Below are 56395 nucleotides of genomic sequence, written 5' to 3'. Positions count from 1 at the left end.
CGCGAACCTCGGCGACCGGGTCGAGCGCGGCCAGGTGCTGGCGATCGTCGAAAGCAACCTCAGCCTGGGGCCGTATCCGGTGCGCTCGCCCCTGGGCGGGGTGGTGACCGCGCGCAATGCCTCCGTCGGCGACATCGCCGACGCGGATGCCGTCCTGATCGAGGTCAGCGACCTCTCGCGCCTGTGGGTCGACCTGCACGTATTCGGACGCGATGCGCGGCACCTGCGCGCCGGCGCACCGGTGCGGGTAAGCCGGCTCGACGACGAGGCCACGCAGGACACCGTGCTGGACCGCATCCTCCCCGGCACGGCCACCGCGAGCCAGAGCACGATCGCCCGCGCGGTGCTCGACAATGCCGATGGCCAATGGCGCCCGGGTACCGCGGTGCGCGCACGCGTCACCGTCAGCCAGGCACCGGCCGAACGCGTGGTGCCGGCGACCGCCCTTCAGTCACTGGACGGGCGCGAAGTCGTCTTCGTCGTCGAGGGCGACCGCTACGAGGCCCGCGCGGTGGAGGTCGGGCAACGCGACGGCGAACGCGTCGAGATCCTGTCGGGGGTGGCGACGGGCGAAACGGTCGTCGTCGAGCAGAGCTACCTGGTGAAGGCCGACATCGAAAAGTCGGGGGCCTCGCATGAGCACTGACGCGCCGGTCCTGGAGGCCATCATCCGCTTTGCCATCCGCCGCCGCGGCCTGGTGCTGGCCGCGACCCTGGCCCTGGTGGCGTTGGGCGCATGGAGCCTGGCGCGCCTGCCGATCGACGCCACCCCCGACATCACCAACGTGCAGGTGCAGGTCAACACCGAAGCCCCCGGCTATTCGCCGCTGGAGGTCGAACAGCGCGTGACGTTTCCGGTCGAGACCATGCTGGCCGGCCTGCCCGGGCTCGACTACACGCGCTCGCTGTCGCGCTATGGCCTCTCGCAGGTCACGGTGGTCTTCGAGGACGGCACCGACCTCTACTTCGCCCGCCAACAGGTCAACGAACGGCTGCAGCAGCTGGGCAGCCAGCTGCCGCCGGGGCTGGACCCGGCCATGGGCCCGATGGCGACCGGCCTGGGCGAGATCTTCATGTACACCGTCGACGCCGAACCGGGGGCGCGCAAGTCCGATGGCACGGCCTGGACCGCCACCGACCTGCGCACCCTGCAGGACTGGGTGATCCGGCCGCAGTTGCGCAACCTGCCAGGCGTCACCGAGGTCGACACCATCGGCGGGCACGAACGCCAGGTGCATGTCACCCCCGACCCGGCGCGCCTGGTCGCCTTCGACCTGGGCCTGGACGACGTGCGGCGCGCGATCGGCCTGAACAACCGCAACGTCGGCGCCGGCTACATCGAGCGTAATGGCCAGCAGTTCCTGGTCCGCGTCCCCGGCCAGGTCGGTGCGGGCGACCGTCCGGCGCTGGAGGAGATCGGCGCGATCGTGCTGGACCGGCGCGACGGCGTCCCCATCCGCATCCGCGACGTCGCCGAGGTCGGCGAAGGCATGCCGCTGCGCAGCGGCGCAGCCAGCCAGGACGGCCATGAAGTCGTACTGGGCACCGTGGTCATGCGCGTGGGCGCCAACAGCCGCGAGGTCGCCCGCGATGCCGCCGCCGGCCTGGAGAAGGCCGCCGCCAGCCTGCCCGACGGCGTCACCGCGACCGCGGTGTACGACCGCACCGCGCTGGTCGAGCGTACCGTCGCCACGGTCACGCGCAACCTCGCTGAGGGCGCCCTGCTCGTGGTGCTGGTGCTGTTCCTCCTGCTGGGCAACGTCCGCGCGGCGCTGATCACCGCCGCGGTGATCCCGCTGGCGATGCTGTTCACCGTCACCGGCATGGTCCGCGGCGGCGTCTCGGGGAACCTGATGAGCCTGGGCGCGCTGGACTTCGGCCTGATCGTCGATGGCGCGGTGATCATCATCGAGAACTGCCTGCGCCGCTTCGACGAAGCACGACGCCTGTCCGGCCGGGCGCTTGGGGCGGACGAGCGGCGGGAACTGACCGCCAGCGCGACCGCGGAAGTCGTCCGACCCAGCCTGTTCGGCCTGACGATCATCACCCTGGTCTACCTGCCGATCTTCGCGCTGACCGGCATCGAGGGAAAGATGTTCCACCCGATGGCGATCACCGTCGTGCTGGCGCTCGGGGGCGCGATGCTGCTGTCGATGACCTTCGTGCCGGCCAGTATCGCCCTGTTCCTCGGCCGCGAGGCGCCGCGGCGATCGCTCGGCGGCGTGGACCGTACCGGCGCAAGCGACGACGAGCCGCACGACAACCGCGCGATGCGGCTCGCCCGGCGCGCCTACCGTCCTGCCCTGGGCTGGGCGATGCGCCACCGGACCGCGGTCCTGGCCGGCTCGCTGGGCCTGGTCGTGCTGTCGGGCCTGCTTGCGACCCGGCTCGGCAGCGAGTTCATCCCGCAGCTCGACGAGGGCGACATCGCCCTGCACGCCATGCGCATCCCCGGTACCGGACTGGAGCAATCCGTGCGCATGCAGCAGTCGCTCGAGGCCTGGCTCGGGACGGTTCCCGAAGTCGAACGGGTCTTCAGCAAGATCGGCACCGCCGAGGTCGCGGCCGACCCCATGCCGCCTTCCGTCGCCGACACCTTCCTGATGCTCAGGCCCCGCGACCAATGGCCCGACCCGCGCAAGCCGCGCGCCACGCTGGTGGCCGAGCTCGAAGCGGGGGTGGCGCGCCTGCCCGGCAACAACTACGAGTTCACCCAGCCCATCCAGATGCGCATGAACGAGCTGATCTCGGGGGTCCGCGCCGAGCTGGCGATCAAGGTGTTCGGCGACGATCTCGACACCCTGCTGGCGCTGGGCGATGCGATCGCCGACACCGCGCGCCGAGTGCCGGGCGCGGCGGACGTGCGGCTGGAACAGGCCAGCGGCCTGCCGATGCTCACTGTCACCCCGGACCGCGTCGCGCTCGCGCGCTACGGCCTCAACCCAGGCGTGGTCCAGGACGCCGTGGCCACCGCGGTGGGCGGCGAGGTCGCCAGCCAGTTGTTCGAAGGCGACCGGCGCTTCGATATCGTCGTGCGCCTGCCCGAAGCGCTGCGCCGCGACCCGCATGCCCTCGCAGACCTGCCGATCCCGCTGCCAGAGGCGTTCAGCGAGGACGAGGCCGGCGCCGGCGCGAACTGGCCGTCGGGCCTGCCCGGCACGGTGCCGCTGCGCGAAGTCGCGCGCATCGAGACCGTCAGCGGCCCCAGCCAGGTGAACCGCGAGAACGGCAAGCGCCGCGTGGTGGTCACCGCCAACGTGCGCGGTCGCGACCTCGGCGGCTTCGTCGAGGACGTGCGCCGACGCGTCGGCGAGAGCGTCGAACTGCCGGCCGGCTACTGGGTCGACTACGGCGGCACCTTCGAGCAACTGATCTCGGCCGCTCGACGCCTGGCCTGGGTGGTGCCGCTGACGCTGGCGTTGATCTTCGCCCTGCTGTTCATGGCGTTCAATTCGCTGCGCGACGCCGCCATCGTCTTTAGCGGCGTGCCGCTGGCCCTGACCGGCGGCGTCGTGGCGCTGGCCGTGCGCGGGATCCCGATGTCGATCTCGGCGGGCGTGGGCTTCATCGCGCTGTCCGGCATCGCGGTGCTCAATGGCCTGGTGATGATCGCCTTCATCCGGCGCCTGCGCGAGCAGGGCCTGCCCCTGGCCGATGCGATCCGGGACGGCGCGCTCGGCCGGCTGCGCCCGGTGCTGATGACGGCCCTGGTGGCCTCGCTGGGCTTCGTGCCGATGATGCTCAACGTCGGCACCGGCGCCGAGGTGCAGCGCCCGCTGGCGACGGTCGTCGTCGGCGGCATCGTGTCCTCGACGCTGCTGACGCTGCTGGTGCTGCCGGCCTTGTATGGCTGGCTCCACGCCAGGACCCGCGTCGCGGCGCAGGCCAGCGCCGGCTGACGGGCCGGGAGCACGACCGGGGCGCCCGCGCGCGCCCCGGTCCCGGCGCCGCGCTCAGGCCAGTCCGGCCAGCCAGAGACCGACCAGGCGCGCCTGCGCATCGGGAGCCAGGCCTTCGCGCTGCAGCGAGGCCCAGGTGGGGAAGCGCAGCGCATGTTCCATGCATCGCCCGCGATCACCTCAAGGCGCTCCCCCAAGGCTGCCACCGGGCCCTGCATCGCCGCCACCGCGTCGATAGCGCGATGCGCGACAATCCCCGACTCTCCCGCAGGAAACGGATGGCAGGCATGGACGAACTCGAACTCATCGCCGATGCGGACCGCCGCGCGGCGCGCTACACCGCGGGCATCGGCACGCACCGGGTGTTCCCGGACGCCAACGCGATCGCGGCCCTGGCGGGCTTCGATGAAGCCTTGCCGGCCACGGGCCTGCCCGCCTCGGACACGCTTGAACGCCTGGACGCGCTGGGCACGCCCGCGACCGTGGCCTCCAACGGGCCCGACTACTACGGCTTCGTGATCGGTGCGTCGCTGCCGGTGGCCGCCGCGGCCGACCGCCTGGCCCTGGCCTGGGACCAGTGTGCGTCCTCGTCGCTCAATTCGCCGGTCGCCGACGCCATCGAGCGCGTCGCCGGTCGCTGGGTGCTCGACATCCTGGACCTGCCGCGCGGCAGCGCTGTGAGCTTCGGCACCTCCGCGACGGCGTGCGGCATCAGCTGCATCGCCGCGGCGCGGCGCGAACTGCTGCGCAGGCAGGGCTGGGATTTCGACGCCCGCGGCCTCGCGGGCAGTCCACCGATCCGGGCGGTGGTGTCCGATACCGTCCATGTCACCGTGCTCAAGGCCCTGCGCGTGCTGGGTTTTGGCCTCGACCGGGTCGAACGCGCGCCGGTCGACGCCCACGGCCGCATCGATCCGGCGCGGCTGCCGCCCCTGGACGCATCCACCCTGCTCTGCCTGCAGGCGGGCGAGGTCAACACCGGCGAGTTCGACCCCTTCCCCGACCTGATCGCCCGCGCCCGCGCGGCGGGCGCCTGGGTCCATGTCGACGGCGCCTTTGGTCTGTGGGCCCGCGCCAACCCGCGCACGCGGCCGCTGACCGAGGGCGTGGACGGCGCCGACAGCTGGACCACCGACGCGCACAAATGGCTCAACACGCCCTATGACGGCGCGATGGCCATCTGCCGCGAACCCGGGGTCCTGGCGGCCGCGATGAACGCCGACGCGGCCTATTCGACGGCCTCGGCCGACAGCCAGAAGAACCTCGGCCTGGAGTTCTCGCGCCGCGCCCGCGGCATCCCGGTCTGGGCGGCCTTGCGGACGCTCGGGCGCGAGGGCGTCGCCGCCCTGGTCGAGCACCATTGCCAGCTGGCTTCCCGGCTCGCCGAAGGCCTGCGTGCACATGGCATCGAGGTCCTGAACCGCGTCGTGCTCAACCAGGTCCTCGCCCGCCTCGACGACGACGAGGCCACGCGGGCGCTCCAGGCCCGCGCGGTCGACAGCGGGCGCATCTGGTTCGGACCGGGCCTGTGGCAGGGGCGCGCGGCATTCCGCATGAGCGTGTCTTCTTGGCGCACCCGGGCCGAACACGTGGATCGCGCGATCGCCCTGATTGGCGAACTGGCGACGCAGGCGCCGGCACGAGGCTGACCCGTTCCGCCCACGCGCTGCGTTATCCCGGTTCTGGAGCCTCGCGCGGAACACGGACGGATGACGACCCTGGCACTGGCCATTGCCCTCCCCTTGCTGCTGGTGCTCGCGATGGTCCTCGTCGCCGCGCGCCGTGGCATGCAGTTGCGCCTGCTGGTCGAAGATGGCGTGGAGACCGAGGGCCGCGTGGTGGAGCGCATCAAGCACACCGGCAGCACCTACCAGGCGCAGAAGCGCCTGCGCTACGAATACCGCGACGGCCATGGCGAGCGGCATGAACACGTGTCGCTGGTGCCCGACGGCGTCTGGAACCAGCACCCACGCGGCACCTCGATCGCGATCGTCTACGCCCGTCGCAAGACCCACGTGAGCGCACCGCTCCATCTCGTCCGCCAGGCCCGCGAGGCAGTCGATCGCGAGGACTGAGGCGGTGCCGGCGCGAGACTTCGCACCGGCTTCACCGTGGCGCCATCCCCGGTTTGCACCGCCCCGACAGACTGCCTGCCATTCCCGCAGGAGTCCCGACCATGCCCCATGCCCCCCGGAGCGACCACGACCTGGTCGTCGTCGGCGCGAGTTTCGCCGGTGCCGCCTGCGCGCTGGCGGCCGCCCAGTCCGGCCTGCGCGTGCGCGTGCTGGAACGCAAGCGCGATCCGGGCGAGAAGCTGCACACCACCGGGATCATCGTGAAGGAGGCCGCCGAGCAGACCCTGCTCAACCAGTTGCCGTCGCACCTGGTGCGCCGCGTCGAACAGGTCCGCCTCTACGCGCCCAGCCTCAAGCAGGTCGCGCTGGCCGCGCCCGGTTACTACTTCCTGACCACCGACACGCCCGAAATCAAGCGATGGCTGGCGGCGCAACTGGTGGCGCACGGCGTCGAGCTCGACCTGGGCACGGCCTTCACCGGCGCCGAGCGCCGCGCGGATGGCTGGTCGGTGGACGGCATCGGCAGCACGCGTTATCTGGTCGGCGCCGACGGTGCGCGCTCACGCGTGGCGCGGGCGACCGGGCTGGGACAGGTGCAGCAGTTCCTCTACGGCGTCGAGTACGAGTTCCCCGGCGCCCGCCTGGCCTCGCCCGACGCCCTGCACTGTTTCATCAGCAAGCGCTACGCACCGGGTTACATCGGCTGGATCGCGCAGTCGCCGACCGGTATCCAGGCCGGCCTCGCCCTGCGCCACGATCCCGACCGTGCGCGGGTGCCGGACATCGACGGCTTCCTGATGCGGGTGGGCGACGTCGGCGGGCTGCCGCGCCATCTCAAGCCGGGCACCACCCGCGCCGGGCTGATCCCGTGCAGCGGTCCGGTCTGGCCACTGGCCGCGGACGGCGTGATGCTCACCGGCGACGCGGCCGGGATCGTATCGCCGGTGACCGCCGGCGGGATCCACTCGGCCTGGGAGCACGGCTGGACGATCGGCCGCGCAGTCGCGGCGCGTGTCCGCGATGGCGGCCCGCCACCCGAGTGCGCCGCGGTCGAGGCCGCGCCACGCTTCCGCGCCAAGCGCGCCCTGCGCTGGGCCTACGACCGGCTGCAGTTCGACTGGCCCTTCGACCTGCTCATGCACACCCCGCCGCTGCGCTGGGCGGCCGAACAGGTCTACTTCCACAAGCGCGGCCACCGGCCATGAGCCCGAGCGAAGACGAAGACACGTGCGTGGCTACGGTCGAGGACGCGCGTCCACGCGACCTGCCCGGATGCGGGTTCCTGCTTGTCCTTGTCCTGTTGTTCCACGCTTCGATGAGCTTCAACCTCGCGCTGGCGTCCGGCTTCGTGCTGGGCGTCTTCTACGCCTTCCTGCCCCCGGTGGCAGCCAAGGTCGTCGCCACCCTTGCCCTGTCGACCTGCCCTGTCTTCGCCGGCACCAGCCTCCTGGTCTGGCTCGCGCTGCTGCTGGCCATGTTGCGTGCGCGCAAGGTCCTTCGGCGCGCGACGAGGGACCGCTGGCCAACGGGCGCGATCGCCCTGTGCCTGCCGATCCTGCTGACCTGGTCGTTGCTTGCCAGTGGCGAGGCGGTCCGCACGATCGCCATGCATCGCGCCCTGCACGAGGCCCGACCGGATTGCCATGCCACCCGAACGCTGTGGTCGTCCCTGCACGAATGGAGCGACGGTTTCGGCCACCGGCAGGCCCATGCCTGGTTCGTCAAGCATGGGGTTCGCTTCCTCTGGAGCTACCGCAAGATGGCCTTCGTCCCCGATACGAGGCCTTGGCTGAACGGTGGCCGCTGCCGACAATCGGGCGGCACCCGCCTGCCTGCGGCATCGGGTGCGCGTCGCTCGGTGGACCCGGCCCCTCCTCCAGCGGCCTGACCGCCCGCGGACTCAGCGCAGCTCGAATGCGTCGCCGTCCAGCATGGCCGGGAAGCGTTCGCGGTGGGCCTGCAGTTCGGCCGCCTGCAGGGTGGTCGTCACCACCACTTCCTCGTCCGTGCATTCGCTGACCGGATGGCCGAGGAAGTCGATCACCGCGCTGTCGCCGGAATAGGCGATGCCGTTGCCGTCGGTGCCGACGCGGTTGAGGCCGGCCACGTAGCTCAGGTTCTCGATCGCACGCGCGCGCAGCAGGGTCTTCCACGGGTACGCGCGCGCCGCCGGCCAGTTGGCCACGAACAGCAGCAGGTCGTAGTCGAGCTGCCCCGGGCGCTCGACGTCGTAGCGGTTGCGGGAGAAAACCGGGAAGCGCAGGTCATAACAGACCTGCGGGCAGATGCGCCAGCCCTTCCACTCGACCGTCAGCCGCTCGCGGCCGGCGGCGTAGCGCTCGTGCTCGCGCGCATAGCGGAACAGGTGGCGCTTGTCGTAGTGCCGCAGGCCGCCGTCCGGGGTCACGAACAGCATCCGGTTGTAGACGCCGTCACCCACGCGCAACTGCACGCTGCCGGTGATCGCCGCGCCGATCTTCGCCGCCTGCTCGCGCAGCCAGGCCACGGTCGGGCCGTCCATGTCTTCGGCGCGGTCGATGGCGTCGTTGGAAAAGCCGCTGGTGAAGGTCTCCGGCAGCAGCACCAGGTCGGTCAGGTCGCGCAGGGAGCCGACCAGCTCGCCGTAATACTCGCGGTTGGCGGCCGGATCGTGCCAGCGGGTGTCGCCCTGCACCAGCGAAATGCGGAGGTTGTCCATGATCGGTCCTCAGAGCGTCCCCAGGCGCGAGATGGCTTCGTCCAGGGTGGCTTCGTTCTTGGCGAAGCACAGGCGCGCGAGGCGCTGCCCGGCCGGCGGCGATTCGTAGAACGGCGACAGCGGGATCGCCGCCACGCCCTTCTCGGTGGTCAGCCAACGGCAGAAGGCGGTATCGTCCAGGTCGCTCACCGCCGAGTAGTCCACCAGCTGGAAGTAGCCGCCCGGCACCGGCAGCGGCTTCAGTCGCGTGCCTTCGAGCTGGGCACGGAAGCGGTCGCGCTTGGCCTCGTAGAACGCGCCCAGCTGCTCGTAGTGCGCGGGGTCCTCGCGGATCATCTCCGCGAACGCGGCCTGCGCCGGGGTGAAGGTGCAGAAGGTGTTGTACTGGTGGACCTTGCGGAACTCGGCCGTCAACGCCGGCGGCGCCACGCAGTAGCCGACCTTCCAGCCGGTGCAGTGGTAGGTCTTGCCGAAACTGGAGACGACGAAGGCACGCTCGCGCAGTTCGGCATGGCGCAGGATCGATTCGTGCCGAGCACCGTCGAACACGATGTGCTCGTAGACCTCGTCCGACAGCAGCACGATGTCGGTGCCGCGCAGCAGCGCGGCCAGGCGGTCGATGTCCCCGGTGCCGAGCATGGCGCCGGACGGGTTGTGCGGCGTGTTGACCATCAGCATGCGCGTCTTCGGCGTGATCGCCGCGCTGACCACGCCCCAGTGCGGGGCGAACGTGCGCGGGTCCAGCGGCACGTGCACGGCGACGCCGCCGGCCAGGTCGATCGCCGGCTCGTAGCAGTCGTAGCAGGGGTCGAGCACGATCACCTCGTCGCCCGGGCGGACCACGGCGTGGATCGCGTCGAAGATCGCCTCGCTGGCGCCCGAGGTCACGGTCACCTCGCGGTCCGCATCCGGCCGGTGGCCGTAGCAGCGCTCGGTCTTCGCCGCGATGGCCTCGCGCAGCGCCGGCAGGCCGTGGGCCGGGGCGTACTGGTTGAGCCCGGCGCGCATGGCGCGGTCCAGGGCCTCCACCAGGCGACCCGGCACCTCGAAGTCGGGGAAGCCCTGGCCCAGGTTGACGGCACCGTGCTCGGCGGCCAGCTGGGACATGACGGTGAAGATGGTCGTACCGACCTTGGGCAACTTGGTTTCGGGCTTCATCGGATCCATTCGCGCGGGGGCGTGTGCTGCATCGGCCTGCAAGTGTACGAAAACCCATGCTCCGGTTGCCGGGAGACACGCCGGCGGGCGTCGCGGTCCCATTGCACAACCCCGCCCGGGCGAGGACACTCGAAACCATGCAGCGCCTCCACCTGGTCGACGCAAGCGAGCTGGCCTCCGCCTATGCGGCCGCGGAGTACGCGGTCGTGCTCGACGGCGACGTGCTCGCCCTGCACGTGGGCGAGCCGGCCGTCGACGTCGAGGCTTACTGCGCGGCCCGCCGCTATGCCTTCATCACCGCATGGAACCCGGCCTCCCAGCCCTTGCCGGAGGCCGCCAACAACGCGGCCGACGCCCGACTCGTCGCCCGCCTGCAGTCCCTGGACCTGGGCTTCCACCCGGCCTGGGCGCACGACCGCGACAAGCAATGGCGCGAGTCCGGCTGGCTGGTCGCCGACATCGACGTCGCGGTCCTGGACACGCTGGCGGTCGAGTTCGGCCAGGCCGGCACCCTGTTCTGGGAACATGGCGAGCCGGTGCGCCTGCGCATGAGCATGGCCCTGGCGGAGGGCGCACAGGCGCCGGCCTTCGTCGACTGGGGCTGCGGCCTGGCCACGGACCCGGATTGAACGGCGCGGTCCCCGGCAGGCGCCTGGACGCCGATTGCTAGAATGCCGCGTCCCGGCCCGCCTGGCCGCCCGTCCGAGCGCGATGACCGCCCCCCCGCCCCACTCCCCGCTGCTTGAAGCCCGGCAGCTGCGCTTCTCGCGCAACGACAACCCGGTGTTCGGACCGCTCGACTTCAGCGTCGACGCCGGCGAGGCGCTGCTCGTCCAGGGCGACAACGGCGCGGGCAAGACCACGCTGCTGCGGGTGCTGGCCGGACTGCTGCGTCCGGAAGGCGGACAGGTGCGCCTGCAGGGCCAGCCGGCCGATCCGCTCTCCCGCGCGCGCTCCACCGCCTACCTGGGCCACCTGCCCGGCGCCAAGGCCGACCTGGGCGTGCGGGAGAACCTGGACTACCTCTGCGGCCTGCATGGCAGGCGCGCCACGCCCTCGCTGGAAGACGCGCTGGACGTGGTCGGCCTGGGCGGCTTCGAGGACGCTTTGGTCCGGCAGCTGTCGGCCGGACAGAAGAAGCGCCTCTCGCTTGCCCGGCTGTGGCTGTCGCCCGCGCCGCTGTGGCTGATGGACGAGCCCTACGCGAACCTGGACCTGGAAGGCATCGAACTGGTCAACCGCATGGTCCGCGTCCACCTCGACGAAGGCGGCGCGTCCCTGGTCACCACGCACGGGGCCTATGCCGCGCCGCCGGTGCGTACCCGCCTGCTGGCGCTGGAGAAGGCCACGTGAGCGCCGCGACTCCCAGCCTGGCCAGCACCGCCCGGGCGCTGGTGCTGCGCGACCTGCGCCTGGTCTGGCGCCGCCGCGGCGATGCCCTGCAACCGGCCCTGTTCGCACTGCTGGTGGTGGTGCTTTTCGCGCTGGCCCTGGGCAACGAGCCCAACACGCTCGCTGCCGTCGCGCCGGCGATCCTGTGGCTGGCGGTGCTGCTGGCAGGCCTGCTGTCGCTGGACAGCCTGTTCCGTGGCGATGCCGAGGACGGCTCGCTGGAGCAATGGATGCTCGCGCCGGTGCCGCTGGCATGGCTGGTCGCGGTCAGGACGTTCATGCACTGGGCCACCACCGCGCTCCCGCTGCTGCTCGCCGCGCCCCTGCTGGGCGAGATGCTGCGCCTGCCGCACGCGCAGTTGCCCGTGCTGATGGCGTCGCTGGCGCTGGGCACGCCCCTGCTCAGCCTGGTGGGAGCGGTTGTGGCGGCGCTCACCGTCGGGATGAGGCGCTCCGGTATACTGGTGGCCTTGCTGGCGCTGCCCCTGTACGTCCCCGTCCTGGTGTTCGGCGCGGGCAGCGTCGCCGCCTCGGCCCAGGGAATGGAGTACGCCGGCGCATTGCTGATGATGGGAGCCGGACTGGTGCTGGCGGCATTGCTGGCGCCGCTCGCCGCGGCCGCGGCGATCCGGATCGCACTCAACTGAGCCCGTCGACGCCGATGCCGACCCCACACGCCGAACGGCCCGCGCCGGCACGGCAGGTTTGAAGAGCGCATGAATCCAATCGTCCTGTGGTTCCACAAACTCGGCTCGCCGCCCTATTTCGACCGGTTCGCGGCGCGTTGGGCCCCCTGGGGCCATGGCCTGGGCCTGCTGTTGATCGCCATCGGCCTGTACGGCGCGCTCTTCCGGGTACCGGCCGACTACCTGCAGGGCGACAGCTTCCGCATCCTCTACATCCACGTGCCCAGCGCCTGGATGAGCATGGCGGTGTTCGCGGCCATGGCGTTCTACGCGGCGATCGCGCTCGTCTGGCGGATCAAGCTGTGCGAGATCCTGGCGATGGCCTGCGCGCCGATCGGCGCCGCCTTCACCCTGATCACCCTCGCCACCGGTTCGATCTGGGGCAAGCCGACCTGGGGGACCTGGTGGGACTGGGACCCGCGCCTGACCACCGAACTGGTGCTGCTGTTCATGTACCTGGGCGTGATGGGCCTGTACCACGCCATCGACGACCGTCGCGCCGCGGCGCGCGCCGCCGGATTGCTGGCGATCGTCGGCGTCGTGCTGCTGCCGGTCATCCGCTATTCGGTGGTGTGGTGGAACTCGTTGCACCAGGGCCAGACGATCCGCCTGTTCGGCGAGTCCAGCATGGACGCCAGCATGATGTGGCCGCTGGCGTGGACGGTCCTGGGCACCAAGTTCTGGTTCCTGGGCTCGCTGCTCGTGCGTGCGCGCGCCGACAACCTGCGCCGCGAAGCCGGCAAGGCCTGGGTGGCGCAGGCCGCCCTGCCCGCCGTGGCGGCCGATCCCCGCACGGAGGCACGGCCATGAGCGCCGCCGGGTACGTGCTCGCCGCCTACGCGGTGTTCGTGGGAGTGCTGGCCTGGGACTTCCTCGCCCCCCGCCTGCAGGTGCGCCGCGTGCTGCGCCGCGAGCGCGCGCGCGCCGCCGCGCCGGCACGGCGCGAACGCCGCGCGACCGACGCGAACGCATTGAAACGATGAGAACCGCCGCATGAACCCGACCCGTCGCCGCCGCCTGCTCTGGGTGGTCGCCCTGATCGCCGCCGCCGGCATCGCCGCCACCCTGGTGGCCATGGCGCTCCAGCGCAACATGGCCTACCTCTACACGCCCCGCGAAGTCATCAGCGGCGAGGCCGGGGAGAAGGTCGCCGCCGGCGAGACCCGCTTCCGCCTCGGCGGCATGGTCGCCAAGGGCTCGTTCCACCGCGCCGAGGGCTCGCTGGAAGCCACCTTCCGGGTCACCGACGGCGACGCCGAGATGCCGGTGAGCTATTCGGGCATCCTGCCGGACCTGTTCCGCGAGAACCAGGCGGTGGTGGCGACCGGACGCATGCACGACGGCCGCTTCGTCGCCGAGGAGATCCTGGCCAAGCACGACGAGAACTACATGCCCCGGGAGGTCGCCGACAAGATGGGCCAGGCCCACCAGAAGCATGCCGTCGACACCGGCCCGGCCAACGCCGAAGGGACCGAATAAGTGCTGCCCGAGCTTGGCCAGGTCGCCCTGGTACTCGCCCTGCTGGTCGCGGTGCTGCAGGCGGCGCTGCCCCTGCTCGGCGCGCAGCGCCGGATCGCCCCGTGGATGGCGGTCGCGCGACCGGCGGCGTACGTGCAACTTGCGCTGGTGGGCATCGCCTACGCCATCCTGACCCACGCCTTCGTGGTCCAGGATTTCTCGGTCGCTTACGTCGCCCAGCACAGCAACAGCCTGCTGCCGATGGTGTACCGCTACACCGCGGTGTGGGGTTCGCACGAGGGCTCGTTGCTGTTGTGGGTGCTGGTGATCGCGATCTGGACCGCGGCGGTGGCGCGCTTCTCCCGGCGCCTGCCCGAGACGGTGATCGCCCGCGTGCTGGGCGTGCTGGGCGTGGTCGCGACCGGCTTCCTGGCGTTCCTCATCTTCACCAGCAATCCGTTCGAGCGCCTGCTGCCGGCTGCGCTGGAAGGGCGCGACCTGAACCCGCTGCTGCAGGACCCCGGGATGATCATCCACCCGCCCATGCTGTACATGGGCTACGTGGGTTTCGCGGTCTCGTTCGCGTTCTCGATCGCGGCGCTGATCGATGGCCGCGTCGACGCGCGCTGGCTGCGATGGACGCGGCCGTGGACCAACATCGCCTGGGCCTTCCTGACCCTGGGCATCGCGCTGGGCAGCTGGTGGGCCTACTACGAGCTGGGCTGGGGCGGCTGGTGGTTCTGGGATCCGGTGGAGAACGCCAGTTTCATGCCCTGGCTGGCGGGCGCGGCGCTGATCCACTCCCAGGCGGTCACCGAGAAGCGCGGCAGCTTCCGCAGCTGGACCCTGTTGCTGGCGATCGCGACGTTCTCGCTCTCCCTGCTCGGTGCGTTCCTGGTGCGTTCGGGCGTGCTGACCAGCGTCCATTCCTTCGCCGCCGACCCGGCCCGCGGCGTCTTCATCCTGGTGTTCCTGGGCGTGGTCATCGGCGGCTCGCTGCTGCTGTACGCCCTGCGCGCACCGTCGACCGGCGACGGCGAACGCCCGCTCGACGGCCGGCCCTTCGCGGCGAGCTCGCGCGAGACCCTGCTGCTGGTCAACAACCTGCTGCTGACCACCGCCTGCGCGATGGTGCTGATCGGCACCCTGTACCCCTTGCTCGCCGACGCCCTGAAACTGGGCAAGATCTCGGTCGGCCCGCCCTACTTCGCGCTGATGTTCATCGTGCTGATGGCCCCGCTCGTGCTGCTCGTGCCGCTGGGCCCGCTGACCCGCTGGCAACGCGAGCAGCCCAGCCGGCCGCTGGCGATGCTGGCGCCCTGGTTCGCGCTGGCCGCCGCGTGCGGCGTGGGCGCGTTCTTCCTGGCGCCGCAGGGCGCGTGGAAGGTCGGCTTCGGCATCGCCGGCGCCGCCTGGGTGGCCCTGGGCACGCTGCGTTTCGCGTGGTCGCGCCTGCGGGCCAGCGGCCGGATGACGCCGGAGATGTGGGGCATGGTGCTTGCCCACCTGGGCATCGCGGTGTTCGTCGTCGGCGCCCTGCTCACCGAAGGCCTGAGCCAGCAGCGCGAGGTCGCCGTCGCGCCGGGCCAGGCGGTCGAGCTGGGCGGCTATCGCTTCCGCCTGGACGGCGTGGAACACCATGAAGGCCCGAACTACCAGGCCGATCGCGGCAGCGTCAGCGTCTTCCATGGCCAGGCCACCGATCCGCTGGCGGTGCTGCACCCGGAGAAACGCGCCTATGCGAGCGGCGGCCAGGTGATGACCGAGTCGGCGATCGACCGCGGCGTCGCCCGCGACCTGTACGTGGCCCTGGGCGAGCCCCTGGGCGGCGGCAGCTGGGCGCTGCGCGTGCACGTGAAACCCTTCGTGCGCTGGGTCTGGGCGGGGGCGCTGCTGATGATGCTCGGTGGCCTGCTGACCGCCTTCGACCGGCGTTTCCGCCTGGCCCCGTCCGCCCGGCAGCAGGAGAATGCCGCATGACCGACACCCCGCGTCCCGCCCGCTCCGCGATGCGCTGGCTGCCCCTGGCGGTCGTCGCCCTGCTGGGCGTCCTGCTCGCCGCCGGCATCTGGCTCAGCAGCCAGCCCAACCGCGAAGCGCTGCCCTCGCCGCTGATCGGCAAGCCCGCGCCCCGCTTCGAGCTGCCGGTGCTTCACGAAGCCGGGCGCCTGATGTCGTCGGAGGCGCTCGAGGGCGCGCCGTACCTGCTCAACGTCTGGGGCAGCTGGTGTCCGGAGTGCCGGGTCGAGCACCCGGTGCTGACCCGCTTCGCCGAGACCAAGCGCGTGCGCGTGATCGGCTACAACTGGAAGGACGAACACGCCGACGCAATGCGCTGGCTCGAGCAGTACGGCAACCCCTACTGGGTGGTGCTGGTCGACTACGACAGCACCGCCGCGCTCGACTGGGGCATCTACGGCGCGCCGGAGACGTTCCTGGTCGATGCAAAGGGCATCGTCCGCTGGAAACACGTCGGGGCGGTGACCGACGCGATCGTCCGCGACGAACTGACGCCGCTGCTCGACCGCATCGAAGCCGAGGGCGACGCGCGATGACCGCGCTCCGCCACGTGGCGCTGGCCCTGCTTCTTTCACTGGCCGGTGTTTCGCTTGTCGCCCTGGCGCCGCGCGTGAATGCCCAGGCCCCGGCCGGCGCGCCGCTGGAGTTCCGCGATGCGGGAGAGGAGCAGCGCTTCCACGCCCTGGTCGTGGAGTTGCGCTGCGTGATGTGCCAGAACCAGTCGCTGGCCGATTCCAATGCGCAGATCGCCGTCGACCTGCGCCGCGAGGTGCTCGCGCTGATGCGCGAAGGCCGCAGCGACGAGGAGATCAAAGACTACCTGGTGGCCCGCTACGGCGAGTTCGTGCTGTACCGGCCGGAGGTGGAGTCGCGCACCTGGCTGCTGTGGTTCGGCCCCTTCGCGGTGCTGCTGCTGGGCGCCGTCGCCGTCGTGGTCGCCGTGCGCCGGCGTGGCGGCGATGCGCCGGTGCCCGTCGACGATACCCAGGAGTGGTGATGAGCACGCCCGCCCTCGTCTTCACCCTGCTCGCCCTGCTCATGGCCGTCGGCGCCCTCGCCTGGGCGTTGCGCCCTCTCTGGCGCAGCAGTCCCGCCGCCGGTACCGGCGCGGTCCTGGCCCTCGTCGTGCTGGCCGGGGTCCTTTACGGCACGGTGGGCATGCCGCCGGCCCTGGACCCCGCCAACCGCGTGTCGGCGATGCCCGAAACGCTGGACCAGGCCATCGCGCAACTGGAAGGCAAGCTCGCCGAAGATCCGGACCAGCCCGAGGGCTGGCGCCTGCTCGGCAATGCCTACCAGTCGCAGGGTGCGCTAGCCAAGGCCGCGCACGCCTTCGGGAATGCGCTGAAGTACGCGCCCGACGATCCCGACCTGCTCACCGAACTCGCCGAGTCGCGCGCCATGAACGACCCGCAGCGTCGCTTCGATGCCGAGGCCGTGGCGATGCTCGAGCACGCCGTCGAGGTGCAGCCGATGCACCAGCGCGCGCGCTGGTTCCTGGGCATCGCGCGTCGCCAGGCCGGCGATGCCGCGGCCGCGGCCGAGGTCTGGGAGCCCCTGCTCGCGATCGTCGATGCCAGTACCGCGCGACCGCTGCGGGAACAGATCGCCCTGGCCCGGAGCGAAGCCGGCCTGCCGCCCCTGCCCGAGCCTGCGGAGACGCCCGCGTCGGCGGGCGTGACGATCGCGGTCTCGCTTGACCCGCAGCTTGGCATGCGGCTGCCCGCGAACGCGACCCTGTTCGTGCTTGCGCGGCAACCCGGTGGGCCGCCCATGCCTGTCGCGGCGAAGAAGCTGCCTGTCACCGGCTTCCCCCTGACGGTAAACCTGACCGACGCCGACAGCCCGATGCCGACAATGAAGCTCTCGCAGCTGGACACCGTCGAGCTGGTGGCGCGGATCTCCGCCAGCGGCGATGCCCGTGCCGCGCCCGGCGATTTCACCTCAGCGCCCGTCCAGGTCGATACCGGCGACGGCGCCAAGGCCGCCCTGCTGATCGACCAGGTCGTCGAATAGGTCGCAGCACCACGGCTGGAACCACAGCGTTCCAGCCGTGGCGATAATCATCGCTTGCAATCAAATAGCGCGCTATGTAAATGGGCGCCATGTCGAACCGTCGCGCCAAGGTCCACGCCGAACCGTCCGCTGCCAGTCCGCTGGCCCTGGACAGGCAGCTGTGCTTCGCCCTGCATTCGACTTCGCTTGCGATGACCAAGGTCTACCGCAAGCTGCTGGCGCCGCTGGGACTCACCTACCCGCAGTACTTGGCGATGCTGGTGCTGTGGGAGCGCGACGGCTTGACGGTCTCTCAGCTCGGGGAGCGCCTGTTCCTCGATTCGGCCACGCTCACCCCGCTGCTCAAGCGGATGGAAGCGGCCGGCCTGCTCTCGCGCACCCGCTCGGCCGATGACGAGCGGCAGGTCGTGATCACCCTCAGCCCGGCCGGCCGGGCGCTGAAGGCCCCGGCCATGGCGGTGCCCCGCCAGCTGATGTGCGCCACGCCGATGGCGCCGGCGGAACTGGCATCGCTCAAGACCCATCTCGAACGCTTGCGCGGCGACCTGCAGGCAAGCACCCCCGACTGAACCCTTCGCCCTGCATGGATGAGGGGCCCGCTTTTAGATCGTGCACGATCATATCGCCAACAATCCCATCCCCGTGCGACGGCCACCCGGCCACGCCGACCTTCCCCAGCCAAGGAGTCATCCCATGTCCATCGAAAACGTCCTCTACCGCGCCACCGCCACTGCCACCGGAGGCCGCGACGGCCGCGCGGTGTCCGCCGACGGTGAGCTGGACCTGCAACTGTCGACCCCGCGCGAACTCGGCGGCGCCGGCGGTACCGGCACCAACCCCGAGCAGTTGTTCGCGGCCGGCTACTCGGCCTGCTTCATCGGCGCACTCAAGTTCGTCGCCGGCCAGGCGCGCACCAGCCTCCCCGCCGACACCTCGATCGAAGGCACCGTCGGCATCGGCCAGGTCCCCGGCGGCTTCGGCATCGAGGTCGAGCTGAAGGTGACGATCCCGGGCATGGCGCGCGCCGAGGCCGAGGCCCTGGTCGAGAAGGCGCACCAGGTGTGCCCATACTCCAACGCGACCCGCGGCAACATCGACGTCACGCTGGTCGTCGCTTGAGTCCGCGCCTCCCTTCCCGCTTGCGGGAAGGGAGGCGTCGCCATAACCATCGGTTCCCGGCGCCTCGCGCATCGTCATTTCCCTGGCGGCCACGCACGCCGCAGAATCCATCCGCGCCCTGCCGCGACATCCGCGTCGCGCGCAGGCACACTGCCCCTTCCGGACCGCGCACGACGCGGCCTCCCGAGCACAGGACGCGCGCGAACGCATGACCGAATTCATCCCGCCCGGCACCCGCTACTTCGACCTGCCCTCGCCCTTCCCGATGAAGCGAGGCGGTGAACTCCACGGCGCGCGGGTCGCCTACGAGACCTGGGGCACGCTGTCGGCCGACGGCGACAACGCGATCCTCATCCTCACCGGGCTGTCGCCCGACGCCCATGCCGCGTCCAACGACGGCAACCCCGAACCCGGCTGGTGGGAAGCCATGCTCGGGCCGGGCAAGCCGATCGACACCGACCGCTGGTTCGTGGTCTGCGTCAACGCGCTGGGCAGCTGCAAGGGCTCGACCGGCCCGGCCTCGCCGGATCCCGGGACCGGCCGACCGTACGCACTCGACTTCCCGGCCCTGTCGATCGAGGACGGCGCGCGTGCTGCCGCGCACGTGGTCGACGCGCTCGGTATCCGCCGCCTGGCCTGCCTGGTGGGCAACTCCATGGGCGGCATGACGGCGCTGGCCCTGCTGTGGCAACGCCCCGGCATCGCGCGCGCGCACGTCAACATTTCCGGCGCGGCGCGGGCGCTGCCGTTCTCAATCGCGATCCGCTCGCTGCAACGCGAGGCCATCCGCCTGGACCCGGAATGGAACGGCGGCCGCTACGACGACGCGCATTACCCCGAATCGGGGATGCGCATGGCGCGCAAGCTCGGCGTGATCACCTATCGCTCGGCGCTGGAATGGGACGGCCGCTTCGGCCGGGTCAGGCTCGACTCCGACCGCGCCGACGACGAGCCGTTCGGGCTCGAGTTCGAGGTCGAGAGCTACCTGGAAGCGCACGCGCGCCGCTTCGTCCGCCGCTTCGACCCCAACAGCTACATGTTCATGAGCCGCTCGATGGACTGGTTCGACCTGGGCGACTACTGCTCGCCCCACTGCGGCGACCACGACACCGACGCCCACGGTGCGCTTGCCGCCCTGGGCCGGTCCGGGCTGGAGAAGGCGCTGGCGATCGGCGTGCATACCGACATCCTGTTCCCGCTCCAGCAGCAGGAAGAGATCGCCGAGGGGCTGCGCGCCGGCGGTTGCGACGCGACCTTCCTGCCGCTGCCCTCGCCCCAGGGCCACGACGCCTTCCTGGTGGACTTCGAGCGCTTTGGCCCGGCCGTGCGCGGATTCCTCGACGGGCTTGGCTGAACGCCCGCTGCGCCCCATGCCGCCGGGGCGTAGAATGGCGCCATGCACGCCGACGCCCAGATCCCCGACATCGCTTTTCCCGGTCACGACAAGCTGGTCTCCGCGCTGGACGCCGCCGTCAGCGCCGGCGACGACCACGCGATCACCGCGGCCCTGCGCAACACCCTGTGCCGGATGATCCGCGACCGCGACATCGCCCTGCCCGACTGCATCTACGAGCCGATCGAGGACCACTACGCCCGTCGCGAGATCTATCGCAGCGCCGAGCACGGCTACAGCGTCGTGGCGATGACCTGGGGGCCCGGCCAGGGCACGCCGGTGCACGACCATTGCGGGCTGTGGTGCGTGGAGGGCGTCTGGGACGGCGAACTGGAAATCACCCAGTACGAACTGCTCGAGCACGAGGGCGAGCGCTTCCGCTTCCGTGCCGCCGGCGGCATGCAGGCCGGGCCGGGCAGCGCGGGCAGCCTGATCCCGCCGCACGAATACCACACCATCCGCAACACCAGCCCCGACGCGGTGGCGGTGTCGGTGCATATCTACAAGGCCCCGATGGAGTGCTGCTCGATGTTCGTGCCCGAGCGCGACGAGTGGTACGCCCGCCAGGCCAAGCCGCTCGAGGTCGACGAGGCCCACTGAGAGGCCCGCCGCGGCGGGGCAGGCCCGCTGCGTCCCGACGAACGATTCCACGCCCCGGGCGACGCCGCGTCGCCCCGACGCCGCGCCCTGCCGGGCGGCATCGCGCATGCATGCACGATCCGGGCCAGAAACCCCTTGTTTCATGCGTTCCCGCGCCTGTCCTGTTTCCCGCCCCGGCGGCGTTGGCTTGGCTGCAGGGGGACGTCAGGGACGATCATGCCTCCCGCAACGGACGGTGCATGGACCGAGCACCACTGGCCTAGACGTCGGTCAAGGATTTCCGCCAGGCCAACATGTCATGAAAATGGAGAATCCCCCATGGCAGTCAAAGCCCCCACCCGGGCGATCAAGCCCAGCCTCACCCGCAAGGCCGCGCTGTCGGAAGTCCGCCTGTCGCTGGCCCCCGACACCTCCTTCGACGACCTCGTCGGCATCCTCAAGGAGACCCTGGTCGTGCCGGAACTGCCCGGCATCCGCGGTTGCCGCCCGTGCCTGTCCGGACTGGACCGCTTCATCATCGAAGACATCGTGATGAAGGGGATGCGCTAGCGCATCGCCAGGAGGACGGCGCATGCATGCGCTCCCGAAACTCGGCGTGGGCCTGGCGTACCAGGCCCCGCTGAACCCCCTCTTCGACTCCGCATCCCCGCCCATCGACTACGTCGAGGTGGTGCCCGACATCTTCTGGACCGATCGCGGCCCGGCCGTCGAACCACGCTACCTCGAGGATGCCAAGGGCCTGGGCACGGTGTCGTCGCTGGCGCGCCGCTGGCCCCTCGTCGCCCACGGCATCGGGCTCTCGATCGGCAGCGCCGACGGCTTCGAGACCGACCACCTGGGCCAGGTCGAGCGCTGGTGGCAACGCCACCGCTTCCCCTGGCACAGCGACCACCTGGCCTTCCACCTCGCCGAGCACCAGGGCGTGCGCGCGAACGCGGGCATCACGTTGCCACTGGCGCGCGACCGCGAATCGATCGACCTGCTGGTGCCGCGCATACGCGAGGTGATGCGGCGCGTCCCGGCGCCCTTCCTGCTCGAGAACAACGTCTACTACTTCGATATTCCCGAAGCGGAGATGGACGAGGCTACCTTCCTGGACACGTTGTGCCGCGAAAGCGGTTGCGGCCTGCTGCTCGACCTGCACAACCTGCACACCAACGCCCGCAACCACGGCTTCGACCCCTTCGACGTGCTGCGCCACCTGGACATGCGCCATGTCGGCGAGATCCACGTCGCCGGCGGCATGGAGCTCGACGGCTTCTACCTCGATGCCCATTCGGACGTGATCCCCGAAGCGGTCTGGCACCTGCTGGAGTGGACGCTGCCGCGCTGCCGGAACATCGGCGGCGTCACCTTCGAGATCTTCGGCTCCTGGGTCGAGAGCGTCGGCCTGGACGCGATCCAGGCCGACCTGGAACGCCTTCAGGCGCTCTGGTCGCGCTGCCAGGGCGAGGCTACCGCACACCCGGCGCAACGCGAGGTCGGCACGTGAGCCTGCACGGATTCCAGTCGATCCTGTTCCGGCTCATCGCCGAACCGGAGTTCCGCGACGGCATCCGCGCGCAGAAGCCGTTCCCGCCACGCGTCGAGCTGAGCACGCGCGAGATGCGCCGCCTTCGCGCGATCGCCGACGACCGTGGGCTGGACATCAACCGGACGCTGCACAAGGGGTTCCGACTGGGCAAGCTTCGCGCGCTGCTGCCGATGACCTGCCAACTGCTCGGCGGCCGGCGCCTGTCGCGGGAGCTGTCGCGGTTCTGGCTGGAACGCCCGCCCTCCAGCTTCTCCTTCCTGCCCGAGGCGTTGGACTTCTGCGAATTCCTCAAGCGCCGACGGCTGCGGATGCGCTACCTGCACGATGTCCTCGCCTTCGAACGGGCGCTCCTGCGGCTGGAGGCCGCGGGCGCGGACGGTCACCCCGAGGCGGTGGCCTTCGAACACGACCCGGCCCCCGTCCTGGCCGCACTGGCCGCGGGCGGGCGGCCCCGCCACGTGCCCCGGCAACGCGTGGACGCGGTGGCCACGCGTGGGCAAGACGGCCACATCCAGTGGCGAATGGCGCCGCATTGAGCCCGGGGCCAGCAGCCGCGGTGCCAGGGCCGCGCGATCGCCATGCCCGTCAGGGCGGCGACATGTGCCCGCGACCCAGCGCGACGTAGCCCTGCTCGACCAGTCGCGGTTCGATCTGCCGGTGCAGGTCCTCGTCGGCGTCGATCAGCAACAGGACATGCCCGGCATCGATGTCCTTGGCGAACTCGCGACGGATCGGATCGGGCAGGGCCGAGCCCATCAACGAGGATGCCCACGCCCCGACGAGCACGCCGCAGACCGCCATCACCGCGACCGCGACGAGGCCGAAATGCCCGGGTTCGATCGCCATCGCCAGCAGGCCGATCGCCACGCCGGTGAGGCCGCCGTACAGGGCGCCCTTGAGCGCCGCCGGCATGAAATCGGTATCGGCTTCCTTGCGGCGATTGGGCACGCCGTGCATCTCGATGTCCGGTCGCGCCACCAGGGCGATGTCCGTGTCCTCCACCCCGCTCTCGCGGGCCAGTGCGATGCCGGCCCTGGCATGCGCCAGGTCGCGGCTGCGGAATACGTGTCGGTGCTTCATCTCGCCCTCCAGGACTGGATGCGTCGGGACGCGCCGACCGCGCCCGGTGCCGGACATCGCGCCAGGCTCGGCGGCTGGCCGTAACGACACACTGGCACGAAGCGACTCAAGGCGAGGCGAAGCCCGCGTGACGACCGCGTCGACTCGGCCGGGTGCTTGAAGCACGGGGGCCGCGCCGATAGCGTAGGCGCCTGCCGACTGGAGCCGCGCCGATGATGACCGACCTGCTGCTTGCCGCCCTGCACCACCTGCTCGTGTTCGGCCTGGTATCGATGCTGGTGGCCGAGGCCGTGCTGCTGCGCGGCACCGTGGACGCCGGCGTGGCCCGGCGGCTGACGGGCCTGGACACCGGCTATGGCGCCACCGCCGTGCTGCTGCTGGGCGCGGGGGTGCTGCGCCTGCTCTACGGCATCAAGGGCTGGGACTTCTACCTGCACAATCCCTGGTTCCACGCCAAGATCGGGCTGTACGTACTCACTGGCCTGTTGTCGGCGCTGCCGACACTCAATTTCCTGCGCTGGCGTCGTGCCCTGCGCCACGATCCGGGCTTCGTCCCGCCGGCCGCCGACGTGGCCCGTGCGCGACGCGTGGTCCGCATCGAGCTGGCCGCGGTCGCGGTGATCTTCGTCCTCGCCGCCGCGATGGCGCGCTACGGCGGATTCTGATCGCCGCCCGCGGAGGGCGCCTGGAGGACCGGCCTGACCCGTAGCGCCCGGAACACCGCCCGGGACGGCAGGCCGATGCCGCGGCTACCGGGCGTCGTGAACAGGGTCACGTGGGCCGGCGCCCGGGGCAGCGGCACACCGCTGGCCCGCGCGATCGAGTCGCGAAACGCCTCCAGCGCGGGACAAGCCGCGCAGGCCGCCAGGGCCCATGCCTCGCCGTCCTGGGTGGACTCGTGCAGCAACCAGGCCTCACCGGTCAGGCGGAGCGACCAGTCGAGGACCTCGAACCTCGTGGCCCAGGCCTGGACCGGCAGACCGCATTCGACCGCCGCCGCTTCTTGCGACGACAGCAGGGTCAGGTGGAATTCGCGCTTCCGCACCATCCGGCACTCGGGCAGGACGCAGTCCGACGGCAATCCGGCAAAGACCTCGTCCGCCAGCGCCAGGACCACCGAGCCGCGCGCGCTCCGGCCGGGCCATCGCGGTCGTGCCGGGGTCAACGCATCGAGGGGCAGGCCTTCCATGGCGCCAGCATACGTGCGCGGTGGCGGCGCACAGGATCGGATCCGGCGGACAGGCACGAAAAAGCCCGCGCAAGGCGGGCCTGTCGCCTGCACGCATCCGGCGAGGCCGGACGGGCAGCAGTGCTGGTGCCGAAGGTGGGACTCGAACCCACACGCTTTTAAGGGCGGCGGATTTTGAATCCGCTGCGTCTACCGATTCCGCCACTTCGGCGCGGCCGCGCAGTATAGCGGAGCAGCATCGACCGCGGGAATGGCCTGGATGGCGGAGATCCTCCGAGGCGGCGGGACGAGAAAGCCCGGTCGTCCAGCTATCCGGGGCTGGGCGGTCGGGCTTCTTGACCGGATATACGGCGCGGACTTGCGTCTATGGTGGACTTGTCCGTCGCCTGCGTACCCGGCACGTGGATGCTAGCGCCGGCCCGGCATGCCAGCGTTACACGCGGGTGAATGAACAGCGGCCGTTCGTCGGCGCATCGCCGGCCGTCCCCGGGCCGCCCCTTCCTGGGACACCGGTATCCTGCTCGCATGGCCCCGCTCCCAGCTGCCGCTCGCGCCGCCCTGCCCACCCGGCGACCCCGACGGGCGGCCTGCGTGCTGGGCCTGTTGGCGCTTGGCGGTCTGTTGTCGGCCTGCCAGTCGCTGGGCTACTACGCCCACGTTGGCAGCGGCCAGTTGCGCCTGATGGGCGAACGCCGGCCGATCGCCGAACTGCTCGCCGATCCTGCCATCCCGGCCTCGCGGCGGCGGGCCCTGTCCGAGCTGCTGGAGGCGCGCGAGTTCGCGTCCGCCCGCCTCGGCCTGCCGCGCAATGGCAGCTATACCGAGTACGTCGCGCTCGACCGGCCCTACGTCACCTGGAACGTGTTCGCCGCGCCGGAGTTCTCGGTGGAACCGGTCACGCACTGCTTCCCCGTCGCCGGCTGCGTGGCATACCGCGGTTATTTCACGCTGGACAAGGCGCGGCAGGAGGCCCGCCGCCTGCAGGCGCTTGGCCACCAGACATGGATCGGCGGCACGTCGGCCTATTCGACCCTGGGCTGGTTCGACGACCCGGTGCTCAGCAGCATGATGGGCGTGGAGCAGGACGACCCGGTCGGCGTGGTCTTCCACGAACTCGAGCACCAGCAGCTGTACGTGCGCGACGACACCGCCTTCAACGAGTCGATCGCGAGCTTCGTCGAACGCGAGGGCGTGCGCGAATGGCGGGCATCGCGCGGCCTGCCGGCACCGGACGGGGACCGCGAGGCGCGCGAGCGGGCGTTCGTCGCCATGGCGCTCGCGCTGCGCGAGCGGCTGGCCGGGATCTATGCGCGCGACCTGCCGGTCGAGGCGATGCGCGCGCAGCGCGAGCGCGCCATCGCCGGCTTCCGCGATGCGTATGCCGCGCGCCGGCGCACCGACTGGGCGGGCGACGCGCGCTTCGACCGCTGGGTCGAGGCGCCGATCACCAATGCCAAACTGGTGCCGATGGGCCTGTACGACACGTGGGTGCCGGCCTTCGCTGCGGTGTTCGACGCCTGCGGCCGGCAGTGGGACTGCTTCCATGCCCGTACCGCCGCGCTCGCCGGCGAGCCGGCCGCGGTGCGCCAGACCAGGCTCGACGCCCTGGCGCCCCGGCGCGAGGGCGCGCCGGCCAGCCTCGAGCCCGACGATGGCCCGGTGGCCGATGAATCATCGCGCTGATCGCAGGGTCCCGTCGCCCTTCGCGAGCGCCGCGCGATTGCCTACCATGCGCGCATGTGCCTGATCGCCCTGGCCTGGAAGGCCCACCCCCGCTACACCCTTGCCGTCATCGCCAATCGCGACGAGCTCCACGCACGCCCCGCCGCGCCGGCGGGCTTCGACCCGGAACGTCGCGACATCTACGGCGGACGCGACCTGGTCGCGGGCGGCAGCTGGTTGCTGGCCTCGTCGCGACGGCGGTTCTCGGCGGTGACCAACGTCCGCGCAGGAAGGCCGGAGGGGGCGTCGCCGCGCTCGCGTGGCGCCCTGGTGCACGACTTCGTCGCCGGCGAGTACGACACGGCGTCGTGGCTGTCCGGCCTCTCCGTCACGGCCGACGACTATGGTCGCTTCAACCAGCTGGCCTGGGACGGCGACCGCCTCGGCTTTGCCAGCAACCATCCGGGTTTCGTGGCGCGGGACGTCGCACCTGGCCTGCATGCCATGTCGAATGGCGCCTTCGATGCCCCCTGGCCCAAGAGCGGCCACGCGAGCCGCGCCTTGTCGGACTGGCTGGACGACCCGGCATCCACGGCGCGCGATGCCGACGACGTGCGGTCGCTGGCGCCCTTGCTGGATGCCCTCGCCGAGTCGACCCCGGCGCCCGACGACGCGCTGCCCGACACCGGCGTGGGACTGGCGTTGGAGCGCGCGCTTTCGCCCGCCTTCGTCAAGGACGCCACCTACGGCACGCGATGCAGCACGATCGTGCTGGTCGAGGCCGATGCGATCGGCTTCTACGAGCGCCGGTTCGATCCCGCCGGCCGCATCGTCGGGGACGCGATGCAGGTCCTCGCCAGCCCGCCCGGGTCCGCTCGACGCTAGACGCGGATGCGTCCCTGCATGTAGACCACGGCCTGGCCGCGCAGGCGCACGCGATCGCCAGCGAGCTCGCATTCCAGCGTCCCCTGCCTGCGGCCGCCCTGGCGCGCACGCAGCCGGGGCTTGCCCAGGCGCGCCGACCAGTACGGCGCCAGGGCCGTGTGCGCCGAGCCGGTGACGGGGTCTTCGTCCACGCCCACGTTCGGCCCGAACCAGCGCGAGACGAAGTCGACGTCGCCGCCCGGCGCGGTCACCGCCACGCCGCGGTTGGGCAGGCCCGCCAGCGCGCGGATGTCGGGCGCCAGCGAAGCGACGACCGCGGCATCCTCGACCACCACGATGTAGTCGTCGGCCTCCAGAACCTGCAGCGGGCCGCCCGCCAGTCCCAGTGCCGCCAGCAGGCCCGGTGGAGGCTCGCAGGGCACCGGCGGTCGCGCGGGGAAATCCATCACCAGCGCTTCGCCATCGCGGGCGACGGTCAGCACGCCGCTGCGCGTGGAGAAGCGCAGCAGCGACGAGGCGTCGCCCAGGCAGTGCACGACCACCCAGGCCGTCGCCAGCGTGGCGTGACCGCACAGGTCGACCTCGACGGTGGGCGTGAACCAGCGCAGCGCGAAGCCATCGTCTTCGCGCACGAAGAAGGCGGTCTCCGAGAGATTGTTCTCCGCCGCGATCGCCTGCAGCGTGGCGTCGGGCAACCAGGCATCGAGGGGGCAGACCGCGGCGGGATTGCCACCGAAGACGCGGCCGGTGAAGGCATCGACCTGGTAGAGGTCCAGGGCGATGCCGGAATCGTTTTCGTGTCGCGTCGCGGCCATGTCCGGCGTTCCTGCGGCGGGGCCTGCATGCTAGCAAGGCCCGGTCGCGCACCGCATGCGCGCTCCGGGTTGCGTCGGGATCAGTCCCGCCAGGGCCACCAGCCGTCGCCGGTCAGCGCATAGCGGTCGGCCGCGCGCTCGAAGCGATTGCGGACGCTGACGCCGCCGCAGGCCAGGTACAGGGGGAGGAACAGCGGACCGAGCACCATGTACTGCAGCACGTGCGCACGCTCGTGGTCGCTCATGCGGATCGGCGGTGCTTCGCACTCGCCGGCGCGGTGGGCATAGGTCATGCACGCTTCGTCCAGGTCGGCGCCGGTGTGCAGGATGACGTTGCCCAGGGTGATTGCCCCGCCCGGCCCCCACGGCCAGCGCTGGAAGACCAGCGCCATCTCGCGGGGACGCCATGACGCGCGCGCACCGAACGGGAGGCCGACCAGGCCGGCAACGAGGCCGAGCGCGCTGTTGGGCGAGGCCCAGACCAGGCCCGCGAGGAACGTCGCCCGGTGCATTCCGGGGAGCTGCCTCAGTCGGTTTCCTCGGGCATCAGGAGCCAGAGGATCAGGTAGACGATGATGCCGGGAAAGGCCGCCGACAGGATGGACACGAGCACGAACACGACGCGCAACATCGTGGAATTCCATCCGAAACGCCGGGCGATGCCGCCCATGACGCCGCCGATCATCTTGTCGTGCCGCGAGCGCGTGAAGGGACGCGGGTTCTGACTCATGTGGGGGGACTCCGGGACTGCCATGCTGTCAGTGTAGACAGTCACCGTGATGGCGATGTGCGGGCACGCAGGGATTCAAGCGTCTCGTTCAGCCAGCGTGCCGAGGGCATCGGATCAGCACCTGGGCAACGCACCTGGTAGGGACGTCCGGTGAGGCTACTGCGGGAGCCCGCACGCTCGATGAACTGTTCGCTCGACGAGATCAGGTCGCGCTCGAGCAGCCATGCCTGCTTGCGACGAAGGTGCGTGGCCGCGCGCCCGCCGTCGTACCAGCGCCCATTGCGCTGGAACTCGCAACCCGAGTCGCGTAGGGCATCGATCAGCCCTTCCATCTCGCGCACTGTTTCCGGCGGCGGCTCGGCCGACACGGGGATCGCGACGAACGCAAGCGCCATCACCAGGGCGACCCGCGCTGGGCGCGCGATCACGGTGCGCGCTGGGCCAGCCAGTCGTGGATGGCCTCCGGTACCTCGCGCTGCGCGCGACCCGACACGTAGATGCCGATGTGTCCACCGCGGAAGGAATGCTCGGTGTAGTCGTCGGTCGCCACCAGGCCACCGAGCGCCTGCGAGGCGGCCGGCGGCACCAGGTGGTCCTGCAGGGCATAGATGTTCAGCACCGGCATTGTGATGCGCGAAAGGTCGACCTCTCGCTGGCCGATGCGGATGCCGCCCTTCAGGAAGCCGTTGGCCTGGTAGAACATCTTGATGAACTGCCGGAACGCCTCGCCCGCGAGATCGGGCGAGTCGAAGATCCACTTCTCCATGCGCAGGAAGTCCTCGACCGCCTGGCGGTTGTCGAGGATGTCGACCAGGCCGACGTACTTCTGCACGAACAGCCGCCACGGCTTGAGGGTCAGGTAGCACCAGTTCATCAGGTCGGCGGGCACGTTGCCCAGCGTGTCGACGAACTGGTCGACGTCGATGCCCTGGGTCCAGTGCGAGAGCATGTTGCCCTCGGTGTGGAAATCCACCGGCGTCACCATGGTGATGAGGTTGCGCACCTTCGCCGGGTTGAGCGCCGCGTAGCACAGGGAGAACGCGCCGCCCTGGCAGATGCCCAGCAGGTTGATCGCGTCGTGCCCGCTTTGCCGGCGCAGGTGGTCGACCGCGCCGCCCAGGAAGCGCTGGATGTAGTCCTCGAGCTCCAGGTAACGATCGGAGCGGTCCGGGTATCCCCAGTCGAGGATGTACACGTCCTCGCCGCGCTCGAGCAGGCCACGCACGATCGACTTGTCGGCCTGCAGGTCGGTCATGTACGGGCGATTGACCAGGGCGTAGGCGATCAGCACCGGCACTGTCGCGGTGGGCGCGCGCTCGCCGCGGAAGCGGTACAGCACCACCCGGCCATCGCGCCAGACCTCGTCCTTCGCGGTCGCCCCGTAGTCGACGTCCTCGACCTGGCGCAGGGTGTCGAGCCCGGCACGCAGCTTGGACTGGACGCCCATGGCCTCCTCGGCCAGCGACTCGGCCGTGAAATGCAGGGGGGCATTGATGTCGACGCGATCCATTCAGCGGCCTCCCTTGCCCGTGGCCTTGCCCGGCCGCGCCGGGGTGGCGCGCGGCGATGCCGTCCTGCTCCCGGGCGTGGCGCGTGCCGTGGAAGCGCGCGGGCGCGAAGCGGTGGTGGCCTTGGACTTCGCCGCCGTCTTCTTCCCGGTCGTGGTCGACGCGCGCGGCGTGCGCTGGGTGGCGGAGGCGGTCCGCCGGGCGCCCGTCTTGGCCGGCTTGGTGGCGCGGGCGGAACCGGCCGCCGCCTGCGTGCTGCTCTTGCGCGGAGGACCGCGCCCGGACGGCGCCTCCTCCATTCCGGTCGCGTCCGCGCGTTCGCGCAGGTGCCGGAGCTCGCGCTCGAGCTGGACGATCTTGCGGTGGGCGGAGTCGATCTCGGTGCGCGAAGGCATCCCGAACAGCCCGGCAACCAGCTCGACCTCGTGCTGCAGGGCGGCCCGCAGGCGCATCTGCGCGTTGACCATCTCACCGAAGTCGGCGCGGTACTCCGGAGACAGGGCGACCTCGGCATAGGCGTCTTCCGCGGCGTCGATCCAGACGTCGAACAGGGCACGCGCGGACGTCAGTTGCCGGCCGGGCTCGGCATGCGCGGCGAGTTTCTCCTCGAACCGCACGAATGCCTTCTGGCCGGCCTCCACCATCAGTTGCTGGCAGGCCTGGCTGCGCTCCTGGTAATCGACCTGCAGGCGCGCGATGCGCTGCCAGCGCTCCTGGTGCTCGCGGGCGAAGCCGAACGCGGGCATGCCCAGCCAGCTGCGCCCCTCGCCCTGTAGCGCGGAAATGAACGGCGCGGCCTGCTCGAACCACTGGTCGAAGCCCTGCTGGCCCTGTCCACCCATCGAGGCGAACACGTCGCCGAAGGGGTTCGCGCGGGCGCCGCCGAGCATCTGCTTCCAGGCATCCACCACGTCCGCGGCCGCCGGGTTGCGGCCAACGAAGCCCGCGGCCAGTTGCTGGATGCGGCCGAACCAGTCGCCGGCCTGGCGCTCGAAGCGCCCGACCGCCGCATTCGCCTCGGGCATCCCGCCGGAGGCCAGCTTCGACCACCAGCCAATCGCATCGTCCCAGCCGGGCATGGTCGGCTGCGCTTGCGCGGGGGGTGCCCCGGCGGCGCGCATCATCTCGCCCCACTGGTTCCAGTACTGGCGCGCCAGCGCGTCGAAGTCGCCGAAAGAACGGTCTGCCATGGTGCCCTCCAAAACGAGCCCCGATCATAGCAATGCCGTGTTTCAGAAAGCGCGAAGGGAGCCGCCCGGTGGCGGGCGCCCGCGCATTCAGGGCTTGGGAATGCGCAGGGTCTTGCTGATCATCAGCGAGCCCGACAGGGCGAACATCAGCACCAGTGGATGCAGTTTCCAGGGGCCGAGCTGGAGGGCGCCGAACCAGATCGCCTCGCCGATCGCGCCCTGCCAGGCCGCCACCGCCAGCACCACCACGAGGACCAGGCTGGTCGGAATGGGCGTCCCCTCGAAATGGGTGACCTTGCCTTCGTCGCCCGACAACTGTTCGGCGGTGACGTTGTAGCGGGCCAGCCGGCTCACGCCGCAACCGACGAAATAGCTGAGCACCAGCCAGTCCCAGCCGCCATGGAGGCCACAGGCATAGGCGAGCGCCGCCGGCGCCACGCCGAAGGAGATGACGTCGGCGAGCGAATCGAGCTCGCGCCCCAGGGTACCGGCCGAGTTGCGCCAGCGCGCGATGCGCCCGTCCAGGGCGTCGAAGATGAAGGCCAGCGGGATCAGTCCCATGCCGACCATCAGGCTGCGCGACAGGCCGAATTGCAGGTAGTGCATCGACGCGAAGATCGCGCCCATCCCGCAGATGGCGTTGGCAAGGGTGAACCAGTCCGCCAGGTGGAACTCACGGAGCATCGAGAAGTGGCGGCGCATGGGATCGGCCCGGCAACGGTCGCGGAGGACCGGAAGCGACCAGCCTGCCAAAGCCGCCCCCCGCCCTGCAAGCGCACCGCCCCGGCCGGAGGGACGGGCCCGACGGATTTCCCGGCTTTGTGAAGCCCGCCACGGCAATGACGCGCGCCGGCGGTATAGTCCAGTGTGCAGGGGGCTGCACCCAGGGGAAACAGGACATGTCGATCGCAGATGAGGTCATGCGCAGCATGCGCATGGCCGGTTCGTCGCAACCGCGGGCAAGGACGTCGGCCGTGGCGCCGACCTCGACGATGGCCGGAAGCGGGGTCGACCCGGCATTCCTCGCCCGTCGCTATGGCAACGGCGTGGGGATCCCCACCCAGGGCCACCTGGGCGACAACGCCGGAGGGCCGGCGTCCACGGCCGAACCGCATGGCGTCCAGGCGCCACGCGCGGCACGCAGCTCGCCTCCGGCACTGCTGACCCTTGCCCGACCCCCGTTCGCGGTGCGCATGCTGTCCAACCTCAGCTATGGCATCACGCCGCAGGCACTGTCGGAGTTCAATGCGCTGGGCGGCACCGATGCCGACCGTCTGGCGAACTGGGTCGACTGGCAGCTCGACTGGACCGCCATCGACGACAGTGCCGTGGAAAGCCGGCTCTCCGGCGCGGGTTACACGACGCTGGGCAAGTCGCTGGCGCAGTTGTGGTCGGGGCACGTGCTCGGCGACCCCGAGTACGACACACGCATGCGCCCCGCCTGGGAGATCCAGCGGGCCGCGTTTGTGCGGGCCACCCATTCGCGGCGCCAGCTGCGCGAGGTGGTCGTCAATTTCTGGCACGACCACTTCAACGTCACCGCCGGCGACTACTCGGCCGGGCCGGTCTACGTGCACTACGACCGCGACGTCATCCGCAAGCACGCCCTGGGCAACTTCCGCAGCATGCTGGAGGCGGTCGCCACCAGCCCGGCCATGCTGTACTACCTGGACAATGTCTCCAACACCCGCGCCGGCCCCAACGAGAACTGGGCGCGCGAGCTGCTGGAGCTGCACACCTTCGGCGCGGCCAACTACCTGGGCTTCATGGATCCGTTCGCGGTGCCGCCCGACCCGATCGACCCGGGCTATCCATCGGGCTACACCGACATCGACGTCTACGAGACCGCGTCCGCCTTCACCGGCTGGACAATGAAGAACGGGCACTGGGAGTTTCCCGACGACAACGACGGCAGCTTCGTCTATCGCCAGTCCTGGCACGACGCGGGCCCGAAATTCGTCCTTGGCAAGCTGCTCAATCCCGAGCAGCCGGCGATGAAGGACGGCCGCGACATCCTCGACCGGCTGGCCAGCCACCCCGCGGTCGCGCGCTTCGTGTGCTCGAAGCTGATCCGGCGTTTCGTCGGCGACGAGCCGTCCGAGTCGCTGGTCAGGAGCGCTGCTTCGGTCTTCCGGCAGAACTGGCAACGTGCCGACCAGATCGAACGCGTGCTCCGCCACATCCTCAACTCGAGCCCGATGTACAACGCCTGGGGCCAGAAGGCGCGCAGACCGTTCGAGGCCATCGTCGCCGCGATGCGCGCGACCGGCAGCGACTGGACGCTGCGCCTGGACAACGACGCGTCCAACAGCTTCATGTGGCGCCTGGGCTTCACCGGACACGAGCCCTATGCCTGGCCGGCGCCCAACGGATACCCCGACACGGAACAGGCCTGGACCGGCGCCAACAGCCTGGCCATGGACTGGAAGCTGTTGAACTGGCTCACCGAGGCCAGGGACGCGGACGTGCCACTGCTGCCGATCCTCGCGACCACCCGCGCCCAGGTACCGCAGTGGACCGCGACGCGGCTGGTCGACTACTGGTGCAACCGGATCCTCGGGCGTGCGCCCGCCAGTGCGCGCAGGCAACTCCTGATCGGTTTCATGGCGCAGAACGGCGACCCGGCGTCGCACCTCATCGCCGACACGAATGCCTGGGCAGGCAACGACCTGAAGAACCACTACAACCAGGAGCGCCTTCGCAGCATGGTGTCCCTGATCCTGATGTCACCCGAATTCCTGAGCCGTTGAGGAGGCGATGATGAAGACGATCGAGCACAGTCGCCGCGATTTCCTCAAGGGCTGCGCGGCGGCGACCGCCATCGGCGCGGTGGGCCCCGGCCTGTTCTTCTCGGGCGCGGCCCAGGCGGCCAACAACCACGATACCGTCGTGTCGGTGTTCCTGCGGGGCGGCATGGACGGACTGAACCTGGTGCTGCCCGTCAACGGACAGGACCGCATCCACTACGAACAGGCACGCCCCGACCTCGCCATCGCGGCCAGCGGGGCCTACGGCGCGCTGCCTCTGACACTGGGCAATGGCAGCGCCACCGGCTTTGGCCTGCACCCGTCGGCCACCGGACTGCGCGACCTGTGGAACGACGGCATGCTGGGCATCGTGCAGTGCTGCGGCCTGCTGACGTCCGTCACCCGCAGCCATTTCGATGCGCAGTTGTCCATCGACCTGGGCACGCCGGGCCGGCAAGGCACGGGCACCGGCTGGCTGGCCCGTGCGCTGGACACGCAGCCCGACGTGACCGCGTCGATGCCGCTCACCGGACTGGCGGTCAACAGCCGGCAGCCGGCGAACTTCAACGGCAGCACCACGGCGCTGACGATGGGCAGCCCGGCCGACTTCGCGCTCAACGCCGGGGCCTGGTCGTGGCAGAAGGCCCGGGACAACTCCCCGGACGACCTGGTCGGCATCAACGACGTCCTGGAGTCGATGTGGACGCCGGGCAAGACCGGACTGGAGCGCAGCGGCGCGCGCGCCGAGAGTGCACTGCGCGTGATCGCGCAACAGCCCTACGAGAACCTGCCGGCCGATTGGCCCACCAGCACCTTCGCCCGCCAGCTGTGGACGGTGGCGCAGTCCATCCAGATGAACCTGGGACTGCGTTATGCCACGCTCGACCTGGGCGGCTGGGACACCCACGACGGCCAGGGCACCGCCGGCAGCGGCTACCACTATTACCAGAACAAGATCGACGAACTGTCGCAGGCGCTTTCGGCCTTCCACGCGACGCTCGCGGCGAGCGGCCACCTCTCGCGCGTGACCACCGTGGTGCAGTCCGAGTTCGGCCGCCGCGTCCGCGAGAACGCCAACCGCGGCACCGACCATGGCTATGGCAATCCCATGCTGGTGATGGGCGGCACGGTCAATGGCCGCAAGCTCTACGGCAACTGGCTGGGCCTCGACCCGCAGGTGCTGTCGCCCTACTACGGCGACGTACCGGTGACCACCGACCATCGCCGCGTGCTGTCGGAGATCCTGATCCGCCGCATGCGCAACCCGAACCTCGGCGCGGTGTTCCCCGGCTATGGGGGTTATACGCCGATGGGCATCATGAAGGGCAGCGACCTCACCCCGGTCGGCATGGCCGCATCGGCCGCGACACCGGCCGTCGCGGCATCGGCCATCGCGCCATCCCGCCGCCCCGTCGCGCCCCGGCCCTCGACGCCCACGCGGCCATCGACGGTCGACCGGCCGCGACCGGCGCCCACGCCCACTCCGACGGCACCCCAACCCCGGCCCGACTGGACACAACAGGTCCAGCGCGAGATCCGCCAGCTCCAGCGCCGGGTCGAACGCTTCTTCCGCGACGTCATGCCCTGATATCCGCGGAAAACCCATGATGGGTGTTGCTTCGCGCAGCCCATCATGGGCCGTGGCGACCGTAGACGGTGGGTGTTGCGTTCGGATCGACCCACCCTGCGGGTAACGCCGCGGCGTGCCGGTTACGCTGGGTGCAATACGCGTCGCTTATTGCGCCCTATGATTCTCGACCCCTATTGCCGGGGCCCCGGGTGCGCTTCGCTTACCCGGGCTACGTGGCCGGCAGACCCCACCTGCGTCATCCCAGCGAACGCTGGGATCCGGCTTTTGGCTTTATCGGGGCTCCGGCTGCGCTTCGCTTACCCGGGCCTCGCGGGCCAAGATGCATGCAGTCCGTTTGCCCGCACCCGATCAGCCATCCCGGATCGCCTACTCCGGCATCGCGAGGTGCCCGGCCTCCAGCGCTGCGCCACTGCCGCGTGGACGGTTCGCGATCACGGCATCCGACGGCAACGGGCCCGCGCCATCGAGGTAGGCATCGACACGGTCCAGCGCGCTGTACACATAGGGCAGCAGCGGAAGGTAGCGCGCCGCGTAGTCGGGCAGTCCGAGGAAGGCATCGAAATGCTGGGCATGGCCGACCTGCCAGTAGCGCACGTCGCGACCGGCGGCGCGGGCCATCGCCACGTAGGGACGACTGCTGAATGCGGGCGGGATGAGGCCGTCGTCGGTACCGTGGACCACGACCACCGGCAGGCCCTCGCGCGGCGCCGCGGCCCGGATTTCGGCGATGCCCGCGCGGACGCGCCGGGCATCGGCGCCCTCGCCCGTCCACAGCGCGCGCAGGCAACGCAGGCCATCGAAACCGGGATCGGGCGCCGCGACCGGCGCCTGCACGAGGCCGATGCCACCGCCCGGCGGAATGCCGCTGCCATCCGACCACCAGGTTGCGCGCTCGGCGGCGGTCGTCGGTCGCGGCGCGCCGTTGGCGTCGAGCGCAGCGAAGCTGAAACCGCATGGATGGGCGCCAGGCGCGTAACGCCCATAAGCGGAGGCATAGGTCACCGCGACCGCGCGCCAGAGGTCGAAGCCCGAGGAAAGCACGCCGGCCCGGAGGGCATCGTCGCTGAAACCACTGTCATTGAGACGGCGATGCGCGTCGACGGCTTGTGCCGCCGCACCCGCCCCGTCCACCAGTCCCGCGGCCTTCAGCGCGCCGCAGCGCGCAAGTCCCGCGGCGTCGACCTGGGCCGCCAGCGGCGGTTGCGGCAGCGGTCCCAACGCCGGGTCGAGCAGTGCGCAGGGCATCAGCAGCGCCGCTTCGGTGGCGTAGTCGTACAGGCTGCGGCCGCCTTCGACGTCGACATTGGGTTCGCCCGCCACCACCGCGTCCAGCCAGTCGCCCTCCAGCTCGGCGGCACGCAACACCGCGCCGCCGCCGTTGGAAATGCCGACCGCGATGATCCTCGTGTTGTCGGTGGTGAACGGCGCCGACGCAGGAAATGCCCGGTCGAGCGCGTGCAGGGCGAACCGCGCCGCCTGCTCGACGTGACGACCCCAATCGGCCTCGGGGTTGTCGCCCGACTGCGCGTGCTTGACCGCGACGCCGCGCACGTCCCCGTCCGCGGACGGCGCGACGAGCGGCGCGAACGCCAGGCCCTCGCCCTCCGCGGGCGTGCCGTCGGCGGCGATGCCCTGCCCGCTGTCGAGATCGAAGTAGTCGCTACCGGCGCCCTTGTCGGTGTACGCGACGGCGCAGCCCCGTGGCAGGCCCCAGGCGCCGGCGACCGCGATCGACCCGTAAACGCCGCGCGAACCCGAGGCCGCGCTCACCACGACGCATCGCTTTTGCTGGTCGAACGCGTCCGGCACCTGGACCAGCACGCGATGCGGCTGGTGGGCACCTCCGACGCGGGCCAACGCACTGTACTCGCGGCCGGGCACGTCGGCGGTGCTGCCATACAGATCGCCGAAGCCACCCCCGGGGGCGAGGTCGGCGATCCCGCGCCAGTTGCTCCAGATCGCGCGTCGCCGCGATTCCGCCGCGCTGGGATGCAGGGGGTCGGCGAACGCGGGACCGGCCATGTCGCGCAAGCCGGCCAGGCCGAGCCCGGCGGTCAGCAGGTCGTCGCCCGCGCGATGCCCGGTCATGCGTTCGGCCGTGAACATCGGCGTCTCCTGTGAGGGACCGGCGCCCACGTCGGGCGCGGTCGCTGGGGTCGTGGCGCAGGCGGCGGTGGCGAGGGCCAGGCCCAGGGCCAGGCAACGCAGGGACGATGGCAGCGGATTCGTGGTCATGCGCTCAGACTACCAACCCCGCTCCACGCGCCCATCGTACTTATGTACGAGCGCGCGTCCCACCCGCATCCGCGCAATGGCTTGTAGGCTAGTCGCATGTCCAGCCTGTTGATCGCCGACGACCACCCCCTGTTCCGCGCCGCGCTGCGCCAGGCCGCCACGGACGCGGTCCCCGGCGCCGTGGTCCGCGAGGCCGACACCCTGGACGCGGTACTGGGAGCCCTGGACGCCGATCCGGGCATCGACCTGGTGCTGCTGGACCTGCACATGCCCGGCAACCACGGCCTGGCCGGGCTCGCCGCGATCCGGGCGCAGTTCCCGGGCGTCGCGGTCGTGGTGGTCTCGGCGAACGACGATCCGCGCGTGGTCCGCCGGGCCCTCGACCACGGGGCCGCCGGCTACCTGCCCAAGAGTGCGGGACTGGATGAGCTGCGCGACGCGATCCGCGCCGTCCTCGCCTGCGAACAGTGGCTGCCGCCGGCCCTTCGCGGCACCGTGGCCCGGACCGAGAGCTCGCGCGCGGACGCCGATCTCGCCGCCCGGCTCGCCAGCCTGTCGCCGCAACAGTTCCGCGTCCTCACCCTCGTCGCGCAGGGACTGCTCAACAAGCAGATCGCCGACCGGCTCGACGTGCAGGAACGCACCGTCAAGGCCCACCTGTCGGCGATCTTCGAGCGCCTGGGCGTGCGCAATCGCACACAGGCCGGCGTGGTGCTGCGCGAACTGGAGCTCAGCGACCCCAGCCGTCAGATGCCCGACGGCACGCCGGGCTGAGCGCCACCTCAGGGTGAGTCGAGCCCGAACAGGCGACGGGCATTGCCGAAGCGGATCGCCGCCTTCTCCTCGTCGCTGAGATCCAGGCGATCGAAAGCCTCCAGGGTCATGGCGAGCGATATCTGCGGATGATCGGAGCCCAGGATCACGTGGTCGATGCCGACGTTGCGCAGGGTCCACAGGAACTCGTCCTCGATCGGCGAGTCGGCCATCAACAGCAACGTCGCCGAGATGTCGAAGTAGACGTTGCCCATGTCGATGCCGTCGGCGGTGCGCGCCAGTGGAAGGATGTTCCAGAAGCGGAAGTTGAGCCCGCCGGTGTGCGCGAAGATGAACGTGGTGTCCTGCGCTCGCAGCGCGAGGTTGAACAGGTTCTCGCTGTCGCCGGCGACGATGTTGGCGTTGTCCATCAGCACCGCCACGCCCAGCTCGCCGGCCTTGCGCACCAGTGCCAGGACGCGGGGATCGGCGACGTCGAACCGCTGCGTGTGGGCGTGCAGCTTGAGCACCTTGACGCCCCGGGCGGCAATGCGCTCGAGCTCGTCCAGGGCGGCCTGGCCGTCGTACGGGTGCACCGTGCCGATCGGCACGACCTCCGGATGCCGGGCCGCGAGCGCGATCACGCCGTCGTTGCGGGAGCGGATGTCTGCCGGATCGCCCGCCAGCGCCTGGTGCGGCCCGCCGAACCACATCGCGCCCAGCCCGGCAAGTTCGATCCCGGCGGCGCGGGCATCGGCCTCGAAGGCCTGCAGCGAGGTCTCGCCATCGCGCAGATGCACGTGCACGTCGAATACCGGGGGCGCCGCCTCCCGTGCGGACGCAGTGGAAAGGCAGAGCAGCAGCGACAGGCAAAGCAGCGGCAGGGAACGCATGGACCAGGGCCTCCTGGAGTGGGTCGCCCGCCAGTCTAGCCGGACGATCGGACCCTCGTGGCGCGATTGCGCCCGGCTCAGCCGGCGATGGCCCCCGGCGTTGCGGACCGCGAGGCCAAGAGGCGATCGAGCACGGACTTCAGGGCGAGCGGCTTGAGCGGCTTGGCGATCAACGGCAGGCCCGCCTCGTGGACGGCGCGACGCACGGCTTCGCCGGTATCCGCGCTCAGGATCAGGGTGGGCCGGCCACCGAACGCCCCGGCCAGGCGCTCGGCAAGCGCGACACCGGTATCGCCGTCGTCGAGGTGGTAGTCGAACAGCCAGAGCGCGGCGGGCGTCGACGCCAGCGCGCGCTCCGCGCCGGCACCGCCATCGGCCGTGCGCACTCGGTAGCCCCAGCCGCGCAAGACCGTCGCCAACGCCGCCAGTGCCTGGGGGTCGTTGTCGACGACCAGTACCTCCGAGGCGTCCGCCGCGCGCACGGCCGTGGAAGCCGCGGCCGCGACCGTGCCGATGCCGGCCAGGCACGGCATCGCGACGTCGAACACGGTACCCCGGCCCGGTTGGCTGCGCAGGCGGATCGGGACGTCGAGCAATTGCGCGATGCGATCGGCGATCGACAGGCCCAGGCCGAGGCCTTGTCCCGGCGCGTCCTCGCCGCGGCGGAACTCGTCGAAGATGACCCGCTGCTGCTCCGGCGCGATGCCCGGTCCGGTGTCGTGCACCTGGATCCGCACCTGCCCGCCTTCGCGCCGAACGCCCAGCAGCACCGCCCCGCGCGGCGTGTAGCGGACCGCGTTGGCGAGGAAGTTCTGCAGCACCCGCCGCAGCAACTGCGGGTCGCTGTGCACCCAGGCGCGGCTGGGGACGAAACGGAAGGCCAGGCCGCGCGCCGCGGCGATGGCGCCGAACTCCGAGGCCAGCGGCTCGAGCACTTCCGCCAGGGGGAAATCGCGCGCCTGCGGCGCCAGCCCACCGGCCTGCAGGCGCGACATGTCGAGCAGGCCAGTCAACAGGTCGCTGGTGGAGTCCAGGGCGCCGCTGATCTGCGACACGGCGTCGCGCTGGGGTCCGTCCACCTGCTGCTGGAGGGCATCGGCGAACAACTGCGCGGCATGCAGCGGCTGCATCAGGTCGTGGCCGATCGCGGCGAGGAAGCGGCTCTTGGCCTCGTTTGCGCGTTCGGCCTCGCGCTTGGCCGCTTCCAGGTCGGTGGTGCGCTCGACGACGCGCTGCTCCAGTGTTTCGTTGGCCTGGATGAGCCCGGCCTCGGCACGGCGGAACGCGGTGACGTCGGTGAACGTCGCCACGAAACCGCCCCCTGGCATGGGGTTGCCGCGGATCTCGACGATGCTGCCGTCGGGCAGCACGCGTTCGCTCAGGTGCACCGTGCCGGCGCGCATGTAGGCCAGCCTGCGGTCGAGCGCGCGCTCCATGTCGCCGTCCGGCGGGACCTGCCGCATAGCCCAGCGCGCGAGGTCGGCGATGGGCCGCCCTACCTGCAGCAGTGACTCCGGGAAGCCGAAGAGCTCGACGTAGCGCCGGTTCCAGGCGACCAGGCGCAGGTCCGAGTCGACCACGCTGATGCCCTGGCTCATGTTGTGCAGCGCAGCCTCGAGCACGCGCTGGTTGAAGCGCAGGTCGGCCGAGGCCTCGCCGACGATCTGGGCGACGGTGTCCAGGCCGCTGCCGACTTCGCGTCGGGCAGCATCGAGCAGGACCCGCGCCGAGGCCGAGCCCAGCACCGCGGCGAGTTCGCGCTCGATCGCCGCTTCGGTCACGGCCGGCACCGGCCCGTTGCCTTCCACGCCCTCGAGCCATTGCTGTACGCGCTCGCGCGGGAGGAAGCGCAGGCCGGCATCGCGCAGGGTCTTCGCATCCAGTCCCCGCTGCGCGAACCGGGGCGCCTCGCGGCGCAGCGTGGCCGCCAGAAGGGTCGCCGCCGTGCCCACGAAGAGGCTCGCCCCCACCGCGCGCCCCAGCCGGCTCCAACCGGTCAGTCCGAACAGGCCGTCGGGCGAGAGCCAGGCCCAGCCCAGCGGCCCGTCGACCAGCCATGCCGGCGCCACGCCGCGCGAGGCGAGGTACATCGGCGTCAACAGGACCCAGGCCCAGACCAGGAAGCCCGCGACCACGCCCACCACGGCGGCGCGGGGCGGCGTCTGCGGCCGCCAGACCGCGAAGCCCAGGGCCGGTGCGAGCGTGGCCAGCGCCGAGAACGACACCGCGCCCACGTCGGCCAGCGCATCGTTGCTCGCCACCAGCCGGCTGTAGCCCCAGGCGAGCAGCATGATGACCACGATGCCGCCGCGCCGGAGCGCGAGCACGCGACCGCGCAGGTCGCTGCCGTCGTTGCGCGACCAGGCGCCGCGCAGCAGCCCGGGGGCGAACCAGTGGTTGCCGATCATCAGGCTCAGCGTCAGCGTGCTCACCACGACCATGCCGGTGGCCGCGCTGAGGCCGCCGAGGAATGCGAGCAGCGCCAGCGCGTGCTGCCCCTGCGACAGCGGCAGGGCCAGCACGTACAGGTCCGACGGCACCGCGCTGCCGCCCAGCAGCGCGGCACCGGCCTTCGCCAGCGGCAGGACCGGCAAGGCGATCAGCAACAGATAGAGCGGGAACAGCCAACGGGCCGTGGCCACGTCGTGCTCGTTGCGGCATTCGACCACGCCGACATGGAACTGGTGCGGGAGGATGAACATCGCCAGGCCACCCAGCAGGACCAGCGGGATGAAGCCGCCACTGGTGGGCGCGACCGGCAGCGCCACCGGCGCATCGGGCATGCCGGCCAGGCCGAACCAGACGAAGGCGCCGATGGCGAGCATCGCCACCAGCTTGAACACGGACTCGAAGGCCATCGCCAGCACCAGGCCGCGATTGTGCTCGGCGGCACTGGCGCGGCGCGTGCCGAACAGCATCGCGAACAGGGCCATCGCCAGGGCCACGTACAGCGCGATGTCCTGCCAGGGCGGGACCCGGTCGGGATCGGCCGCGCCCGCGGTGAGCATCGCGAAACTCATCGCCACGGCCTTGAGCTGCAGCGCGATGTAGGGGACCAGGCCGAGCGCGGCGACCAGGGTCACCGTGGCCGCAAGCCAGGCGTCCTTGCCCAGGCGCGTGGCGATCAGGTCGGCGAGCGAAGTGGCATTGGTCTCGCGCGCCAGCCGCACCAGCCGGACCATGAAGCCCATCGCCAGGACATAGAACACGATCGCGCCCAGGAAGGTGGGCGGCAGCGGCCAGCCGTAGCGCGCGGCCTGGGTGACGGTGCCGTAGAAGGTCCAGGAGGTGCAGTGCACCGCCAGCGAGAGGGCGTAGACGTGGCGCCAGTGGCGCGCCCATACCGTCGGCGTACGCTCGGCGTAGAGCGCGGCGCCGAACATCAGCGCCAGCCAGGCCAGGCTGGCGATCGCGACGGTCGCGTAACCCAGCGTCATGCCGGCCGGCCCCCGCCGCTGTCACGCCGATCCGATTGCCGCCTCACCGTGTCCACCTGCCTGCGCCGCCCCACCCCGAGCATAACGCAGCGACGGCGGGCCATGGCCCGCCGTCGCAGCAAGGGATAGCCCTTGCGGGGCCCGGTCAGAAGTCGTACCGGGCGGTCAGGCTGACTTCGCGCGGCGGGCCGTAGAACCCGGTCAGCACGCCCAGCACGGGAATGTTGTAGCCGGTGGTGCGGTACTCCTCGTCGAGCAGGTTCTTGCCCTGCAACGACAGGCTCCAGGTCTCGTTGGCGTGCCAGATCACGCCGGCGTTGAGCAGGCCGTAGCCGTCCTGCCTGATCGCCTCGGACAGGTCGGTGGTCGGATAAACCTCGCTCTGGTAGCTGTAGCCCACGCGGGTGGAAACGTCGCCACCATTGGCCAGCGGCAGGCGGTACTCCACGTTGATCGCCCCGGAGAACTCCGGCGCGTTGGTGAACTCCTGGCTGTCGGCGACGTTGACGCCGTTGGTGATGAACTCGTCGTACTCCGCGTCCAGCCAGGCCAGGTTGCCGGAGATCGCCCAGTGCTGCGAGGGCAGCCACTGGTATTCCACCTCGACGCCATTGACCGTGCCTTCGCCGGCATTGGTGAAGTCGCCGAAGAAGGAGTCCTCCACGCCGTCGCCATCGGCGTCGAAGGCGGTGAAGACCGACAGCTGGATGTCCTTGTAGCGGTTGTGGAACGCCGCCAGGTTCAGGAACAGGGTCTGGTCGAGGAAGGCCATCTTGCTGCCGACCTCGTAGCTGTCGACCACCTCGTCGTCGAAGGGCTCGGCCGAGCGCGGCACCGACGTCGCCTGGGCGCGGATGTTGTAGCCGCCGGACTTGAACCCGCGCGAGGCGGAGCCGTAGACCATGATGTCCGGGGTCACCTGGTAGTCCAGCGAGACCTTGGGCGAGGTGTTCTTGAAGTTGATGGTCTTGTCGAAGTCGGCCGCCACCGAGATCGGCGTGGTGTAGGTGGCGTCGCTGTAGCCGCGGTTGAGGACGTCGGCGCGCTTGTCCTCGTCGGTGTAGCGGGCGCCCACGTCGAGCTGCAGGCGATCGGTCAGGTCGAAGGTCCAGTCGGCGTACAGCGCGAAGCTCTCGGTGTAGACCGTGCCCTGGGTGTCGCCGAACAGCAGGCCGAAGAAGTTGTTGAGCACCTGGCCGCCGGCCTCGCCGTCGAACCAGTACAGGCCCATCACGCCGCGCGCGCGCCCGCCGGCGTCGTAGTTGACCTGCAGCTCGTTGCTGACCTGCTCGTCGCTGTAGAACGCCTTCACGTCGGCGATCGTGTTGGGCAGGGTGTCGAAGTCGATGTTGGTCTCGGTGTCGGATTCGCGCTTGGCGATGACGTACTTCGCCGACCAGTCGTCGTTGACGCGCCAGTTGGCGGTCGCCGACAGGCCCTGCATGTCGGTGTCGTTGACGTTCGGCATGCCGTTGCGCACGTCGTAGCGGTCGTCGAGGGGTGCGTAACCGGGCGCGAACGGATTGGGCGCGAGCATCTGCGCACCGCGCACGCCGGACTGGTCGTCCATCCAGTCGTAGGCGAAACGGATGTTGAAATCGTCGCTGACATAGGCGCCCAGCTCGGCGCGCAGCGTCAGGATCTCCTTGTCGCTCACGTCCTGCTTGGTGATGCGGTTCTCGCCGTAGCCGTCGCGGTTGAGGCTGGCGACAGAGATCCTGCCGCGCAAGGCATCGTTGCCGCCGAACGAACCGCCGAGCGCGGCCTTGACGTCGAGCTGCCCGTTCGTGCCCGCGGTGACCGAGGCGAAGCCGTCGGTGCTCGCCGGCAGGCCGCGGGAAATGTACTTGATCGCGCCGCCGATGGTGTTCTTGCCGTAAAGCGTGCCTTGCGGGCCGCGCAGGACCTCGATGCGGTCGACGTCGAACACGTCCAGCAGCGCACCCTGGGGCCGGGCGATGTAGACGTCGTCGAGGTAGATGCCCACGCCGGGGTCGACGCCCCACAGCGGATCGGACTGGCCGATGCCGCGGATGTAGGCGGTCACCGTGCTGCTGGAACCGCGCGCGGCGTAGATGGTCAGGTTGGGCACCTGCGCGTCCAGGTCGGACAGGTCCTCGACGTCGAGCTTGTCGAGCGCGTCGGCGGTGAACGCGGTGACGGCGACCGGCACTTCCTGCAGGGTCTCCTCGCGCTTGCGGGCGGTGACCGTGACCGCGTCGAGGGTCGCCGCGGCGCGCTCGCCCTGCGCCGCGGTGGTGCCGGCGTCCTGCGCCCAGGCACTGGGTGCCAGCAATGCGCAGGTAATGGCGATGCTCAGGTGTTTGCGGTTCATGCGTGTCCTCTCCCCAGGTGCCAACCGATGTCGGAATGATGGTGTGCAGTGCAACGACGGGGGTCCCCGTCATGGAGCACAGACTAGGAGGGGGCGCGCGGCGCGACTGCTGTACCTTCGGACAATGCCCACGCGCCGCCGGGTTGCCGAGACTCCGGACTGTCGAGGGCCCGCCAGGGCGCCGGGGAGCAAGGAATGGAGTTTCTGATCGTACTGGGGGCGCTGTGCTTCCTGATGTTCGTCGCCTATCGCGGCTACAGCGTGATCCTGTTCGCGCCGATCGCCGCCCTCGGCGCCGTGCTGCTGACCGACCCCAGCCTGGTCGCGCCCATGTTCACCGGCCTGTTCATGGACAAGATGGTCGGCTTCATCAAGCTCTATTTCCCGGTGTTCCTGCTGGGGGCGATCTTCGGCAAGCTGATCGAGCTGTCGGGGTTCTCGAAGTCGATCGTCGCCGCGACGATCAGGCTGCTCGGGGCCCAGCGCGCGATGCTGTCCATCGTCGTGGTCTGCGCCCTGCTCACCTACGGCGGCGTGTCGCTGTTCGTGGTGGTGTTCGCCGTCTACCCGTTCGCGGCCGAACTGTTCCGCCAGAGCGACATCCCCAAGCGCCTGATCCCCGGCACGATCGCGCTGGGCGCCTTCACCTTCACCATGGATGCGCTCCCCGGCACGCCGCAGATCCAGAACATCATCCCCACCGCCTTCTTCGGCACCAACTCCTGGGCCGCGCCGGTGCTGGGCACGCTGGGCGGCGTGTTCATACTGGTGCTCGGCATGACCTACCTGGAGTCGCGCCGGCGCAAGGCCGCCCGGGCCGGCGAGGGCTACGGCGACCCGGCGAGCCTGGTCAACGAGCCGGCGCCATTCACCGACGATCGCCTCGCCAATCCCTGGCTGGCGATCCTGCCGCTGGTGCTGGTGGGCGTGTCCAACAAGCTGTTCACGCTATGGATCCCGCGCATGTACGGCGAGACCCACAGTTTCGACCCGGCGGTGGTCGGCGACGCGGCCCCCGTGGTTCAGGAGGTCTCGAAGATCGCGGCGATCTGGGCGGTCGAGGCGGCGCTGCTCGTCGGCATCCTGGCCGTGATCGCACTCGCCTGGAAGCCAGTCGCCACGCGCTTCGCCGAGGGCAGCAAGAGCGCCGTCGGTGGGGCCCTTCTCGCCTCCATGAACACCGCGTCGGAATACGGCTTCGGCGCGGTGATCGCCGCCCTGCCGGGCTTCCTCATCGTGGCCAACGCCCTGGGCTCGATCCCCAACCCGCTGGTCAACGAAGCGGTGACGGTCACCGCGCTCGCCGGCATTACCGGCTCGGCCTCGGGCGGCATGAGCATCGCCCTGGCGGCGATGGCCGACACCTTCATCGCCAACGCCAATGCCGCCGGCATCCCCATGGAAGTGTTGCACCGGGTCGCCGCGATGGCATCCGGCGGCATGGACACCCTGCCCCACAATGGCGCGGTGATCACCCTGCTGGCGGTCACCGGTCTCACGCACCGGCAGGCCTACAAGGACGTCTTCGCGATCACGATCATCAAGACGCTGGCGGTGTTCTTCATCATCGGGCTGTTCTACGCGACCGGTCTGGTCTGACGCGCCGGCTTCACGGCACGCTAGGCCCGGCGTTGGAGAAGGGGTGGCCGCATCGCGTCGCGACGCGCGGCTTCACCCACCCCTTCCCGACCCTCGAGGTATCCCCATGGCCTACGTGCCTCCGCAGCAGCGCAGGATCGGCGCCGCGACCGCCCTGCTGGGCAATCCGCCGCCCTACGACCCCAACCCGATCTTCGCCCAGGTCCCGCAGGATGCGTGGGCACAGCGCGGCTACCAGTACACCCTGACGGTACAGTGGGCGAACGTGCCCGTCCCGCAGCTCCCTCCGATCACCGTCCGTGCCCACGTCCACTACGCCTGGAACGCCAACCAGGCGCGCTGGGACCGGTTTGCCGGCAACGCCTGGATCGAGGACGTGGTCAACTGGAGCACGCCGACCACGCCTCCGGTCGTGGCGATGGCACCCGCCCAGCCGCCGGACCCGGACTACCATCCCTGAGCCTGCAGTCGGGGGCGGCCCTGGGCGACCGCCCAACACACCCTGCTGACGCCCGCTGTCAGCAGGACGCGGTATCGTTCCCCCCGGATCCCGATGCCGTCGCCCGTGCCCGCTGCCCCGCTCCGCAAGATCGTCCACGTCGACATGGACGCGTTCTACGCGTCGGTGGAGCAGCGCGACGCGCCCGAACTGAAGGGGCAACCGGTCGTGGTGGCCTGGCGTGGCGCGCGCTCGGTGGTGTGCGCGGCCAGCTACGAGGCGCGACGCTTCGGCGTGCGCTCGGCGATGCCCGCGGTGCGCGCGGAGCGGCTGTGTCCGCACGCGGTGTTCGTGCCGCCCGACTTCCCGCGTTACAAGGCCGTCTCCCGGCAGATCCGTGCGATCTTCGCCCGCCATACCGACCTCATCGAGCCGCTGTCCCTGGACGAGGCGTATCTCGACGTCACCGAAACGAAGACCGGAATGCCCTCGGCGACGGCCACCGCCGAGGCCATCCGCGCGGCGATCCGCGAGGAAACCGGGCTGACCGCATCGGCCGGCATCGCGCCCAACAAGTTCCTGGCCAAGATCGCCTCGGACTGGCGCAAGCCCGACGGCCAGTTCGTGCTGCGCCCGCGCGATGTCGATGCCTTCCTGCAGCCGCTGCCGGTCGGGCGGCTCCCGGGCGTCGGCCAGGTCACCGAACGCCGCCTGGCGCGCCTGGGCATCGCCACGGTGGGCGACCTGCGCGGCCTCGGCCAGGCCGAGCTGGAGCGGATGTTCGGTCGCTGGGGCGCGCGCCTGCACCGCCTGTCGATGGGCGTGGACGACAATCCCGTGCAGCCCGAACGCCCGACCATGCAGGTGTCCTCGGAGGACACCTTCCCCGAGGACCTGCCGCTGTCGTCGCTGGCACCCCATATCCAGTGCCTGGCCGAGAAGACCTGGGCCGGCTACCAGCGCGAGCGTGCCCGTGACCCGCAGCGCATCGCCCGTACCGTGGTGCTGAAGCTCAAGACCGCCGATTTCCGCATCCTGACCCGCAGCCTGACCCTGCCCTCGCTCCCGGCCGATGCGCAGGGCCTGGCCGAGGTCGCCTGCGAGCTGCGGCAGCGCGTGGACCTGCCCCGGGACACGCTCTATCGCCTGGTCGGGGTCGGCGTTTCGGGCTTCGTCGACGGCGAGGGCGAAGCCGCCCAGATCGAGCTGTTCGAGGCGCACCCCCCGGGCGACGCCTGAGACCGTGCGCTACTCGCAGTCACCGATTCGCCGGAAGTCCAGGTCCTCGTAGTCCGAGCTGAAGTCGCCATCGGGGTCGAGCTTGGCCATCGTCATGCGCGTGCCGGCGCCTTCGTCGTGGAAGTCCATCCAGGCCTCGAGGTCGACGGTGTCGTCGTCCCAGTCGACCAAAGCACGCTCGCCCACGCGCATCACCCGTCCCGACAGCAAGGGCGACATCACCGAACGGAAGCGCACGCCGTCGCCGACGGTGCATACCGACACCTCGCCGAACCAGGGGTCGCGGTATCGCCCCAGCCGCGCCCCCAGGAACGTGGCATCGATCGGCCGGCGGGACGTGGTATCCGGCACCCGCGACGCCGAAGGCGCGGTGCGCTCGCTTTCCAGGCGCTCGGCGAACGCACTCACGTCCGCGCCCGATCCCGGGTCGGTGAAATACTTGAGCAGGGCGGCGGTCAGCACCGTGCGCGCGGTGCTGCCTTCGCCATTGATCATGACCACGAAGCCGGACTTCCGGTCCGGCAACAGCATCAGCACCGAGTACATGCCCGACAGCGTGCCGGTGTGCGACACGGTCCACTCGCCGTCCACGTCGGCCAGGCGCCAGCCATAGCCATAGGCGCGGACATGGGTGCCATCCCATTCCCGATTGCGCGAAGACACCGGCAGCGGGGTATGCGCGGTCCACATCGCGTCGCGCTGCGCCTGCGACAGCCACTCGCGCTGCGCGGGCGTCGGGTCGAGCCAGTTCAGCGCCCACGCCAGCATGTCGTCGAGGTTGCAGCGGATGCCGCCGGCGGCGGCGGAGGTGATCGCGGGCACCGTGTCGCCGTCGGTGCGGATGGCGACGTTGCCCGTGTCGGCATGCATGTGCGGCTGGGCGACGCTGCCCGCCGCGGCGCGCTCCCATTGGCCGACGCGACAGGCGTCGAGGCCGAGCGGCGCGAAGACCTCGCGCCGCAGCAGCGTCTCGTAGGACGCGCCGCCGACGGCGGCGGCGACCTCGCCCGCCACCACGTACATGAGGTTGTCGTAGGCGTAGCCCGACCGGAAGCTGCGTTCGGGCTCCAGGTGGGCCAGGCCGGCGATGATGTCGTCGCGGCCGAAACGGTTGGGCTCGGGCCAAAGCATCAGGTCGCCGGCGCCCTCCGGCAGGCCGGAGTTGTGCACCAGCAGGTCGCGCACCTGCATCTCCCGCGTGACCCACGGGTCGTGCATGCGAAACGTGGGCAGGTGGCGGACGACCGGATCGTCCCAGGCCAGCAGGCCCGCGTCGACCTGGCGCGCCAGCAGCGACGCGGTCATGGCCTTGCTATTGGAGGCGATCTTGAAGAGCGTGGAAGGCTGCACGGGATCGCCGGAACCGGCGACCGTCTCGCCGCCCGTGCGCACCCAGGCGACCTTGCCGTCCTCGATCACGCCCATCGCCATCCCGGGCAACGCGTAGCGTGCCATGGCCTGGTCGAATATCCGCGCCAGGGCGGCAGGGTCGCGTGCGCCCGTCGCCCCCTGCGCGAGCGCCACCGCGGGCACGCACGCGATCGCCACCGACATGAGGAACGCCGTCAGCCGGCGCGAGGCCCCGCTACCGGCGACGCCGGCACGCATGCCCCACGCCCCCCGCGGCGGCGCGAACGGCGCGCGGGGGGCCGGGCAGATCAGTAGCGCCATGCGAGCATCAGCTGGCCGTAGCGCGGCGACTGCAGGAAGCGCTCCTTGCCGAAGTACTCGTCGCGGTCGCCCACGCCCGGTTCCAGGTCCTGGTAAACCCAGACCGGCTCCTGCCGATTGAACAGGTTGTAGACCGACAGCCGCGCTTCGAAGGTACCGAACGAGAACTGCCGCTCATAGCCCAGGCTCATTCCCACGTCGATGATCCAGGGCATGTTGCCTTCGCCGCCGCGCGGGGAATGCTCGAACACGCGGTCGGCGGTGCTCCAGGTATCGCCTTCCTGCGCGCCCTCGGGCGGGGTGCAGTTTTCCACGCAGATGAAGTAGCTGTGGTAGCTCTTCCAGTTGTAGGGGTTGCCCACGCCAAAGGCGGTGATCGGCCCACCCGAACGCGCGTCCAGCGTGGCGCCCATGCTCCAGTTGTCGTTGAAGGCATAGCTGCCGCGCAGCTTGATCTGGTGTCGGTGGTCGTTCGCCAGCGGTCCGTCGCCCCGGTAGTTGACGAAGGGATCGTCGAAGTTCTCGGTGCGCCCGGTGTCGCCGAAGTTCGTGTCGGTGTTGACCGGGCCCTCGGCGTTGCCCTCGTTCCAGGACAGGGTATAGGCAGCGTTGAAGGCCCATTTGCCGTCCCACGCGCGATCGACCTGGAACTCCAGCGCCTTGTAGCTGCGCTTGGGCTTGACCCAGCCGCGCTGTCCGGTCGGCGTCGAATCCACGTACTCCCATTCGCCGTTGACGAACTCGTAGTTGTCGGACTCGGTCCAGTAACCCATCTTCGAGGTATCGACGGTCAGGTAACCGTCGTCCACGCCGTCGCAATCGGTGTCGCCCCAGACCGTCACGTCCTCGCCCGGATTGGCCATGACCCAGCGGCTGGCGATGCGCCCGCAGTGGGTGGCGGTCAGGTTGATGTCGTCGATGGCGTTGTGGAGCTTGCGGTAGGTGCCGCGCACGCCCCATGACCAGGTCGAGTTGATCTGCTGCTGGAAGCCCAGGATCAGTTCGTCCTGGTAGACCGGGTCCATGTCGGCGTCGACCTCGGCACGCAGGTCGCCGACGGTGCCGTCGCCCTGGCTGTTGTCGAAGCCGAACTGGGTGCCGAGGATCGGCACCGCGAACTGCACGCCGTCGCGTTCCTGGATGTCCCAACCGTCGAAGCCGTAGTAGGTGCGCTCGTCCAGCAGCGCCCCGCCCTGCTTGATGTTGATGACGTTGGCGACCGGCAGGAAATAGCGGCCGACGTTGCCGAACAGCTTGGTCGTGCCGTCGCCCTTCATGTCCCAGGCGAAGCCGGCGCGCGGTGCCCACATGTCGTCCATCTCGATGTAGGTTCGGCCCTCGGCGTCGCGGTTGTCGAAGGTCTCGTTTCGGATGCCGAGGTTGAGCACCAGGTTGTCGGTGACCGACCAGTTGTCCTCGAGGTAGAACGCCTCGTTGCGGCTCTCGAATTCGCCGAAGATCGAATAGCGGCGTGCGCGAACATAGGCGAAGTAGCCGGGCGGCACGATGCCCGCGCCGGATATCTGTGCGCCGGGCGTGGTCGAGTACACGTTGTACTGGATGCCGCCGGGACCGGCGTAGTCCTGGCTCAGGTCGGAGGTGTTGGTCTCGCGATCCAGCCCGAATCGCAGCAGGTGGTCGCCCAGTGACCACTCGAAATCGGCGCGGGTCTGCTCGCGCTGGTCGTTGCGGTCGTAGATGGTGGCGTTGTTGGTGCAGCCCAGCGGCACCCCGGGGTCGACCACCCCGGCGCCGGCGGTCACGTAGTTGCAATCGCCGTCGTTGGGTGAGGCAGCCACGCTGTTGCGCTCGTTGCGGCCGTGCATGAGCTTCATCGACAAGGTGTCGGTGAAGTGGGACGTCCAGGTGAGCGCCCAGTTGTCGCCACCGGACTCGGAATAGGCCTCGCTGAGCTTGTCGCCCCGCGCGCCGGCGTCGAAGTCGTAGGCATAGGTGGCGTTGTCGACCCGGTTCTCGTTCGAGAACGCCATCAGGCTGAGCAGGTTGTTGTCGGTCAGCTGCCAGTCGAGCGTCGTCGCCCAGAAGCCGTTGTCGGAGTCGCCGCGGGTGAAGCTGGTGCCGGTGTTGCTGGTGTTCTCGGGCTTGACGTCGCGGGCTTCGTACATCGCGAAGAAGAACAGGCGGTCCTTCATGATCGGGCCCGAGGCCCAGGCATTGAGGGTGGTCAGGTCCGAACTGTCCTTGCTGCGCGTGAGGTAGCGGTCGCCATCGAGGTAGCTGTCGCGGGCCGAGGACTGCCAGTCCCGCGGTTCCAGCACCAGCTTGGCGCCATAGTGGAAGTCGTTGCTGCCCGACTTGGCGATCGCGTTGACCACGCCGCCGGTGGTGCGCCCGTACTCGACGGAGTAGCCGCCGGTCTTGACCTGGAACTCCTGGTAGAAGTCGAACGGCGCCTGCGAGAAGCCGACGCGGTTGTAGAAGTCGGTGACGTTGAGGCCGTTGATGTAGAACGCGTTCTCGGCGACCGAAGAGCCGCCGAAGGAAATGCCGCCAAAGCCCGCGCTGCCGCCCGCGACGCCGGGGGCCAGCAGGGCCACCGACGCGACGTCGCGCTCCACGGGCAGGCGCTCGATCTCCTCGGCGGTGATGTTGGTGGCCGACTCGGTCGAGGTGACGTCGACCGGCGAGATCACCCGCGAACCGATCACCTGGACCGCCGAGAGGCTGACCACGCCGTCGCTGCCCAGGTTGATGGTCGTCGCGTTGCCCAGCGACACGCCGACCTCGACCGGTTCGCCGAGCGGCTGGCCATCGCGGCTGACCTGCAGCGAGTAACTACCCACCGGCAGCTGCGACAACCGGTAGCTGCCGTCCGCGCCGGCGGCGACCGATCGCGACAGGCCCGTCTCGGTATTGGTGACGGTGATCCGGTCCCCGGCGTTGGCGCGGCCGGCGATGGCGCCGTTCACGTTCTGGGCGTGGACGATCCCCGGCGCCATCGACGCCAGGCCGATCCCCATGGCCACGAATAACGCACTCTTCCGCAATGCCGTGCCGTACATGTGTATCCCCCGAACTGGTTGCTGTGGTTGAGGTAGGTGGCGTCCCTGCTAGTGCGCGGTGGCGTTGCCCGGCAGGACCTTCGCCGAGAAGCGGTAGTCCCACTGGTCGAAGTAGAGGTTGCCCCCCAGCCACTCCACTTCGCCGCGCTGCGAATCCACGGTCTCCGACCTGAAATGCTCCTTGGGCGGGAAGAACTCCCGCGAATAATCGTCGTTGAAGGCGATCCGATAGGCGTCCAGGCCGCCGAAGTAGAAATCGCGCAGGCCCTCGTCCGGGCTGTCGAGCAGGCCGGTGGTCACGTCCATCGGCACCCAGCCGTAGGGCGCCAGGTAGAGCCAGCCCCAGTCGTGCAGGTTGTCGTAGTCGCCGTCGGAATAGACCATGCCCGACTGCCAGCGGCTGGGGATGCCGTTGAGGCGGAGCAGCGCCATCAGCAGCAGGGTCTGTTGTCCGCAGTCGGCATGCCCGGTGCGCAGCGCGTGCGCGCTGATGTTGGAGATCGTCGAGTATTCGCGCGCCGAGGCCCAGGGGATCCGGTCGACGGCCGCGAACAGCCTGCGTGCGATGCGCGCCGGGTTCTGCTCGTCGCCCACGACCTGCTTCGAGAAGCGCCGCAAGGCATCGGTGAACACGATGTGCGGGGGACGCTCGGCGGTGAACTCGAGCAGTTCCGGGGGCAAGAGCACGCGGCTGACGCGCTCGGGATCGATCGCGTGGTACTGGCCGCGCACGGTCAGTTCGTAACTCACCGAGAATTCGGTCGGCACGCCCGCCACGGCCTGCTTCTCCAGGTAGACGGTGCGCTGGAGCGCGGACGCCGGCGCCACGACCGGCTGGACGGGATCGCTGCCCAGCAGGCGGATGTCGTCCTGCTGGCCGGGGATCGCCCGGGGATAGGGGATCCAGGCCCTGAGCGTTTCCCCTGCCGGTACCGCGTCCGCGTCCACCACCAGCGACTGCTCCACGCGGATGCGCCGTGGCGCCACGCCGGCCCGTCCCGTCGCCAGCGCGGCGTCGCGCACCTCGACGTGGTGCGGGCCCAGCGCCTCCATGGGACCGTTGTGCGGCACGGGCGTTTCCCGTCGACGCATCGCGGCTTCCGCACTCACCCGGAACAGGTTGGGGACCGCACGCGCGAAGTAGCGTGGCCGGCCATCGATGTCGAGGTGCTCGAGGGCGCCCGAGGCCGACCACGCCGCGAACTCGCCCGCCTGCAGGTCGGGAATCTCCTTGCGCAGGCGCTCCTGCGTGGCCGGCTCGTCGAGCGGGAAGTCGAGCAGGATGCGGCGCATGCGTTCGCGCTCGAAGGCCAGCGCGGTGCGCACCCCCGCCGGGGTGGCGCCATCGGCCAGGACCTCGCCGATACGCTGCTCGGCCTCGGCGAAACGCCCTGCGTCGACCCGGGCGACGACTTCACGTACGGTGTCGCGAGGACCCGGGCTCGCGGGCAGCAGCAGGCTCCAGCCCAGCAGCGCGCCGCATCCCAGCCGCCGCGCCTGCGTGCGCAGGCCGGACGTGATCGCGCTAGGTGTGCTTGGGTCATTCGCCACGACGCGGCCCCCCGGCCGGCTGGACATGACATCGGTGTAACACGCAGACGGGAAGGCGGTCAATAATTTATTCCGAATTGATACTTTGATCGAAATAAGTATTCTCTGGAACCGAGGACCCGGTCGGACGCCGGGATTCCAGGCGCTGCCGGACCGGCCGTCGGACGGCCGCTGGACCGATCAAACGGGGATGCCGAAGATGCGTGTTGCCATGCCGATGCTCCTGTCCCGGAAGCCCCGCCGCGTCCGCGCCGGCCTGGGTACCCTGCTCGCCGCGCTGGCCGGGTTGGGCCTGCTGGCCACGACCGCCGCGATGGCACGCGAGCCCGCCGCCGACGGCACCGGGGTGCCCGGCGTCGAGCTCGCGCAGCTCTCCGCGGATTTCTGGACCTCGCGCCTGGACGCGCCCGACCGCGTCGTGCTCGACGCGCAGGCCATTGCACGACTCAACGCGCGTCTGTTCGCCGAGGACGGCTCGATGCACGACCTCGGGCGCTTTCCCGCGTCGATGCCGAGCGCGGAGATCGAAGCGCTCGTACGGCGCCTGTCCTCGCCTCCCGGCCGCCCGCTGTTCATCGCCGGGGGCGCGCCGTTCGCGGGACTGGACACGCTGGCACCGAGCCTCGGCCTGGAGCGTCTGCCGGACAGGGTCGATACCCGTTGGGGCCTGGTCGTCCATCGCGCCGACATGCGCAGCTTCCCCACCGACGTCCGGGTATTCAGCGACCCGGACGACACCGACATCGACCGCTTCCAGGAGACGGCCCTGTTCCCGGGCACGCCGCTGGCGATCCTGCACGAGAGCCGGGACGGCGAATGGTGGTTCGCGGTGAGCCCGCGCTATGCCGCCTGGATCCGCAAGTCCCGTGTCGCGGTCGGTCCGCGCGCGGACGTGCTCGGCTACGGCCGCAAGACGCCCTACGTCGTGGTCACCGGCGCCACCGCGCGCACCGTGCATACGCCGGAAGCGCCCCGGGTGTCCGACCTGCAACTGGACATGGGCGTGCGCGTGCCGCTGCTCGCGGACTGGCCGGCGGGCGCGCCGGTCAACGGCCAGGCGGCCTACGCGGGCCACGTGGTCCAGCTGCCGGTGCGCGAGGACGACGGTACGCTGCGCTTCACGCCGGCGCTGCTGCCGCGAAGCCAGGACGTCGCCGCCGCCTACCTGCCGCTGACGCCGGCGGGCGTCATCGAACAGGGCTTCAAGTTCCTCGGCGAGCGCTACGGCTGGGGCCACGCCTACGACGCACGCGACTGCAGCGGCTTCGTATCCGAGGTCTACCGCGCCTTCGGCGTCCAGTTGCCGCGCAACACGAGCGCGCAGGGCGTCAGTCCGGTCTTCAACACGGTCCGCTTCGACGAGGGCGACGACCGCCAATCGCGGCTCGCGGTGCTGCGCCAGTTGCACGCCGGCGACCTGGTCTACATCCCGGGCCACGTGATGATGGTGATCGGCCAGTATGAAGGGGCCCCGTACGTGATCCACGACGTCACCGGCGTCAGTGTCCGCGACGCCGATGGCGGACTGCGGCGGATCGTGCTCAACGGCGTATCGGTGACGCCGCTCGAACCCCTGCAGTCGGGCGAGGACGCGAGCCTCGTCGACCGCATTTACAGCATCCAGAAGATCCGCCCATGAGACCCTGGCCCGCGGATACCGGATCTTTCGCGCAACGGCCCGGCCGCCGTGCCCACCCGACCGCGGATGGCCGCCACGAGGAAACCCGATGAAGATCACCGACATCCAGGTCGGCATGCTGCGCGTACCGCTGAAGA

At 70.4% G+C, this 56395-nt stretch carries 51 protein-coding genes, 1 tRNA gene and 1 pseudogene (2 of these 53 cut by a window edge); 34 read left to right on the top strand and 19 right to left on the bottom strand.

What is annotated here, in order from left to right:
• From H4F98_RS09265 to H4F98_RS09240, 6 genes and pseudogenes are all read left to right on the top strand, one after another.
• Positions 1–646 (top strand): annotated as a pseudogene (locus tag H4F98_RS09265) (efflux RND transporter periplasmic adaptor subunit) (its annotated part extends 164 nt beyond the left edge of the window); the annotation flags it as partial.
• Positions 636–3899 carry an efflux RND transporter permease subunit gene (locus H4F98_RS09260; RefSeq protein ID WP_182686997.1) on the top strand — a complete coding sequence of 1088 codons (3264 nt, stop codon included), beginning with the start codon at positions 636–638 and terminating at the stop codon, positions 3897–3899. The pseudogene H4F98_RS09265 and the gene H4F98_RS09260, both read left to right, overlap by 11 nt.
• A gap of 287 nt (positions 3900–4186) precedes the next feature.
• Positions 4187–5548, top strand: a complete 1362-nt coding sequence (locus H4F98_RS09255; protein ID WP_182686995.1) for a pyridoxal phosphate-dependent decarboxylase family protein — start codon at positions 4187–4189, stop codon at positions 5546–5548.
• A gap of 60 nt (positions 5549–5608) precedes the next feature.
• Positions 5609–5974: a DUF3592 domain-containing protein gene (locus H4F98_RS09250; RefSeq protein ID WP_182686992.1), complete on the top strand. Its 366-nt coding sequence runs from the start codon at positions 5609–5611 to the stop codon at positions 5972–5974.
• Positions 5975–6075: 101 nt separating this feature from the next.
• Positions 6076–7179: an NAD(P)/FAD-dependent oxidoreductase gene (locus H4F98_RS09245; protein WP_182686990.1), complete on the top strand. Its 1104-nt coding sequence runs from the start codon at positions 6076–6078 to the stop codon at positions 7177–7179.
• Complete coding sequence (locus H4F98_RS09240) at positions 7176–7862, top strand: hypothetical protein (RefSeq protein ID WP_182686988.1); 687 nt, start codon at positions 7176–7178, stop codon at positions 7860–7862. Before H4F98_RS09245 ends, H4F98_RS09240 begins: the two co-directional genes overlap by 4 nt.
• Before the next feature lie 12 nt (positions 7863–7874).
• Here H4F98_RS09240 and H4F98_RS09235 read toward each other — a convergent pair whose 3' ends face one another.
• The gene (locus H4F98_RS09235; protein ID WP_182686986.1) at positions 7875–8672 is read right to left on the bottom strand and encodes an amidohydrolase; all 798 of its coding nucleotides are present in this window, start codon (positions 8670–8672) and stop codon (positions 7875–7877) included.
• 9 nt (positions 8673–8681) lie between these two features.
• Positions 8682–9830 (bottom strand): pyridoxal phosphate-dependent aminotransferase, encoded by a 1149-nt coding sequence (locus H4F98_RS09230; RefSeq protein ID WP_182686984.1) that lies wholly within the window; start codon positions 9828–9830, stop codon positions 8682–8684.
• Between the two features lie 137 nt (positions 9831–9967).
• Here H4F98_RS09230 and H4F98_RS09225 point away from each other — a divergent pair, with 137 nt between their 5' ends.
• The 17 genes from H4F98_RS09225 to H4F98_RS09145 all read left to right on the top strand — a co-directional run bounded on the left by H4F98_RS09225 (position 9968) and on the right by H4F98_RS09145 (position 22583).
• Positions 9968–10459, top strand: coding sequence for a DUF3293 domain-containing protein (locus H4F98_RS09225; RefSeq protein ID WP_182686982.1), 492 nt, complete (start codon positions 9968–9970; stop codon positions 10457–10459).
• Between the two features lie 82 nt (positions 10460–10541).
• Entirely contained in the window at positions 10542–11183 is a 642-nt protein-coding gene (ccmA, locus tag H4F98_RS09220; protein ID WP_182686980.1) for a heme ABC exporter ATP-binding protein CcmA, read from the top strand.
• On the top strand, positions 11180–11869 hold the full coding sequence (gene ccmB / locus H4F98_RS09215; protein ID WP_182686978.1) for a heme exporter protein CcmB: 690 nt from the start codon (positions 11180–11182) through the stop codon (positions 11867–11869). Before ccmA ends, ccmB begins: the two co-directional genes overlap by 4 nt.
• Before the next feature lie 69 nt (positions 11870–11938).
• Complete coding sequence (gene ccmC / locus H4F98_RS09210; protein WP_182686976.1) at positions 11939–12718, top strand: heme ABC transporter permease CcmC; 780 nt, start codon at positions 11939–11941, stop codon at positions 12716–12718.
• Positions 12715–12891, top strand: coding sequence for a heme exporter protein CcmD (gene ccmD, locus H4F98_RS09205; RefSeq protein WP_182686974.1), 177 nt, complete (start codon positions 12715–12717; stop codon positions 12889–12891). The genes ccmC and ccmD overlap by 4 nt, the downstream gene beginning before the upstream one ends.
• 10 nt (positions 12892–12901) lie before the next feature.
• Complete coding sequence (ccmE, locus tag H4F98_RS09200) at positions 12902–13387, top strand: cytochrome c maturation protein CcmE (protein ID WP_182686972.1); 486 nt, start codon at positions 12902–12904, stop codon at positions 13385–13387.
• Positions 13388–15346, top strand: coding sequence for a heme lyase CcmF/NrfE family subunit (locus H4F98_RS09195; RefSeq protein WP_182686970.1), 1959 nt, complete (start codon positions 13388–13390; stop codon positions 15344–15346).
• Positions 15343–15921: a DsbE family thiol:disulfide interchange protein gene (locus H4F98_RS09190; protein ID WP_182686968.1), complete on the top strand. Its 579-nt coding sequence runs from the start codon at positions 15343–15345 to the stop codon at positions 15919–15921. Before H4F98_RS09195 ends, H4F98_RS09190 begins: the two co-directional genes overlap by 4 nt.
• Complete coding sequence (locus tag H4F98_RS09185; RefSeq protein ID WP_182686966.1) at positions 15918–16382, top strand: cytochrome c-type biogenesis protein; 465 nt, start codon at positions 15918–15920, stop codon at positions 16380–16382. The genes H4F98_RS09190 and H4F98_RS09185 overlap by 4 nt, the downstream gene beginning before the upstream one ends.
• Positions 16382–17401: a tetratricopeptide repeat protein gene (locus H4F98_RS09180; protein WP_182686964.1), complete on the top strand. Its 1020-nt coding sequence runs from the start codon at positions 16382–16384 to the stop codon at positions 17399–17401. The genes H4F98_RS09185 and H4F98_RS09180 overlap by 1 nt, the downstream gene beginning before the upstream one ends.
• A gap of 89 nt (positions 17402–17490) precedes the next feature.
• On the top strand, positions 17491–17970 hold the full coding sequence (locus tag H4F98_RS09175; RefSeq protein WP_220479153.1) for a MarR family winged helix-turn-helix transcriptional regulator: 480 nt from the start codon (positions 17491–17493) through the stop codon (positions 17968–17970).
• Positions 17971–18094: 124 nt separating this feature from the next.
• Entirely contained in the window at positions 18095–18520 is a 426-nt protein-coding gene (locus H4F98_RS09170) for an organic hydroperoxide resistance protein (protein ID WP_182686960.1), read from the top strand.
• Between the two features lie 208 nt (positions 18521–18728).
• Positions 18729–19874 (top strand): homoserine O-acetyltransferase MetX, encoded by a 1146-nt coding sequence (metX, locus tag H4F98_RS09165; RefSeq protein ID WP_182686958.1) that lies wholly within the window; start codon positions 18729–18731, stop codon positions 19872–19874.
• 42 nt (positions 19875–19916) lie between these two features.
• Positions 19917–20513, top strand: a complete 597-nt coding sequence (locus tag H4F98_RS09160; protein WP_182686956.1) for a cysteine dioxygenase family protein — start codon at positions 19917–19919, stop codon at positions 20511–20513.
• A 318-nt stretch (positions 20514–20831) separates the two neighbouring features.
• Entirely contained in the window at positions 20832–21062 is a 231-nt protein-coding gene (locus tag H4F98_RS09155) for a hypothetical protein (protein WP_141519040.1), read from the top strand.
• Positions 21063–21084: 22 nt separating this feature from the next.
• A complete protein-coding gene (locus H4F98_RS09150; RefSeq protein WP_182686954.1) occupies positions 21085–22005 on the top strand; it encodes an MbnB/TglH/ChrH family RiPP precursor modification enzyme in 921 nt (306 codons plus the stop codon).
• Entirely contained in the window at positions 22002–22583 is a 582-nt protein-coding gene (locus tag H4F98_RS09145) for a hypothetical protein (protein ID WP_182686952.1), read from the top strand. Before H4F98_RS09150 ends, H4F98_RS09145 begins: the two co-directional genes overlap by 4 nt.
• A 49-nt stretch (positions 22584–22632) precedes the next feature.
• Here H4F98_RS09145 and H4F98_RS09140 read toward each other — a convergent pair whose 3' ends face one another.
• Entirely contained in the window at positions 22633–23127 is a 495-nt protein-coding gene (locus tag H4F98_RS09140) for a hypothetical protein (RefSeq protein ID WP_182686949.1), read from the bottom strand.
• Between the two features lie 212 nt (positions 23128–23339).
• On the opposite strand from H4F98_RS09140, the gene H4F98_RS09135 reads away from it, so the two are divergent.
• Complete coding sequence (locus H4F98_RS09135) at positions 23340–23792, top strand: DUF2214 family protein (RefSeq protein WP_220479152.1); 453 nt, start codon at positions 23340–23342, stop codon at positions 23790–23792.
• Here the strand turns inward: H4F98_RS09135 and H4F98_RS09130 are convergent.
• Together H4F98_RS09130 and H4F98_RS09125 are read right to left on the bottom strand one after the other, a co-directional pair.
• Complete coding sequence (locus H4F98_RS09130) at positions 23777–24316, bottom strand: hypothetical protein (protein WP_182686945.1); 540 nt, start codon at positions 24314–24316, stop codon at positions 23777–23779. The genes H4F98_RS09135 and H4F98_RS09130 overlap by 16 nt on opposite strands.
• A 124-nt stretch (positions 24317–24440) precedes the next feature.
• Positions 24441–24527 (bottom strand) — tRNA-Leu (locus H4F98_RS09125).
• A 314-nt stretch (positions 24528–24841) separates the two neighbouring features.
• Here H4F98_RS09125 and H4F98_RS09120 point away from each other — a divergent pair.
• The gene (locus tag H4F98_RS09120) at positions 24842–25999 is read left to right on the top strand and encodes an aminopeptidase (protein WP_182686943.1); all 1158 of its coding nucleotides are present in this window, start codon (positions 24842–24844) and stop codon (positions 25997–25999) included.
• A 54-nt stretch (positions 26000–26053) separates the two neighbouring features.
• Positions 26054–26863 carry an NRDE family protein gene (locus tag H4F98_RS09115; protein WP_182686941.1) on the top strand — a complete coding sequence of 270 codons (810 nt, stop codon included), beginning with the start codon at positions 26054–26056 and terminating at the stop codon, positions 26861–26863.
• Here H4F98_RS09115 and H4F98_RS09110 read toward each other — a convergent pair.
• From H4F98_RS09110 to pssA, 7 genes are all read right to left on the bottom strand, one after another.
• Positions 26860–27678, bottom strand: coding sequence for a PhzF family phenazine biosynthesis protein (locus H4F98_RS09110; protein WP_220479151.1), 819 nt, complete (start codon positions 27676–27678; stop codon positions 26860–26862). The genes H4F98_RS09115 and H4F98_RS09110 overlap by 4 nt on opposite strands.
• Positions 27679–27758: 80 nt before the next feature.
• Positions 27759–28190, bottom strand: coding sequence for a hypothetical protein (locus H4F98_RS09105; protein WP_182686939.1), 432 nt, complete (start codon positions 28188–28190; stop codon positions 27759–27761).
• 14 nt (positions 28191–28204) lie between these two features.
• Complete coding sequence (locus H4F98_RS09100) at positions 28205–28408, bottom strand: PspC domain-containing protein (RefSeq protein ID WP_182686937.1); 204 nt, start codon at positions 28406–28408, stop codon at positions 28205–28207.
• A gap of 41 nt (positions 28409–28449) precedes the next feature.
• Entirely contained in the window at positions 28450–28836 is a 387-nt protein-coding gene (locus H4F98_RS09095) for a DUF5329 family protein (RefSeq protein ID WP_220479150.1), read from the bottom strand.
• Positions 28833–29903, bottom strand: a complete 1071-nt coding sequence (locus H4F98_RS09090) for a class III poly(R)-hydroxyalkanoic acid synthase subunit PhaC (RefSeq protein WP_182687030.1) — start codon at positions 29901–29903, stop codon at positions 28833–28835. Before H4F98_RS09090 ends, H4F98_RS09095 begins: the two co-directional genes overlap by 4 nt.
• A 15-nt stretch (positions 29904–29918) precedes the next feature.
• The gene (phaE, locus tag H4F98_RS09085; protein ID WP_182686935.1) at positions 29919–31106 is read right to left on the bottom strand and encodes a class III poly(R)-hydroxyalkanoic acid synthase subunit PhaE; all 1188 of its coding nucleotides are present in this window, start codon (positions 31104–31106) and stop codon (positions 29919–29921) included.
• An 87-nt stretch (positions 31107–31193) separates the two neighbouring features.
• Entirely contained in the window at positions 31194–31808 is a 615-nt protein-coding gene (gene pssA / locus H4F98_RS09080) for a CDP-diacylglycerol--serine O-phosphatidyltransferase (RefSeq protein ID WP_182686933.1), read from the bottom strand.
• Positions 31809–32005: 197 nt separating this feature from the next.
• Between pssA and H4F98_RS09075 the strand changes: the two genes are divergently transcribed.
• A complete protein-coding gene (locus tag H4F98_RS09075) occupies positions 32006–33856 on the top strand; it encodes a DUF1800 domain-containing protein (RefSeq protein ID WP_182686931.1) in 1851 nt (616 codons plus the stop codon).
• 10 nt (positions 33857–33866) lie between these two features.
• Positions 33867–35441, top strand: coding sequence for a DUF1501 domain-containing protein (locus H4F98_RS09070; protein ID WP_182686929.1), 1575 nt, complete (start codon positions 33867–33869; stop codon positions 35439–35441).
• Between the two features lie 369 nt (positions 35442–35810).
• Here H4F98_RS09070 and H4F98_RS09065 read toward each other — a convergent pair whose 3' ends face one another.
• Positions 35811–37679 carry a 3-hydroxybutyrate oligomer hydrolase family protein gene (locus H4F98_RS09065; RefSeq protein WP_246373024.1) on the bottom strand — a complete coding sequence of 623 codons (1869 nt, stop codon included), beginning with the start codon at positions 37677–37679 and terminating at the stop codon, positions 35811–35813.
• A 96-nt stretch (positions 37680–37775) separates the two neighbouring features.
• On the opposite strand from H4F98_RS09065, the gene H4F98_RS09060 reads away from it, so the two are divergent.
• Entirely contained in the window at positions 37776–38453 is a 678-nt protein-coding gene (locus H4F98_RS09060; RefSeq protein WP_182686927.1) for a response regulator transcription factor, read from the top strand.
• Positions 38454–38461: 8 nt separating this feature from the next.
• On the opposite strand, the gene H4F98_RS09055 is transcribed toward H4F98_RS09060, so the two are convergent.
• The 3 genes from H4F98_RS09055 to H4F98_RS09045 form a co-directional block, all read right to left on the bottom strand.
• Positions 38462–39325, bottom strand: a complete 864-nt coding sequence (locus H4F98_RS09055) for an amidohydrolase family protein (protein WP_220479148.1) — start codon at positions 39323–39325, stop codon at positions 38462–38464.
• A 77-nt stretch (positions 39326–39402) separates the two neighbouring features.
• Entirely contained in the window at positions 39403–42762 is a 3360-nt protein-coding gene (locus H4F98_RS09050; protein WP_182686925.1) for a hybrid sensor histidine kinase/response regulator, read from the bottom strand.
• Positions 42763–42907: 145 nt separating this feature from the next.
• A complete protein-coding gene (locus H4F98_RS09045) occupies positions 42908–45097 on the bottom strand; it encodes a TonB-dependent receptor (RefSeq protein WP_182686923.1) in 2190 nt (729 codons plus the stop codon).
• A 195-nt stretch (positions 45098–45292) separates the two neighbouring features.
• On the opposite strand from H4F98_RS09045, the gene H4F98_RS09040 reads away from it, so the two are divergent.
• The 3 genes from H4F98_RS09040 to dinB all read left to right on the top strand — a co-directional run bounded on the left by H4F98_RS09040 (position 45293) and on the right by dinB (position 48374).
• The gene (locus tag H4F98_RS09040) at positions 45293–46696 is read left to right on the top strand and encodes a GntP family permease (protein WP_182686920.1); all 1404 of its coding nucleotides are present in this window, start codon (positions 45293–45295) and stop codon (positions 46694–46696) included.
• A 106-nt stretch (positions 46697–46802) separates the two neighbouring features.
• On the top strand, positions 46803–47156 hold the full coding sequence (locus H4F98_RS09035) for a hypothetical protein (protein ID WP_182686917.1): 354 nt from the start codon (positions 46803–46805) through the stop codon (positions 47154–47156).
• Between the two features lie 93 nt (positions 47157–47249).
• Entirely contained in the window at positions 47250–48374 is a 1125-nt protein-coding gene (gene dinB, locus H4F98_RS09030; protein ID WP_182686915.1) for a DNA polymerase IV, read from the top strand.
• 9 nt (positions 48375–48383) lie between these two features.
• Here the strand turns inward: dinB and H4F98_RS09025 are convergent, their stop codons facing one another.
• From H4F98_RS09025 to H4F98_RS09015, 3 genes are read right to left on the bottom strand one after another with little or no spacing between them, the layout of a single operon-like run.
• Positions 48384–49982 (bottom strand): serine hydrolase, encoded by a 1599-nt coding sequence (locus tag H4F98_RS09025; protein WP_246373022.1) that lies wholly within the window; start codon positions 49980–49982, stop codon positions 48384–48386.
• Between the two features lie 50 nt (positions 49983–50032).
• Complete coding sequence (locus H4F98_RS09020) at positions 50033–53068, bottom strand: TonB-dependent receptor (protein ID WP_182686913.1); 3036 nt, start codon at positions 53066–53068, stop codon at positions 50033–50035.
• 48 nt (positions 53069–53116) lie between these two features.
• Positions 53117–54619, bottom strand: coding sequence for a transglutaminase-like domain-containing protein (locus H4F98_RS09015; RefSeq protein WP_425487588.1), 1503 nt, complete (start codon positions 54617–54619; stop codon positions 53117–53119).
• 211 nt (positions 54620–54830) lie between these two features.
• Between H4F98_RS09015 and H4F98_RS09010 the strand changes: the two genes are divergently transcribed.
• Positions 54831–56258 carry a C40 family peptidase gene (locus tag H4F98_RS09010; protein WP_246373020.1) on the top strand — a complete coding sequence of 476 codons (1428 nt, stop codon included), beginning with the start codon at positions 54831–54833 and terminating at the stop codon, positions 56256–56258.
• Positions 56259–56346: 88 nt separating this feature from the next.
• Positions 56347–56395, top strand: partial view of a dipeptide epimerase gene (locus H4F98_RS09005; RefSeq protein WP_182686907.1) — the 5' end (the start) only. It continues 1049 nt past the right edge of the window; the window shows 49 of its 1098 coding nt (coding positions 1–49); it begins with the start codon at positions 56347–56349; its stop codon lies off the right edge, out of view.

The organism is Marilutibacter spongiae (assembly GCF_014145325.1).
In the GTDB taxonomy this organism is placed as follows: Bacteria; Pseudomonadota; Gammaproteobacteria; order Xanthomonadales; family Xanthomonadaceae; genus Marilutibacter; species Marilutibacter spongiae.
This window is presented reverse-complemented; position numbering and strand designations above follow the sequence as displayed.

Excerpts from the sequence above, each read along its gene's own strand:
- H4F98_RS09225 (WP_182686982.1), top strand. The coding sequence starts at position 9,968 with ATGCAGCGCCTCCACCTGGTCGACGCAAGCGAGCTGGCCTCCGCCTAT.
- ccmA (WP_182686980.1), top strand. The coding sequence starts at position 10,542 with ATGACCGCCCCCCCGCCCCACTCCCCGCTGCTTGAAGCCCGGCAGCTG.
- H4F98_RS09240 (WP_182686988.1), top strand. The coding sequence starts at position 7,176 with ATGAGCCCGAGCGAAGACGAAGACACGTGCGTGGCTACGGTCGAGGAC.
- H4F98_RS09255 (WP_182686995.1), top strand. The coding sequence starts at position 4,187 with ATGGACGAACTCGAACTCATCGCCGATGCGGACCGCCGCGCGGCGCGC.
- H4F98_RS09170 (WP_182686960.1), top strand. The coding sequence starts at position 18,095 with ATGTCCATCGAAAACGTCCTCTACCGCGCCACCGCCACTGCCACCGGA.
- H4F98_RS09115 (WP_182686941.1), top strand. The coding sequence starts at position 26,054 with ATGTGCCTGATCGCCCTGGCCTGGAAGGCCCACCCCCGCTACACCCTT.
- H4F98_RS09035 (WP_182686917.1), top strand. The coding sequence starts at position 46,803 with ATGGCCTACGTGCCTCCGCAGCAGCGCAGGATCGGCGCCGCGACCGCC.
- ccmE (WP_182686972.1), top strand. The coding sequence starts at position 12,902 with ATGAACCCGACCCGTCGCCGCCGCCTGCTCTGGGTGGTCGCCCTGATC.
- ccmC (WP_182686976.1), top strand. The coding sequence starts at position 11,939 with ATGAATCCAATCGTCCTGTGGTTCCACAAACTCGGCTCGCCGCCCTAT.
- H4F98_RS09045 (WP_182686923.1), bottom strand. The coding sequence starts at position 45,097 with ATGAACCGCAAACACCTGAGCATCGCCATTACCTGCGCATTGCTGGCA.
- H4F98_RS09245 (WP_182686990.1), top strand. The coding sequence starts at position 6,076 with ATGCCCCATGCCCCCCGGAGCGACCACGACCTGGTCGTCGTCGGCGCG.
- phaE (WP_182686935.1), bottom strand. The coding sequence starts at position 31,106 with ATGGCAGACCGTTCTTTCGGCGACTTCGACGCGCTGGCGCGCCAGTAC.
- pssA (WP_182686933.1), bottom strand. The coding sequence starts at position 31,808 with ATGCGCCGCCACTTCTCGATGCTCCGTGAGTTCCACCTGGCGGACTGG.
- H4F98_RS09120 (WP_182686943.1), top strand. The coding sequence starts at position 24,842 with ATGGCCCCGCTCCCAGCTGCCGCTCGCGCCGCCCTGCCCACCCGGCGA.
- H4F98_RS09155 (WP_141519040.1), top strand. The coding sequence starts at position 20,832 with ATGGCAGTCAAAGCCCCCACCCGGGCGATCAAGCCCAGCCTCACCCGC.
- H4F98_RS09235 (WP_182686986.1), bottom strand. The coding sequence starts at position 8,672 with ATGGACAACCTCCGCATTTCGCTGGTGCAGGGCGACACCCGCTGGCAC.
- H4F98_RS09130 (WP_182686945.1), bottom strand. The coding sequence starts at position 24,316 with ATGGAAGGCCTGCCCCTCGATGCGTTGACCCCGGCACGACCGCGATGG.
- H4F98_RS09260 (WP_182686997.1), top strand. The coding sequence starts at position 636 with ATGAGCACTGACGCGCCGGTCCTGGAGGCCATCATCCGCTTTGCCATC.
- H4F98_RS09060 (WP_182686927.1), top strand. The coding sequence starts at position 37,776 with ATGTCCAGCCTGTTGATCGCCGACGACCACCCCCTGTTCCGCGCCGCG.
- H4F98_RS09250 (WP_182686992.1), top strand. The coding sequence starts at position 5,609 with ATGACGACCCTGGCACTGGCCATTGCCCTCCCCTTGCTGCTGGTGCTC.
- H4F98_RS09075 (WP_182686931.1), top strand. The coding sequence starts at position 32,006 with ATGTCGATCGCAGATGAGGTCATGCGCAGCATGCGCATGGCCGGTTCG.
- H4F98_RS09180 (WP_182686964.1), top strand. The coding sequence starts at position 16,382 with ATGAGCACGCCCGCCCTCGTCTTCACCCTGCTCGCCCTGCTCATGGCC.
- H4F98_RS09135 (WP_220479152.1), top strand. The coding sequence starts at position 23,340 with ATGATGACCGACCTGCTGCTTGCCGCCCTGCACCACCTGCTCGTGTTC.
- H4F98_RS09020 (WP_182686913.1), bottom strand. The coding sequence starts at position 53,068 with ATGTACGGCACGGCATTGCGGAAGAGTGCGTTATTCGTGGCCATGGGG.
- H4F98_RS09190 (WP_182686968.1), top strand. The coding sequence starts at position 15,343 with ATGACCGACACCCCGCGTCCCGCCCGCTCCGCGATGCGCTGGCTGCCC.
- metX (WP_182686958.1), top strand. The coding sequence starts at position 18,729 with ATGACCGAATTCATCCCGCCCGGCACCCGCTACTTCGACCTGCCCTCG.
- H4F98_RS09140 (WP_182686949.1), bottom strand. The coding sequence starts at position 23,127 with ATGAAGCACCGACACGTATTCCGCAGCCGCGACCTGGCGCATGCCAGG.
- H4F98_RS09050 (WP_182686925.1), bottom strand. The coding sequence starts at position 42,762 with ATGACGCTGGGTTACGCGACCGTCGCGATCGCCAGCCTGGCCTGGCTG.
- H4F98_RS09185 (WP_182686966.1), top strand. The coding sequence starts at position 15,918 with ATGACCGCGCTCCGCCACGTGGCGCTGGCCCTGCTTCTTTCACTGGCC.
- H4F98_RS09070 (WP_182686929.1), top strand. The coding sequence starts at position 33,867 with ATGAAGACGATCGAGCACAGTCGCCGCGATTTCCTCAAGGGCTGCGCG.
- ccmD (WP_182686974.1), top strand. The coding sequence starts at position 12,715 with ATGAGCGCCGCCGGGTACGTGCTCGCCGCCTACGCGGTGTTCGTGGGA.
- H4F98_RS09010 (WP_246373020.1), top strand. The coding sequence starts at position 54,831 with ATGCCGATGCTCCTGTCCCGGAAGCCCCGCCGCGTCCGCGCCGGCCTG.
- H4F98_RS09065 (WP_246373024.1), bottom strand. The coding sequence starts at position 37,679 with ATGACCACGAATCCGCTGCCATCGTCCCTGCGTTGCCTGGCCCTGGGC.
- dinB (WP_182686915.1), top strand. The coding sequence starts at position 47,250 with ATGCCGTCGCCCGTGCCCGCTGCCCCGCTCCGCAAGATCGTCCACGTC.
- H4F98_RS09040 (WP_182686920.1), top strand. The coding sequence starts at position 45,293 with ATGGAGTTTCTGATCGTACTGGGGGCGCTGTGCTTCCTGATGTTCGTC.
- H4F98_RS09105 (WP_182686939.1), bottom strand. The coding sequence starts at position 28,190 with ATGCACCGGGCGACGTTCCTCGCGGGCCTGGTCTGGGCCTCGCCCAAC.
- H4F98_RS09110 (WP_220479151.1), bottom strand. The coding sequence starts at position 27,678 with ATGGCCGCGACGCGACACGAAAACGATTCCGGCATCGCCCTGGACCTC.
- H4F98_RS09055 (WP_220479148.1), bottom strand. The coding sequence starts at position 39,325 with ATGCGTTCCCTGCCGCTGCTTTGCCTGTCGCTGCTGCTCTGCCTTTCC.
- H4F98_RS09025 (WP_246373022.1), bottom strand. The coding sequence starts at position 49,982 with ATGCGTGCCGGCGTCGCCGGTAGCGGGGCCTCGCGCCGGCTGACGGCG.
- H4F98_RS09100 (WP_182686937.1), bottom strand. The coding sequence starts at position 28,408 with ATGAGTCAGAACCCGCGTCCCTTCACGCGCTCGCGGCACGACAAGATG.
- H4F98_RS09230 (WP_182686984.1), bottom strand. The coding sequence starts at position 9,830 with ATGAAGCCCGAAACCAAGTTGCCCAAGGTCGGTACGACCATCTTCACC.
- H4F98_RS09150 (WP_182686954.1), top strand. The coding sequence starts at position 21,085 with ATGCATGCGCTCCCGAAACTCGGCGTGGGCCTGGCGTACCAGGCCCCG.
- H4F98_RS09160 (WP_182686956.1), top strand. The coding sequence starts at position 19,917 with ATGCACGCCGACGCCCAGATCCCCGACATCGCTTTTCCCGGTCACGAC.
- H4F98_RS09175 (WP_220479153.1), top strand. The coding sequence starts at position 17,491 with ATGTCGAACCGTCGCGCCAAGGTCCACGCCGAACCGTCCGCTGCCAGT.